Raw genomic sequence first — 57,671 nt, 5'->3', positions numbered from 1 at the left:
GTTCGTTTCGACAACCTGAATTTCCCGACGAACAGTTCTCCCCATTTTTTGGAGGATCAAAGATCTCGTCCTAATGTTTGTGTTGGTCAAACGAGTTACTACAGCGTGGCCGTGCAAGACCAGGAGCATGATTCTATAACCTACAACCTGGCTTGCGTTAGAACATCTCCTACCGCCTGTGCTAACTACGTTGGCAATTTCAGTTATACGCAACCTGTGGCAAATTTTAATTTGGATACCGTTACCGGTGAAATCACTTTAACACCTGCGAGTGCAGGAAAACGGATGATTGGCTATTGGGTGAAAGAATACGAACGTTGTACGGGTAGATGGAAGGCTCAAACGCTGCGGGATTTCCAATTTAATGTTCATCTCTGTGCAAACAAACCTGCTCAATTTGCTTCCGTATCAGCACTTACCGGAAATGGTGCCGTCCGATTGGGCGATCGAAAGATTAAGGTTCAAAAAGGAACTTGGGTCAGTTTTAAAGACACCTTTACCGATCCAAATACGGTTGACACGGTATACCTCACCTCGACACTAAAAGATGTATTCCCACAAAGTTCGATGACCATTACCTCCTTAAGTAAAAACCAATCGGTAGCTACCTACAACTTTTTTGTGCCTTCCTTAGCGATCTCCAGACAGATTTTCTTTCAAACCAGGTACACAGACGACAGGTGCGATATTCCCGGCCAAGGCATCACTACCTACACCTTGCTTATTGACGGTGCCGGAGGTTTGCTTGCCGATATTCATGGAATCAATGACACCTTCAATCTGTGCACGGGAGACACTTCTTTGATTGAATTATCAGGGAGCGATCACTACACTTGGAAAAGCATTTCAGGAGATACCTTTAAGTTTTCGGGCCCGGGTCAAAATATTTGGCTGGACACGGTGCCGGGCGACACGAATTTTCAGGCGCACATCCAGGTGCAAAACCCCACTCAAGTGGAAGTCTCCGCCCTGGCCACCCTCTTTTGCAACAACACTGCCACCCTTAAAAAAGATACTTTCTGGCTCATTCCCGGAACTCGATTTAACCTGAGCACCAGTTCAGACACCGCACTCTGTTACGATGGAGTGAGTTTTGGAATTTCGGCTCAACCCAATTTGAGCGGATACACCTATCAATATAAATGGGAACCCTCCAATCTGGTTTCCAATGACACGATTGCTTCTCCAACGGTAGGCGATTCAGTGAGTGCCAACTACACCGTAACCGTAGAAAACAATGAAGGGTGTATTCAAACCCAATCTGTTTTCGTTAAATCCTTCCAGCGTTCAGATTCACTCGTTCTTACAACCAACACACAGCATATTTGCGCTGGCGACAGTGTCCAAATCAACGTTAACCTCTTCGATCCGACACAATCTCCCTTTGGGCACCCTCGGGAAGACAGCTTGCTCCACATACTTCAGCCAGCAACTCCTTCAGGTACACCCTTCAACACGTCTTCAGCTCAATCTGCAGCGTCCTGGCCATGTCCATTTGGAGTGCTTACCTCCAAAGCAAGGCAACGATATCTCTACCGAAAAAGCGACTTGATCGCCATGGGCTTAGACAGTTTGGATTTCATTTATTCCTTGGGCTTTGCGATACGCGACCTTCACGGAGTAAACTCCATTCCCGATTACAATTTGAAAATCGGACTTACGAGTGATACGGCTGTTAGTGGTTGGAACCAAGGACTTACAGCAGTCCATTATTCTCAAAACCTATCTCTGCATGTAGGCTGGAATTACCTGAATTTTAATCAAGGATTCCAATGGGATGGCAAGTCCAATCTTATTGTAGAAGTGTGTTACGATCGAAATGGAGTAACCGGAAATAACCCAGCTGTCTATTATGGTGTCACCAGTTACCTCTGCAACATCGTAACCAATCAAGCCTCTTCTCCCGCTATTTGTACCAACCAAATGCTGTCTCTAAGTTCTGCGTATCAGTTGCCAATGATTGCGTTAAAGACCATGAGAAATGATCCATCCTACCTTTATGATTATACCTGGACACCGAGCCATGTTCTTTCTGATTCATTAGCTCCAAATCCGAAAGCGGGCATTACCCAAAACACCACCATCGGCTTGGCCATTCAGTACAAAGAGGGAGTTTGCCCAGATACTGCACAGATCACGTTGATCTCCTCTCCCGATCCTCAATTTGCAATTGGACCAGATACGGCCACCTGTGAGGCTGAAGTACTAACCTTTACTTCCAGTCATCAATCACCATTTCCAGCAAGCTACTCCTGGAGCCCGGCAGCTCAATTTGTAGATCCGAGCCTGGCTCAAGTATCCTTCAACGTTCCTTCGGGACAAACCCAGGTAATAGCCAAGTTAACGGACTCCTTGGGATGCGAATATTTCGATACCCTGGTGGTAACCGGGTCACCTGTACCAATTGCAGGCATTAGCACCTTTGGACCATTCTGTGAGCGTGACTCGATTAACGCCTTACAAGCTCAATTTCAAGGCGGGTATTTCTACGGAAAATCGGTGGATTCCATCACCGGTAATTTCAACGCCCATCATCCAGACTTTTTGGCCACCTACAACCACCCGGATCTAACCACCATTAATTTCAAGGCAGTAAGCGGAATTGGCTGTGAAAAGGACACCTCTTTCCAGGTACGCGTAGATCCTGTATTTGACACCACTTATACCGGAAGTCGTATGTTCTGTGATAATGATTCTACCGTAATGTTACAGGCCAAACACCCTGGTGGCACCTGGAGCGGTCCAGGAGTAAGCGGAACCCATTTTAGCCCTTATGTTGCCGGAACCGGTACTCATCAAATTAGGGTTGACAGTAATGGCTACTGTGGCAATTCAGCAGTCTATTCTTTCTATGTAAATCCAATGCCAAGTAAAGCCGTTCCAGACAGCGTAATGGGCTGTACCGGAAACCCTGCCATCATTGACGCTGGAAACCCCGGAAGTGTCTACCAATGGAGTAATGGAAAAAGTTCTCAGGTAATAACCGAAACACAGAGCGGAACACTGCAGTTGATCACAACGGATGCGCAAGGCTGTAAGCGAACCGATACCATCAACGTGATGGTGGAATTAATCTGCCTCGGAGTTGCTCAAGTTGATCTTGAAAATCGAATTCGAGCCTATCCAAATCCTACCAGCGATCGCATGGTGATTGAAATTCCTTTTACGGTTCAAAACCCGGGCGTTTTTTGGATCATTGACAACCAAGGAAAACGAGTGATGAGTCATTCCATAGCTGACCAAAATAAGGGCCAATATATCGAGCTTGATGTTCAGCATTTGGCAATCGGAAGCTATCGATTAGTTGGAATGCTTGATGGAAATCCGATAGAAATTGCTTTTCAGGTATCGCGATAATCGGAAAATTTCAAATCTTTATTTTTGAATTAAATCCAACGCAATGAAGTCTGACCTAATAAACCGTTTTACCCTATTGAGTTTTTTGGTACTTCTTGCTGTGTCAGCAAGTGCTTCCCACGTAGCGGGTGGTGCCATAAAATATAAGTACATCGGGCCCGGCTCACTCATAGGGACGAGCAACTACTACATAGAAGTATCCGTGTTGAGAGATTGTTCTGGAGCGCAGTACAACGTACCTTCAGCAATGGTCACTGCAAAATGCAGTAGCCGCAACATTAATACAACTTATACCTTAGCCAACCTCGCATTTGTTGCCCCAACTCCTGCCCCATTTGGAGGACCCTACGCAGGAATTAGCAATCAGTCGGGAACCACGACTTTGGTTTCTGAAGAAGTATCGGATGTTTGTGATAAAGTACTTGATCCAAATCGCACCCCAAATACCCGATGCCGTGGAGGAACCGTCCTAGGTTTTGTTCGCTATAAATTTTCTGGAATCATCTCTCTCGTGCATTGCAATTCTTGGACGCTTGGCTTCCAACCCCAATGCTGCAGAAATACAGCTAACTCCAACATTAATTCCGGAGGCATGTGGGTGGAAACACGATTTGACAACCTCAATTTCCCAACGAATAGTTCGCCCAATTTTACCGATGAAGCCAGACCGCGACCCAATGTCTGTGTTGGCCAAACCAGTCACTACAGCGTTGCCGCTTATGATCTCGATAAAGATTCAGTGACCTACAATTTGGCTTGTGCCTTACAATGGGCCAACACTTGTGCCAATTATGTAGGAAACTTCACTTACCGCCAACCGGCTGCAGGGTTTTCCTTGGATACCCTCACTGGAAAGATCACCGTTAAACCCACCACTGCGGGTAAGCGAGTAGTTGCTTATTGGGTGAAGGAATACGAGCATTGTACCGGCAGATGGAAGGCTCAGACCCTGAGAGATTTCCAATTCATTGCCAACATTTGTAACAATAATCAACCCGTTGCTTCGTCCATTTCAAACCTCACCGGAATGGGTGCTACGCAGCTATCCAGCAATGCCATCCGTGTAGAAGAAGGCACCTGGAATAGTTTCAAGGATACCTTTACCGACCCCAACTCTACGGACACGGTCTACCTCAAAAGCTCGTTGAAGGACGTATTTCCTCAAAGCAGCATGACGATCAAATCCATTAGCAAAAACCAGTCTGTGGCTACCTACACCTTTTTCGTGAGTTCCACTAAAATCTTTCGAAAGGCCTTCTTTCACACCGATTTTACAGACGACCGCTGCAACTACCCCGGAAGAGGTTCAACGATCTATACTATTTACATCAATAATGGAGTTGGGGTGCAAACTGAATTTGGTGGCTCCCTCGACACCTTTAGGCATTGCCAGGGTGACACCATATCCATAAAAACCTACGGAAGCAATCACTATTCCTGGAGGAGAATTAGCGGTGATACACTGGTTTTCTCGGGATTAGGACAGAATGTTTGGTTGGATACCTCGTCCACCGATACGAATTTTCAAGCCCACTTTCGGGTGATGAATCCCACTCAAATTGAATTATCGGGTAAGGTATACCTCAACTGCAACAGTGTACCCACTACCAAACGAGATACATTTTGGATAAAACCAGGCACTAAATTCACTCTGAACACCAGTGCAGATACCACGTTGTGCTTCTACGGTACAAGCTTTCCTTTGACCGCCCAACCCAACCTTGGCGGTTACACTTACCAATACAAATGGACTCCGAGTCACTTGGTTTCAAATGACACTTTGCCTAACCCTAGCATTGGAGATTCCTTAACTGCTACTTACACCGCGATTGTGTCTAACAATGAAGGATGCATTCAAGAGAAATCGATTCAAGTGGAAACTTTCCACCAACCGGATTCTTTGGAAATTTCAGCCGGGTTGCAGCAAATCTGCTCGGGAGATAGTGTCCCCCTAAAGGTTAACCTTTTTGACCCCAATCAATCACCGTTTGGGCATCCGAGAGAAAACAGTTTATTGGATTTTCTTGAACCTGTAATTACAGCAAATACTCCTACCAATTTGTCCCATGGTGTAGGTATCAGGTCCTGGCCATGTCCGTTTGGCACTACGATTTCAAAATCTCGTCAGCAATACCTCTACCGGAAAAGCGATCTATTGGCTTTGGGGTTAGATAGCCTGGATCAGATTTACTCCGTTGGCTTTTCCATCAAAGATCCTCATGGACTCCAATCAATCACTGATTACAGTTTGAAGATTGGCCATGTAAACGATACTTCGATGTTGGCTTGGAGACAAGGATTATCCACCTACCATTACTCCCAAAGCCTGGCGCTGACCACAGGTTGGAATTACCTAAATTTCAATCAGGCTTTCCAATGGGATGGAAATTCAAATATCGTAGTGGAAGTCTGTTACGACATGCTCGGTTTGGTTGGAAAAAATGCCACTGTTCATTACGACACCACCCAATTTTTAAGCAGTCTCGTCAATAACCACAACTTTACCCCGGTCATTTGCAACAGTCAGATGGTCTCCCAAGCATCGAATTACCATCGCCCCTTGGTGGCCTTCAAAACCTTAAATCAAAATCCCTCGGACCTCTACCAATTCTCCTGGTCACCTACTTCGGTGTTGTCTGATTCATTATCACCAAGCCCTAAGGCAGGTGTCCAGCAGACCACGACCATCCAACTTGCGGTTCAGTACAAGGAAGGTGTGTGTAAGGACACGGCGAATATTACCTTGATTTCTTTTCCAGATCCGAAATGGTCCATTGGTCCTGACACGAGTAGTTGCGAATCTGAAGTATTAACGCTTACATCAAGTCATCAATCCACCCTTCCCACATCCTATTCCTGGATACCAGCAGCACGATTTGCAGATCCTACTCTAGCCCAAGTATCCTTCACAGTTCCTAAAGGCACCACGCAAGTAGTAGCCACACTAACCGACTCTTTGGGTTGTAAATATTACGATACGCTTACCGTTACCGGATCTCCAGTCCCCGTGGCTGCAATCAGCACCTTCGGGCCTTTCTGTGAGCGGGACTCCATCAATGCGCTAATCGCTCAATACCCCACCGGATTCTTCTATGGAAAAGCGGTTGACTCCCTGACCGGAAATTTCAACGCCCATCACCCGGACTTCCTGGCTACCTACAATCATCCGGATCAAACCACGGTTTACTACAAGGCCATCAGCTCAGCGGGATGCGTAAAAGACACCTCCTTCCAGGTACGCGTTGACCCGGTGTTTGACACAACCTATACCGGAAACCGTGTGTTCTGTGAATACGATTCTACAGTCATGTTGCAAGCGAAACATCCTGGAGGCACCTGGAGTGGACCCGGGGTAAACGGAACCCATTTCAAGCCTTACTTGGCCGGAGTTGGAACACATTCAATCCGATTGGATAGCAATGGATACTGCGGTAATTCAGCCGTTTATTCTTTTTATGTAAATCCCATTCCGAGTAAGGCCGTTCCAGATAGTGTACTTGGTTGCACCGGAAATCCTGCCGTTATTGATGCTGGAAATCCGGGGAGTACCTACCAATGGAGCAATGGTAAAAGCTCAAAGGTCATCACTGAAACTCAGAGTGGCACGTTGCAATTGATCACTACGGACGCTAAAGGCTGTAAACGAACAGATACGATTGACGTGATGGTGGAATTGATCTGCTTAGGAATGACCCAAATTGATCTTGAAAAACAAATCCGGGCCTATCCGAATCCAACCAGCGATCGTATGGTGATTGAGATTCCATTTGCGGTTAACAATCCGAGTGTTTTTTGGGTTATGGACGAGCAAGGAAAACAGGTCATGTCGTATTCCATTTATCAGGACGAAAGTGGGCAGATTATCGAATTGGATGTTCAGCATTTAGCCATTGGAAACTACCGTTTGGTGGGTATGCTTGACGGTAATCCCCTGGAAATTTCATTCCAGGTATCGCGGTAAAAATAACAGCCAAAATACACTGACCATCAAACACTTACATTGAAAGAATTTCTAATTACTTAGGGATTCTACTTGAGATTTTTTGCCAGAAATTCCAATTTCATAATCAACCCTGCCGTTTTTTTTGCGTCTTAACCAAAACGCCAGTCCTATGAAAGCTCTTAATCTTATCCTTACTGTTTTCCTATTTTTTGCAGGTTGTTTTACCCTAAACGCCTCTCACATTTCTTCCGGTGCTCTTCAGTACGATTATGTTGGTCCCGGCTCCGTACCTGGTACCCATAAGTACCGTGTTAGAGCTGAGATTTTCAGAGATTGTGCCGGAGCCAATTTCACGAACAACAATGTAGTTTTAACGGCAACCGCCGGTAGTAGCGTAACGACCTATACTCTAAATCGGGTTGTGTATGTTGCCAAACCCGGAATGCGTCCTGCAAATTTCGGAAACCGCGACATAACCGATTTGTGCTCGGCCAAAAGCTCTCGATGCGCCTCTACTTCTAATGTTTCAGGAGTCGAGTCGCATATGTTTGAAGGAGAAATAACCGTGGGTTCCGCTCAACTGCTCACCCTTACCTTTACCACCCCCTGCTGCCGTGCGGGAAGTATAAACACAACTTCAAATACCGGAACGTACACCGCCACTTTACACAAAAACAAGTTCCCTAAAAACAGTAGTCCCCGATTGTATGACTGGGCACTTCCAAAAAAAGTAATCTACACCGGCCAAAACTTTTCCTATGCTATTGGGGCTTATGATCCCGATGGAGACAAATTGACTTACGAAATGGCCTGTATAGGAACACCAAAATCACCTTATACCTGTCAGCAACCTATACTTGGACTCAAGCTGGATACAGCAACAGGAATCATGAGTTTCAACACTACCGTTTCTGGTAATTTCTTGGCTGGAGTCTGGATCAAAGAATACGACGAATGTGGTGAGCTAAAAGGCCAGGTACTTCGAGAAATTGAATTTTCTTCCTATATCGGTACCAATAGTGTTCCTGAGCTGATCACCAGTCAAATGAACCTCAGCAACGGCACCTCGAAGAGCAACTTTAAGGTAGAAACCTGCAACGGTAATCTGATTACGTTTTCCGACTCGATTGTAGACGCTAATGCTTCCGACTCAGTTCGGGTATATTGTGATGTAGCCGATCGTTTACCGGGTGCTCATTATTCCGTTAGCCACCCCTCTTCCAACATTGCCCTAGTAACTTATACCATCCCCGCGGTATCGATTATCGGGAAAACTGGGAATCGGTTTTTCCATGTTCGATTTACAGATGATCGATGCGATTACCCCGGAACAAATTATGCCGTTCATGAAGTAGCCATTCTTCCAGGGGCTAAAATAACCGGTAACCCAAAAGCCTGTAAGGGAAGTGGTGTTCAGCTAAAAGCCGTGGGTGGAGTGCACTACACCTGGACCAGTCTTTCAGGTGACCCTCTTCTTGTTGGAAGCAATTTCTTTCCAGATACCTTGAATCAGGATACAGCCGGAAGTATCAAATTTAAACCTACTCAAAACACTTTACTCCAGGTTAAAATTGACCGCCTTAGTACATGCGACTCCCTATCACCGATCTGCAGCGTATACGATACAATTCTGGTTCAACCCGAAGATAGTTTTAGCCTTAGCACTTCGCCAAACCAGGTATTGTGTAATACGCAATCCGGCAGCCTGAGTGCGATTCCTTCACAACCTGCTTTAGGATATTCCTACCGATGGACTCCTGCCGATTTACTCAATTCTGATACCGTTGCCAACCCCACCTTTAGTGGAATAACCACCCCTACCACCTTTCATGTAGAAGTGTATTCCGATTCAGGTTGTCATCGAGTAGATTCCATTCAGATTCAACCTAACCCCTTGTTTCCAATAGGCATGAAAGCCATGGCATCTGATACGCTTATCTGTCAGTCCGCAACGATCGATTTGCAGGTGTACAAGGGATCACCGCAATACTCGTGTCAAACCAACGCCCACTGTTACGGAAACAATCAAACCATTACCATTGGATCAGGAAACCTAAATAATTCTGGAAGTTCACTAAACTATCCAGTGATTTATGCCTCGAATAAGATTTCCAGTAAAACCATTTTGATGTACTCCGCGGCAGATTTAAAGAATCGAGGAATGCAATCCGGGCCCATCAATTCGATCTCCTGGAGAATCAAAAAAATGGCTTCGGCAAATCCCGCCTTTAACAACTTTACCATTCGCATGGGTTGTACTTCGGCTTCGGCAATAACGGGTCAATCCTTTCCAACCGGCTTAGTTGAAGTGTATTCCCCAAAGTCCTATACACCTCAATTAGGATGGAATGACCACACCCTTGACAATCCTTATGCCTGGGATGGTCAATCCAATTTATACGTAGAGATTTGCTGGGAAAATACCACCGGTATTGCAGATGATCATGAAATGGCTTTTGACGCAGTCAACTATGCCTCTTCTGGCTATTATTACCAGCTTTTTAATTGGAATCCTAAGGCTTGTCTTATGCCCAATTATTCCGCAGGATTTCCGATAGGCTACCTACCCCAAACCCGATTTGGTACCTGCCAGGGAGTGCGATCTACCCGATACACCTACGATTGGCATCCCAAAATAGGTGGTGGCTTTGTTGGCGGAAGTACCGGCGACAGCGTTCAGGTACAGGCGAACCTGGCTACCGCACAACAATACTACGTTGTGATCTCCGACAGCTTAAATCCAGCCTGTAAAGACACTTCTTATCTCAACCTTCACGTGGTATCGCAATACAATGCTACCCCTGATTCAATAAACCCCGTTTGTTTTGATCGGGCTCCCTCTCAACTAACCGCTCCTACCCCTGGTGGAGTTTGGAAGGGCGCAGGAATTACCGATTCTATTCATGGCGTTTGGAACCCCAAAATTGCTGGAATAGGGTCGCATTGGATTCTCTACTCTGTAACGGGAGATGCCTGTGCAAATCAGGACAGTGTTTTGGCCGTTGTCAAGGATTATCCGGACGGAAGAATATTAACCGACTCCTTATGCGTTGGCTCGGCGGACACCATTGAAAACAAACTGACACCGTTTGTTCCCGGAGGATATATGAGTGGACTCGGAGTAGATTCCGTCTTCACAACGAACGGAAAAGTCTACTACATAGACGGGTCGGCCTACCACCCCATCACCTATCCAGAAGACACCGTTTGGATCAGACACCGAATTAATGATGCCTGTGTTACCGACACCACTGTTGGCGTGCGAATTCTTCCAGAGTGGAACAGCACCTATTTGGGTGTGTTGAACCAGGGAACTCCCTACGTAGTACACAGCTTCTGTACAGCTGCCGATCACGCTGATTCGCTTGCAGTAGGAGGAAGTAATGGACTATGGAGCTGTATTGAAGTGCCCAGCGCCATGGTTGATCCTCAAAACGGGGTATTTGATCCTCGTCTATTGATCGATGGAAGCTACACCCTCAAAGTAGAAAACAATGGATTTTGCGGGAGCAGCAACACCATTCCTATCTCCGTAGTTAGTCCTCCTGAAATTGCCATCGCAGGAAAAATCTGGTGTAAAGATTCTTGTAATAACCCCGCATTTCAGCTATTCACAGACACCCTTAAACTTTACGTACCTAAGGGAATTAATGCAGGTGGAACCGGTGATATTCAATTGGGAGTTCCTGGAAATGACACCCTGGTGAGCTATGCCTCCAAACAAGCAACCGGATGGCCCAATGCGGTCAATGATGTTCAATTCAACTTTTGGGATGGTGGAAGCTGGATGCCTTTGCCTCATATTGGACGTTACCGTCCATGCAACTTACCTGTGGGAGTAAAGAATAAAATCTCCTACCAATTCCCCATTGCCTACCGCAGTGCGATTCCAGATTCGCTCTGCTATTCTACAGATTCTGCTTTCGTTGCGCGAATAGATTGTGATACCACCACGTCAATAATGGAAGAATTTGGCACTCCGTGGTCGATGCGATTGGCTCCAAATCCGGCTTATGATCACCTTACGATAAGTGTACATCCGGAGATTAAAGAATGGAAAATATCCGGGTACAACATGCTTGGCGTCCAGCTCTTTTATTTGGACTCTAAAGAATACAGCAACCACCAAATATTAATTGAAACTCATGAATTACCTACAGGGAATTATATGATTAGAATGGAGTCGGGGGGATCTACCCGATATGAAAAGCTCGTGATTGGCTCAAAATAGAGCCGGTCACTGACCCAGCGGCGCCCTCAAGTTCTTGAATTGGGTGCCTTTACATCTTATCTGCTACTGAATAATCCCACTTGCACCGTTATGGGCGAGGCAGGGATTTAATGCTCTGATCTTCAGTAACTTAAGAAAAATATTTTTTAAAAAATCAGGCAACGCACTTCCTCGAGAGGCGTCTAAAAAGCAACAAGCAAATACTAATCCAATATCTATGAAATCATTCATCAAACTCACTCTGCTACTTTGCCTGATGATCTTCTTCGGAATGGAGGCTGAAGCCTCTCACTTTGCCGGAGGAAGCATTAAATACACCTATGTTGGGCCTGGTACAGCGCCCAATACCTACCAGTATAGAATCACGGTTGGGATTATTCGCTATTGTGGTGGTGCTGGGTTCAATAACCAATTTCAAGCCGTAACGGCTACTTGTTCTTCTTCAGGAGCTACCCAGAACTTCAATCTACCCAAAGTAAATTATGTTCCGGGGCCAGGAGAGCGCCCTGCCCCCAATGGAGCCAAGGATGTTTCGGATGTATGCCGCAAAAGACAAACGAATTGTTCCTCAGCCAATGGGGCTAAGGGATATGAGCTTTACACCTTTGAGATGGTGGTAACCCTGTCTCAGTGTAATAGCTGGGTATTTACCACAACCACACCTTGCTGCCGAAATGGCTCGGTCAATTATCCCAATTCCAATGGTAACCCCATCCATTTGGTAACCACCTTCAACACTTTGGATTTTCCCAAGAACAGTGCACCTGTTTTTGCCGACGAAGCCAAGCCTATGCCCTCCGTTTGTGTCGGTCAGGATGTTTTCTACGGAATTGGAACCTACGATCAGGAATGGGACAGTTTAGTATACTCATTCACCCAGCCTTATTATGGGCCGAATACACCAGCCAACCCAACACCACCTTACACCATTCAAAAGCCAATTCCTGGTATCACCATGGATCCATCTTCCGGGCTCATTTCTTTTAAACCGACAACCACGGGAGAATTTATTGTAGCCTTTTGGGTCTATGAATATGAACGATGTACAGGTAGGCTCAAGGGCCAAACCCGAAGGGAAATTCAGTTTTCGGTAAACACCTGTACAAACAAGGTTCCCAAAGACGTTAGCGGGGTTTCAAACATCAAAGGCAAGGCGACCAAAATTGGCCGGTATGCCCTGGAGGTGTGTCAAGGAGAAACCATTGAATGGGAAGATACATTAGTTGATCAAGATTTTGATTCCATTTACGTTACGCATAACCTGGCTCTGGCCATGCCAGGACTTCAGATGACTGAAATTCCATTGGCCCGAAACAAAAAAATAGTTCGGTTTAAGTGGACTGCCACTATTGGTGACAACCCGGTAAAGAACTTTTTTATTGCTTTTGATGACGACAACTGCGATTTTCCAGGAAACGGATTCTCTGTATTCGAAATTCACGTGAGAAACGCTACCAGCGCTGGTCCCGACCAAACCATATGTGCAGGAGACACCTTCAAATTCAAGGCCTTTGGCGGCCAGGTCTATGACTGGAAATCCATCAGCGGCGATCCGCTTCTAACGGGAGTAAACTTTTTCCCGGACACCACCATCAACGATACCGGAGCAACGGGCAGCATTATAGTGACCCAAAAAACGGTCCTTACCGTAGAATCTGATTTGGTATTAAGCTGTTTTGTTGCACTCGCCTGCCAGAAAATTGACACCCTGGTCATTGATGTGGTGGATAGCTTCAGTTTGAATATGCCTAACGATTTATTTCTCTGTAATCCAGGGGCTGGCCAGTTGGATGTAAACCCATCGAATCCCAATTTCAAATACTCCTACACTTGGAGTGGAGATGGTACTTTGAACGACGACACGCTCAAGAATCCCAACTTTACCGGAATTACAAAAGACACCAAATTCGAAGTTCAAGTAGTATCGGATGCGGGATGTGAACGAACCGACAGCATGTGGGTTAAAGTCACCCAACCCTTTCCTACGAACATGCAAGCCAAGGTATCCGACAGCCTGCTCTGCTTGAATGGAACAGTCGATTTATGGGTGGATCAGGGAAGTATCGATTATGGTCCTTGTGGAACCGTTCAGTTTCCTTGCCAGGGAACGACCAAGAACTTCAATATTGGTGGAAATGGTTCTCTGAAAAACGGTGCTAACTCCATTAACCTACCCGTAGTATATGGTAGTGACAACCCATCGGCCAAGGCACAGTTCATTTATCTGGCTTCAGACTTAAAAGCCCGTGGAATGGAAGCCGGACCTATTTCGTCCATCGCTTGGGAGATTACCAAAATCTACGGATCTCCAGGTAGTCCGCAGTACACACCGTTCAACAACTTTACAATCAAAATGGGTTGTACCAGCTTGAATGAACATGTCGGCAACAACTTCCTCACCAATCAATTGTTTGAGGTCTTTTCACCCAAGGCCGTAATTCCTACACTCGGATGGAACACTCACGTATTTGACAACCAGTACAACTGGGATGGAAATTCGAACATTATCGTTGAAGTGTGCTGGCAAAACCAAAATGGGTATGCAGGTCATCACGAAATGGCCTTTGACCCGGTGACCTATGATGCATCCGGATATTACGCTCAACAATGGAATTGGAGGCCAGGAGCTTGTGGCAATGGTGCTATGTCAGGTGGATATCCCCAGCAAACCATTCCGAGAACTCAATTCGGGTCATGCTCTGGTATGCGCTCCAGCTTGTTTACTTATGACTGGAATCCTAAGCCAAATGGTGGATTTGTAGGTGCAACCAACCTGGATTCAGCAGTGGCTAACGTCAATTTGACCACTACCCCTATCTACCGGGTTATTGTAAAGGATTCGCTTTATCAAATTTGTACCGACACCCTCGATGTAGCCGTAAAAGTGGTGAATGAATACGACGTAAAACCAGATACCCTTGACCCTCAATGTATCGACAATGGATATATTCAATTCACCTCTCCTACACCACCTACTATTAGTAATCCAGGTGGTAACTGGTCTGGTGCGGGCATCATCAACAATCGCCTGGGACTTTGGGACCCTAAAGTATCTGGTACAGGATCCTTCTGGGTAGTTTATGAAGTAACCGGAGATGCTTGTGCCAATAAGGACAGTAACCTGGTAACGATTGTTGGAAAACCAGATGCCGGATTGTTAACTCCGGATAGCTTGTGTGCCCTGTGGAATGATACTACGTTTCAGCAGTTGATTGCCAAGACTCCAGGTGGATACTTTAAAGGATATGGAGTTGACTCCATTCCAGATGCCAATGGAAAGATGGCTTACTTCATCGATGGAACTAAGTTTAACACCTCGGGTGGTAAAGTAGATACAGCCGTATTTACCTACACTGTATTCAAAGGCTGTTGGAACACCGATACCTTTGAGATACCTGTACACCCAGGCTGGGATACGACCTACAACGGTATTTTACACAACGGTATACCTTACCTGGACTACTCCTTCTGTTTGAGTAACCCAGTCATTGATACGGTAGATGTAGAAGGAAAAGGTGGAATCTGGAGTTGTTTGGAAGTGCCAAACGCCATTATCGACGCCCAACGTGGTGTGATTGATCCTGCTTTGTTTGGAACTACGGGTAGCTATACCTTGAAGATTGAGAAAACTGGATTCTGTGGAAACAGCGCCACTATTCCAATCACGGTTGTAGAAGCACCGGAGATTGATATTCTGGACATGTACTACTGTAACGACTTCTGTGATATCCAGGCAAACAAGATTAGAACGGACACCTTCAAATTCTTAGTTGCCAAAGGGATCAATATCGGAGGAACAGGAGATACCAAGTTGGGTATTCCCGGAAACGACATTCTGTTGAGCTATGGTGATAAAGCCAGTTCAGGATGGCCGAATGCGATAGAAGATTTAGCCTTTAACTTCTGGGATGGAGGTTCATGGATGCCACTTCCTCACATTGCTCGATTCCGTCCATGTCAGATTCCTGCCGGACAGGAGCGTACGATCAAGTATCAGTTTGCTGTTCGCTACCGGACCAATCACCCTGAGTATGGCTGTTTGTCCTTTGACTCAGCCAAGGTGATCCACCGTGCACAAATTGAGCTACCAGAAGTGGAAGAGCGTTTTGTGTTCTGTCAAGGGGATAGCATTCAGGGATTGTTTGTAAAAGATGCTCCAGCCGGATTGATCGTTGAGTGGTATGTAGATACACTGTCTACTCTTCCAGATGATACCGGATCTACTTTCGAATATCCAGGATTGGATAACAGCAATGGATTGCACTATGTGTTTGCCCGCTATGTAGATACCATCACAGGGTGTGTAAGCCGCGTGGATGGTAGAGGATTCCAGAATATTCCTTACAAGGTTTATGGTAATCCAAATGCGGATATCAGAACCAATCCAGCAGGGGTAGACAAGAAGTTTATCGGTGAAGAAGTTACTTATGTAAACATCACCGAGCAAGGCAACTACGGAGATACTACCATCACCTCATCCGGAGGCGGATACTTTGAGTGGTACACTGCATCAGGTCCATACTTTGGAACAGCAGATACCCTATCACGTTGGGATGAGTATGACCCACACGGACGTTATACTTCTCACCCTGGTCCTGAATCAGAGTTGAAAGTGAAGTACGATTTGTTTGGAGCCTACGATGTATGGTTGGTCGCTGTAAACGATGCCGGCTGTAGAGACAGTATAAAAATCGATATGGACATTGATCAGCGCGTTAAGCCTAAGTTCCCGAACGTATTTACCCCAGCGAAAAAGGGTGAAGACTTTGGTGATGGCATGAACGACTGGTGGTCGATCATCACTCCAGCGGCAGAAGACTGCCCATGTGGACCCAACAGCAATGGAGTAGCTACCTGCTACTGTGCCGATGGAGAAGAGGTGATGAAGGAATGGTTTAAGCGTGACTTCTACAACATCGAAGGTTTTATCTACGACCGTTGGGGAAGAAGAGTGAAGAAGTTGACCTTAGAAGATCCGATCTGGAAAGGAGACAACCAAGCAGGTGCTCCACAAACTGACGGAACCTACTTCTATGTCATCGAACTCAAAATCAGAGACCTGGATCAAACCATCATCAAAGAGAAAGGAACTATTACTCTGCTTAGAGAATCCGAGTAACCACGACTATTTCGTAGCAGAAAGGAAGGGGCTTGATCCTACGGGGTCGGCCTCTTTTTATTTTCATTTTCTTGTGAATCACTTTTCTGTTCTTTGAATTACACAAAGCCAGTGACCCTTATTTTTGCAGCAAACTGCAACGGTGAATTTGCTGGCAACCTCCATAGAATACCTCAAAGGAGTAGGCCCCAAACGGGGTGAGCTGCTCAAAAAAGAATTGGGTATTCACACCTTTGGAGATCTCTTGCAGTACTACCCGTTTCGGTACGTAGATCGATCGAGGTACTACACGGCCCGAGAAATTGGTCCAGACCATTCCTTCATTCAAATGAAGGGTCGCATCGGTCGGGTGGAAAATGTGGGTAAGCCTCGCCAGAAACGTTTGGTCGCTGAATTTTTTGACAAAACAGGATCCATTGATTTAATCTGGTTTCAAGGCGGACGATTTATCCAATCGTCCTTAAAGCCAGGCGTTGATTTTATCGTATTTGGCAAGCCCAATTTTTTCAAAGGAAGAATCAACATCGCGCACCCGGAAATCACCCTTGTAAGCGAAGCTCCCAAGATGATCAATGCCCAACTCCAGCCGGTGTATTCCACCACAGAAAAACTGACGGGTCGAGGTTTAAATAGCCGTGGTATTGAAAAACTACAGCGGGCTTTGCTCGAGCAAGTGTATAGCGTTATCCCAGAAACGTTATCCCAAGAAATCAGGGAACGATACACCTTTATTCCTCGGAAACAAGCCATTCGGCACTTGCACTTTCCAGATTCGCAGGAATGGCTCCAAAAGGCCCAGGCTCGGCTAAAATTTGATGAATTCTTTTTTATCCAGCTCCAACTGCTGCGCACTCAACTGGCCCATAAAAAGAAATTTCTCGGCTTCCCATTCAAAGTAATTGGAGACAATTTCAATGAGTTTTACCAAAACAAACTGCCTTTTGAATTGACGGGTGCCCAAAAGAAAGTGCTCCGGGAAATCAGGCAGGATTTAGGCAAGGGGCAACACATGAACCGTCTGCTTCAAGGAGATGTGGGAAGTGGAAAAACGATGGTCGCCCTTATGACCGTTTTAATGGCTCTGGACAATGGTTACCAATCCGTTATAATGGCTCCAACAGAAATCTTGGCCAACCAGCATTTCGAAGGCATTACCGAGTTGCTCCAGGGCATGGACATTTCCGTTGCCATACTCACAGGATCTACCAAAACAGCCCAGCGCAAATTCATTCTGCAAGAAGCCCTCGACGGAAAAATCGCCCTACTCATTGGCACCCACGCACTCATAGAAGATCGGGTACAATTCAAAAACCTGGGACTGGCCATCATTGACGAACAGCACCGCTTTGGCGTGGCCCAGCGAGCAAAGCTTTGGAAAAAGAATACCCGCCCTCCTCACTTATTGGTGATGACGGCTACTCCCATTCCAAGAACACTGGCCATGACGCTCTATGGAGACCTGGATGTTTCCGTAATTGATGAATTACCCCCTGGCCGAAAACCAGTAAAAACCATCCATCGCACCGATCGGGCCAGGCTTAATGTATTTCAGTTTCTACGCAGCGAAATTGACCGAGGTCGTCAGGTATACATCGTTTATCCTTTAATCAAGGAGTCTGAAAAACTGGACTACAAAGACTTGATGGATGGATTTGAAAGTGTAAGCCGTGCCTTTCCACGACCGCAATATCAGGTAGCCGTGGTACATGGAAAAATGAAACCAGCGGACAAGGATTATGAGATGGAGCGCTTTTCAGAAGGGAAGGCCCATATTTTGATCGCCACAACGGTTATTGAGGTTGGAATTAACGTTCCCAATGCCAGTGTGATGGTCATTGAAAGTGCTGAGCGATTTGGCCTATCTCAACTCCATCAGCTACGAGGTCGCGTTGGTCGGGGAAATGATCAGTCTTATTGTATTCTGATGACAGGAGACAAACTTTCAGCCGATAGTGATAAACGGATGGAGGTGATGACATCTACCACCGATGGATTTGTGGTAGCGGAGGAAGATTTGAGATTAAGAGGTCCAGGGGATATTATGGGCACTCAACAAAGTGGAGTATTGGATTTAAAGATTGCTGATTTGGCCAAAGATCAAAGTTGGCTGATTCAAGCTCGACATTCGGCTAACCAACTCCTTCAAAAAGATCCTGACTTATCCGATCCAGCGAATAGGCAAATTGCAGAAGCCTTCAAGCAATTTATTCGCGAACACCCCAATTGGAGCCGGATCAGCTAAGATCCGCTATTTGCGGTCCAGGATTTCACCAAATCCTGGTTGTCCTTTACCCATCCTCGGGTAATTCTTCCTAAATCTTCTGGCGTACTGGCATCCTTGGTAAGGATCAACAATTCCGTGATCTGCTCATCGGTCAAGGAGATGTTGCGAATGATTTCAGCCGCTCGGGGCTGGTCTTTCTCAAAACCAGGACGTGCCACTGCATGAATTTGATCCGTTTCATCAAAAACATGGGTAGTATCGGTCAAAAACTTGAGGTCGTAAAATTTCATTTTCCAGTGTGGCGTCCAGGCTGCGGTAACGAAGTTTTGCTTTTGATCAATCATCAATTGCAGTTGTTTCATCAACTCATCCTCTTCCATTTCCACAATTCTGGGGTCCAATCCATAGCCATTCAAAGCTGTTTGAGAAGCAATCATAACCCCGGCATCTTTTTTCACGCCGTACATAACGTTGCCAAAAACAGAACTATCAGCAAGCAAGTGTGAAATGGAATCAATGGGGTAATAATTAGGTACCGCTAAACCAAAACGACAACCTTGAAAAACGGGTCCCAAATCTTCCATTTGGTTGTTTTCAAACAGGTAAACGTCGTGACCAGATTGCCAGGCGTCCATAAAAACATCAATCTTCGACTGATTAACGCCGCGGTAAATATTCTGGATTCCCTCATCTTTAATCTCAACGTTGAAGCCCTTTTCTTCTAATACGGCTTTGGTCATATAGGCCAGGGCGCGACTCACTGCCCACTGTTCATTCCCAAGAACAATGGCCGAAGGTTTAGGGCTGCTACAGCCCCAAATTAGGGAGATCAAAACGCTTAGGCTGATGGCGAGGTATATGGCTTTTTTCATGATGCGACTAACAAGTTCTTTTTCAGGTAAGCGAAATTAATGTTTTTCCTTCTACTCAAGCCTTTATCAACTCTTGAATACATGGTTATTTCTTTACTTTTGCGGCTTCTAATTATCGAAACATGAAGATCTCTTACAACTGGCTTCAGCAGTATCTTTCCTTTACCGAAAGCCCTGAAAAAACAGGTGATTTGCTGACCAATTGCGGACTGGAAGTAGAAGGCATTGAGCAAGTGGATGAAATCCGTGGAGGGCTGCAAGGCCTCGTTGTTGGTGAAGTCGTTGACAAACAACAGCACCCCAATGCCGACAAATTGAGCCTTACTCAAGTGCTGGTAGAAGTGGGTAGCGAACCTCTTCCCATCGTTTGTGGAGCACCCAATGTAGACAAAGGACAAAAGGTTATTGTGGCCTTGGTGGGCACTGAACTCTTTACGCCAGACGGAGATTCTTTTAAAATAAAAAAGTCCAAGATTCGGGGAGAAGTTTCCCAGGGTATGATTTGTGCCGAAGATGAAATTGGACTGGGTGAATCGCACGACGGTATCATGGTATTGAAGGACGACGCTCCTGTAGGAATGCCAGCCGCCGAGTACTTTGAACTTAAAACGGATTACGTTTTCGAAATTGGGTTAACGCCAAACCGGGCAGACGCCATGTCTCATTACGGTGTGGCTCGTGATTTGGCTACCGTTTTTAACCGGTTTTCAGTAGAACACGGTCCCCTTTCTCTTCCTACGGTTCCGGCCCTGGAAAGAAGTGGAGAAAACCCCATTTCAATCGAAATTAAAAACAGCCAGGCTTGTCCCCGATATGCTGGTATCTACCTGGAAGGGGTAAAAGTTGGACCGTCTCCGGATTGGTTACAAAAACGTCTTCTGGCCATTGGATTGAATCCTATCAACAACGTGGTTGATATCACCAATTTCGTATTGCACGAATTGGGTCAACCTCTGCACGCTTTTGATGCGGACAAAATCACGAGCAAAAAAGTGGTGGTACAGCCACTCGAAGAGGGCACTCCATTTGTTACCCTGGATGAAGTGGAGCGCAAACTGGATGCTCGAGACCTCATGATTTGCAACGACGATGAGGGAATGTGCATTGCTGGAGTATTTGGTGGCCTTACCAGCGGAGTGACTGAAGAAACCAAGAATGTATTTCTCGAATCCGCTTATTTCAATCCGGTTTGGGTAAGAAAAACAGCGAAGAGACACGGACTAAATACAGATGCATCCTTCCGTTTTGAGCGTGGAATTGATCCAGAAATTACGGTTTTTGCCGCTGAGCGTGCCGCCGCATTGATCCAAGAGATTGCCGGTGCTGAATCAGTATCGCTTACCACCGATCTTTACCCTGAACCTCAATCTGGCTTTGAAGTCCAGCTTTGGTATGCCAATGTTGATCGCCTGATTGGAAAAGAGATCGATCGGGATATGATCCAACACATTCTTAAGGATCTGGAGATTGAGATTACTCAGTCTTCATCTGTCGGTTTGGATTTGAAAGTTCCTGCTTTTAAGGTGGATGTTACCCGTGAAATTGATGTGATTGAAGAAATCCTTCGGGTATACGGATACAACGAAATTGAAGATCCGCAACAGATGCGCACTTCCATGGGCCATCACCAAAGACCGGATGCCAATGCTACCCGTCAATTGGCCCTCAACTTCCTTGCCTCCAACGGATTCTCTGAAATGATGTCTAACTCCTTGACCAAAGCTGACTACTACGAGTGGGAAGGAGATTGGAACAAGGATCACTCCGTAAAGATTCTTAATCCCCTGAGTTCTGACCTCAACGTAATGCGCCAATCCATGGTGATGAATGGGTTGGAAGCCATTCAGTGGAACCAAAACCGCAATGAGCAGGATTTGAGATTGGTGGAATTTGGTAAAACCTACCATCAATATCCGGATCAACGCGAAGAAGTGAGCCACCTGGCTTTGTTCCAATGTGGAAAAACGCGCGGCGAGCAATGGAATAGCGACGGAAGTAAAACGGATTTCTACCAGCTTAAAGGACTGGTTATGGCCCTGCTGCAACGCCTTGGAATTTCTGAGAACGCCCTTCAAGGCAAAGAGCTTGACTCTCCCCTCTTCAACTTTGGTTTGGAGTTTCGAATTGGAGGCAAATCCTTGGTTAAAATCGGAGAAGTTTCCAGCGAATTCCAAAAACGATTTGACATTAGACAACCCGTCTATCACGCTGATATTAACTGGGACGTACTCTTTGCCTATGCCGCCAAAAAAGCGGTTAAGTTCAAAGACATTCCCAAATTTCCATCTGTAAGACGCGATTTAGCTCTATTGGTAGATCGTAAAATCGACTTTGCTCAGATTGAAGAGATTGCCTGGAAAACCGAGCGTAAAATTCTCGAACGGGTATTTCTGTTTGACGTTTACCAGGGTAAAGGATTGGAGCCGAATGAAAAATCCTACGCCATTGGGTTTGAATTCCGGGATGCCGACAAAACGCTTACCGATAAGGTCGTAGACAAAGCGATCAAGAAAATTTACGGTCGATTGGTACACGAACTTCAGGTGAAGTTGCGTTCAGGGGAGCTCTAACCGAATCTAATGACACCCAGTAAAGTTGCAAATTGGTTTTACTACTCAGCCAGTGTGGCTTTATTGACCTATGTGATTATTCGGCTTTTCGCCATTCCTATTACCCACGACGAGGCCTTTAGTTTTCTGCGGTACGTTCACCGTTCCTATCTGGAAATATTCAGTTACAATACGGGCAACATATTGCCCAACAACCATATTCTGAATACCCTGGGCATGAAGTTCTTTTCATCCCTTTTTGGGGTGGATGATTGGGTGGTTCGAATACCCAATGTGATCGGATTTGCCATTTACCTCGTGTATGCAGTTAAGCTGGCTCAATCGTTACGTAATCGCTACCATGGAATTTTTCTATTTGTAGCCCTTACCGGCATTCACTACCTGGTGGAGTTTTTCGCTTTGGCCAGAGGCTACGGGCTATCGTTGGCCTTTTTGCTTCCGGCCTTATATTACCTGCGAGCTTACCTGATCCACCTTCAGAAGAAGCACCTAATAATTGCCTTGGGTGCCTCATTCCTTTCCATTGAGGCCAGCTTTACTTTGCTCTATTTGTATTTGCCCCTGGGCGGCTGCTTATTCCTTTGGGGGTGGATAAAAAAGGACAAATGGATTGTCCGGTCTCTTCTCGGCTTTTTGGTCACTCTGGTTCTAACCTTATATGAGCCACTCAGGTTTTTAATTTCTTCAGGTACCCTTTTCGGTCCCAAAGAAAGCTTTGTCTATCAAACGGTATTCAGCTTGGCTTTGATGATCTTTCCGGATGGTGTCGATCTCTTTTGGATACACCTCATTATGTATACCGTGGTCCTTTTGTTTTTTGTTGGCGGTGCCTGGTCTATCTGGAATTTGAAAAAAGCTAAAACGGGAAAAGAATTCTGGTTTCCATTCGTGAGTCTCGGGCTGATTCTTACCGTGCTGCTGCAAGTAGTAGGAGCAGCCCTGTTTGACCGAAATCTATTGAGTTTTCGAACGGCTTTGTACTTCTACCCCCTTTTCTTTTACTTCATTGCCTTGTTTTTGGATGAAGTGCTGCCGGTTCTACCCGAGCGGTTTAAGCGTCTTGTAGAATGGCCACCGGTCATCATCGCGTTCGGCTTGATTTTCAATTTTGCATTACAGGTAAATACCCATTCGGCTCGGGAATGGAAGTACGAAGAGAACAGTCGGGAAGTCTACCAATCCTTTAAGGAACTTCAGACTCAATACAACGATCCTGTTCCTTTACATGTTGGAATCACCTGGCTATTTGAACCCTCCCTAAACTTCTACCGTGTAGCCGATCCTGAAGCCATTACTTCTCCCTTCAATCGCGATGGCTTATCGGCTAAGCAAAACTATTTTTACGTCATTCCAGGAGACACCGTTGGACTTCCTCGAGAAGTGCAATTGATCAAGGAATATTCAAATACGGGCAACCGACTTTATCGCCGGTCGGGACAATAACCAAATTCTTGGGAAATCTGACCAAATCCTAAGCTAAGCCCACTTCTTTCTAAGTCCATATTGAGATCCAACAACAGGCTATCTATCTTGTAGGAAAAGGAAGGTGATTTAACCCCTTCTGCAGGCCGATTTGCGCTTGGCTCTTCCAGGGTTACGGAGCTAGGTCATCGGCCTGATTTTCTCCTAATTCAGGAAGCCAACATCAATCGTTATCCATCCTGACAGAAGTCATATTTCCTGAAGCCAATACCTCGTAAATTTGGGTATACAAAGTTCAATTCAAAGTCATGAAAGCCATATATAATCAGCGATTGACAACGAAGCCTGAGCGATCGGGCAGCTGCTAAAACCAGCCTAACCACCCTTTTTTTAATAGTCCATTTATTGCTAAAAAATCCATTTAAAAAAACACATCATGAAAACTGCAGTTAAGAAAAACATATATATCGGAGACCTTCATTTCGAACATGAAATGTGGAATCGAGAACTCAAGTTTTGTAAAGATGAATTAATCTTTCTGCAAAACCGATTGGAAGAAGTAACCGCCAAGAATACCGACCACGACTTCCTTCGTGAGGTGGAGCATTTTCAGAATCAGTTTATTGTTCAAAATCAAAACATTGATGAGTTCTTACACGGCATCAAAATGAAGGAACACGAATTGGCAGAATTTGCCAAAGAACATCCCGTTGCGGTAGATCACGTTCACTTTGAAGACCATGGAGCCATGCGTGACAACATGGAAGGCTTCCACAAGGTGTACAACGAATTAAAACAAGACTTCCGCCGCTTTCTGGCCAAGTGGATGTAAAGACGTTCTATTGAGGAGCTATTGCTCCATGGGTGCTCATCATAACCCAATCCCGGATTCACCGGGAAGAAACAGGCGTGCAGATTGTGCGCCTGTTTTTTTTGCGCCGTGCAACAACAGGTATAACTACCTGATTTAAAACACGTAAAATTACGTTTGACCTTATTCAGAACCCATTATAGTTTTATCCTGACTATTGAGCGACACCAGATTTCGGCAATGATTTTCAACCCCAACTTTTGTTTAGCATCGGGGATCGTTTGGTAGCCAAGGGAATGCCGAAACCCTCTATCCAGTAGGCACTTATACTAAACTATAATTCAATGATTAATCCAAGATTTCTTTTGGTCATGGCCATGCTATGCCTTTTGGGCTTCTCCGAGGCACAGGCCATCACCACCATTCAATGCAACAAGGAGAAAACCACCAAGGTTATTCTGAACCGAGTTCGCGTTTTGATTTATGGCCCGGAAACCGATAGCATGAAAAACGTGGCTATCGAAAAAGCAAAAGCCATTGCCCTTGAACGTGCCAAGGAGCGCTTTAAATGTGGAGAGTGTGACGACGATCTTCCAGATTGTGAGATGTACGTAAAAACCTTTCCAGATCCTACCTACGATGATGATGCCGGAGCCTGGGTATATCCAGGAGGTAAAATCGAAATTACCATTCGATGCCGCCGTTGTCCGGTAAAACCGGTAGACGGAAGCGATTCTGACTCGAGTGAAGGCGGAACACGTGGCGATGATCACAGTCACCTGGAGCAATCCTCCTCAACCTCCTTAAAAGTTTCTGATATGCCCGTTGCCATGGCAGGAAATGAAACTCCGATGATTCAGCGAATCTATCCAAATCCGGTTCAGGACAAGGTAACGCTCGAAATCAACGTTGCCCAAGATCACAGTACCATCCAAATCGAGCTTTATGATTTGACGGGTAAAAAAGTATATCAGGAAAGCCTACAGGATGTACCTGAGAGCCTCTCCATCAGCAGTCACAATCTACAGGAAGTACCTAATGGCACTTACATCTTAAACGTTAGAGTCAATAATCAACTGGCAGGTACCAGCAAGATTTCGGTAAGCAAACACTAATTCTAAGTCCTTAAAAACAAAAAACTATGAAAACGATTCTTTTTAAAGTTGCCTTTATAGGCCTGTTGTTGTTCAGCTGGACGGCTTATGGACAAACCTCTGACAAAGGGCCAGAAAAAATTGAGTGCGAAGAATCTGCTGAAGATCAAGCCCGCGTAAGATTGGCCAACTCTGATGTAGTGGTTCCCGGCCCGCAAACGGATAGCATGAAAACGGTGGCTATTAAGACCATCACTGCCCGTGCACTGGCAAAAGTTGTGGCATCCGGAAAGTACAAATGCAAAGGATGCTCCGAGGGAATTCCTGGCTGCATTTTACAAGTAAAAGACGTTCCTGAGCCCACGTACGACGATGAGGATTCGGGATGGGTTTTCCCCAAGTACATTTCAGTAACCGTTTATTGCACAGCTTGCGAGCTCAAGTCTGATGCAAAGAAGAGGGAATAGACTACTATTTCTTTAAACTCTATGAAAAGCCGTTTTTGCGAAAAAGCGGCTTTTCGTTTTTTGGGATTTCTGATTATGCTTAAAACAGATCCTGAACCACCGAAGGGTCGATGCTATTTGGCAAGGTAACCTTCAATCGTTTTTCTTGCTCCATCGCTCTTTTAATAGCGAAAACAGCGCCCTCATTACGGGCCCAACTTCTACGAGCAATTCCGTTGTTCACATCCCAGTGCAGCATCATTTTCAATCGGCGATCGGCTTCATCACTTCCATCGAGCACCATTCCAAATCCTCCGTTGATTACTTCACCCCATCCAACGCCACCGCCGTTGTGCAGAGAAATCCAGGTTGCCCCGCGGAAGGAATCTCCCACAAAGTTTTGTACCGCCATATCGGCTGTGAATTGAGACCCATCATATATGTTGCTCGTTTCGCGGTAAGGCGAATCGGTACCGGAAACATCGTGGTGATCCCGTCCCAAAACTACGGGTCCGGATAGCTCACCATTGGCAATGGCTTTGTTAAAAGCTTCGGCAATCTTCATCCGGCCTTCAGCATCGGCGTAAAGAATACGGGCCTGAGAACCAACGACCAGTTTATTTTCCTGAGCACCCTGAATCCACTGGATGTTATCCGCCATTTGTTGCTGAATTTCTTCCGGTGAATTTTGACGAATTTCTTCCAGAACAGCACAAGCAATATCATCGGTTTTCTGTAAGTCAGCTGGATCACCAGAGGCACACACCCAGCGGAAAGGTCCAAAACCAAAGTCAAAACACATCGGCCCCATAATATCCTGTACGTAGGATGGGTAGCGGAAACGAATGCCATCTTCGGCCATGATATCTGCTCCGGCTCGAGAGGCTTCCAAAAGGAAGGCATTCCCATAATCAAAGAAGTAGGTCCCCTTGGCGGTATGATTATTCACAGCTGCAGCATGTCTTCTCAAAGTGGACTGAATCGCTTCCTTAAACTCTGCCGGATTCTCAGCCATCATCTCATTGGCCGCTTCAAACGACATTCCCACGGGATAGTAACCACCAGCCCAAGGATTGTGAAGCGACGTTTGATCAGAACCTAAGTCGATATATACATTCTCTTCATCAAAGCGCTCCCAAACATCTACCACATTACCCTGGTAGGCGATGGAAACCACTTCCTTATTTTCTTTTGCCTGGCGAACCCGAGTCACCAGTTCATCAATATCTTCAATCACCTCATCAACCCATCCTTGTTCGTGGCGGGTTTTTGTAGCTTTTGGATTTACCTCGGCACACACCGTTACACAGCCGGCTATGTTTCCTGCCTTTGGTTGAGCTCCACTCATTCCGCCTAATCCAGCGGTCACAAATAGCTTACCAGCCAACCCTTCACCATCTTTGGCGATTTTTCGACCAGCATTCAAAACCGTAATGGTTGTTCCATGTACAATTCCTTGTGGTCCGATGTACATATAAGAACCGGCCGTCATTTGTCCGTACTGGGTAACTCCAAGGGCATTGAATTTCTCCCAATCATCGGGCTTGGAGTAGTTGGGAATCATCATTCCGTTGGTCACCACCACACGTGGCGCATCCGTATGAGATGGAAACAAGCCCATAGGATGTCCTGAATACATCACCAAGGTTTGCTCCTCAGTCATCTCAGACAGGTATTTCATGGTCAACAGGTACTGCGCCCAGTTTTGGAAAACCGCTCCATTTCCGCCATAAGTGATCAATTCATGGGGGTGCTGAGCCACGGCATAGTCCAGGTTGTTCTGGATCATGAGCATAATGGCAGCTGCCTGAGGCGTTTTAGCCGGGTACTCTTCAATTGGCCGGGCATACATGCGGTACTCCGGACGGAACCGGTACATGTAAATACGTCCGTATTCTTTTAACTCCTCAGCGAATTCAGGGGCAAGTTCTGCATGGTGCTTTTTGTCAAAATAGCGCAGAGCGTTGGCCAATGCCAACTCCTTTTCTTCTTTCGATAAAATGTCTTTCCGATTGGGAGCATGATTCACAGTAGGATCGTAGCTCGCCGGTACGGGTAAAACGTCAGGAATTCCTTGTCTTATTTCGTCTTTGAAGTTCATCTAATTTCTTTTTCTTAAGCTTTTCCTTGTAGCCGTAGGGGCAATGCCTACAACCACTTTCGCAACAGTAGCCACGTTTGAGGTGATACTTTTCGGTAAATACCAGGTACCCATTCTCATGGTGGTAGTAATCTTCCGGATCTAAATTCTTATACTGATTAAACATGGCTTTGCGCGGTGCAAAGATCGAAAATTTTACTTCCTCGATCAAGCAGAAAAACTGGGTTTTATGGACCACCTTTGCCAAATTATATACTTTTAGAATTGGTAACGACAATACCCAAATTGACTACATATGAAAGTTTTTAAATTAATTCTCGGAATCCTTTTCGTGGTGTTAATCCTAATCGCATTTTGGTGGGCCACGCTTGCGGATAACTACTACGTGGAGCGCCGAATATCAATTAAGGCTACTCCAGCTCAAATTATGGCGAGCACCAAATCTTTCAAAAACTGGAAAAACTGGTCTCCTTGGCAAAAGGCTGATCCGGAAGCAAAATTCACCTATGAAGGCGAAGATGGCACGGTGGGATCCAGCATGCGATGGGACAGCAAGGCGGATACGGTTGGAATCGGAACGATGACCATGAACCAAATTTATGGCGACGATTCTATTCGCTACACCATCATTTTCGAACACCCCTGGCAAATGGTTTCTGACGGAGGTTTCAACTGCGTTGCAACCGATAGCGGATCGCTACTTACCTGGTACGACAAAGCAGATCTTCCTTTCGAAATGCGCCCGGTGGGTAAAATGATCGACGATATGATTGGCCCTAAGTTCGAGCAGGGACTAAAGGCGATCAAAGAAATTGCTGAAGCTCGAGCGGCTAAGGCCAGTGTCATGAAAGAAGAAGCCCCAAGTATGGAGTATCCTGAAGACTTCGAAATGCTACCGGTGGAAGAAACCACAACTTCTTCTTTCTTCTATGTTTCTTCGGTTGACAGTTGTTCGGTAGAAGAATTGTCTCAAACATTGGGCATGCTCTACGGCGAAGTGAAGCAAATCTTGGATGAGAAAAAAGTAGCTCCTACTGGATATCCATTCGCCATTTACCACAACTGGGATGGAAAGAATACGACCGTTGAAGCGGGTATTCCAGTAGACAAAGGCAAGCGCAAAGTAGACGCTATGGAGTCTTACGCAGGAAATGTACTGAAAGTGGTTTTTACCGGCCCTTATGAGGAAACGGAAACCGCTCACCTTTCCATTGCCAAATACGCTGATGACAATGACATCGAAATTACCGGTGCACCGTGGGAAGTTTACGTAACCGATCCAACGCAGGAAGAAGATCCGAGCAAATGGATTATCGAAATTTACTACCCGGTTAAATAATTGAACAACACTTAATTTTGGCCCCCGTCTTTAAAAATTCGGGGCTTTTTTTTGCATGAATCTTACAATTCCTTCTCCGGTTCAATCACTTAACCTGCCTGAGGCTCATGGGCGAAACATTCAGGTATGGATCAAGCGGGATGATCTCATCCATCCAGAAATATCGGGGAACAAATGGCGTAAACTGAAGTACCACCTCCAAGAGGCCCAACAACAAAATCGACCCATTCTCACTTTTGGCGGAGCCTATTCCAACCACTTGGCGGCAACAGCTGCCGCAGGACATTTATCCGGAATCAAAACCATCGCCCTGGTTCGAGGGGAACGCATCTCTCCGCTAAATCCTACCCTGCAATTTGCCGAAGATCACGGTATGGAGCTGCATTTCATTTCCCGAGAACAGTACCGCCAAAAAAATTCAACCGAATTTCTTGACCAGGTAAGGGATCAGTTCGGTTCCGTCCATTTGGTTCCTGAGGGTGGATATTCTGTACAAGGAATGCAAGGCTGCGCCGAATTGGTTAACGAAATAGAAGAGCCCTTTGATTATATCCTTACGGCATCCGGTACAGGCACTACATTAGCCGGTATTGCTTCTGCCCTATCCAAAAATCAACAAGCCATTGGAGTTCCCGTTCTCAAATCGGGTGAATTCATTACCAACGAAGTAGCGGCTTTGTGGAAAATTTTTGAGACTAAACCCACCATTCCAGAGCTGTGGACGGATTTCCATTTTGGAGGGTATGCTCGAATTACAGACGATTTGGTTGCCTTCGCCAATAGCTTCTACCGGGAGCACCACATTCCATTAGACCTGGTTTATACCGCAAAGCTTTTCTTTGGCTTGATTCAGCGCCTCGAAACCGATTATTTTCCAGAGGGTTCGAGCATCGTAGTAGTTCATACCGGAGGTTTGCAGGGCAATGCAGGCATGAAACAAAGGCATGGAGTTCTGTTGGAGTATTGAATTCTAATTGGTATTAACTCGCCCCCATTCAGATTTCAAAATTCAACATTCAAAATTCAGAATTCACACGTTCAACACCGCTCTGTTCGAAACCGGCATCCTTTTTGCCCAAGTCACATCCTAGGGCCTATAATTTTGTTTTTGTGGGGAAGTCCATTTTAAAATACCTCTGGGTGACTGGACTGGTTTTGACCTGTCAGTTAGCACTTGCCCGCATTTCTCCTAAAGAATACATTGAGTTTTTTGATCAAGACGCCGTAGCGGAAATGCTGAAAAGTGGCGTCCCTGCGAGTATTACCCTGGCTCAGGGCATGCTGGAGAGTGACTACGGAAACTCAAAATTGGCCCGGGAAGCTAAAAACCATTTTGGGATCAAATGCCACTCCTCCTGGACTGGAAAACGGTTTTACATGGACGATGATGCGAAGGACGAATGCTTTAGGGTCTACTCTTCCGTCTACCAATCTTATCAAGATCACTCGGACTTCTTGAAACGCAACCGTCGCTACTCCTTCCTATTTGACCTCAAACGCACCGATTACAAAGGCTGGGCGAAGGGATTAAAGAAAGCAGGATACGCCACCAATCCCAAATACCCCGACTTGCTCATCCGGATTATTGAGGAAAATGAGTTGTGGAAGTTTGACAAAATGGACAAAAACGACCTGAAGAAACTGGGTGAAAGCTCAAGTGGTCGTTCCATCTATACCGATGCACCCAAGAAAGGAGACAAAACATCCGGCTCGGGATCCGGTTCATCGAGCACTGCTCAGGCCTCGGCTCCGAAAAAATGGGATACCCAAATTCGGACTTCCAAAAACAAAATTCGATTCGTTTATGCTCAAAATGGGGATACCCCGAAAAAGATTGCCGATCGCTACGACTTAGGGCACTGGCAGATTAAGCGCTACAACGAGCTCAAAAAAGGCTCATCGCTAAAAGCTGGAACGGTCATCTATTTGCAACCCAAACGATCTAAGTTTAAAGGCGATCAGAAAACGCACACGGTCAAAAAAGGCCAATCACTTTGGGATATCTCCCAGATGTATGGAATTAAGCTAAAAAAGCTGGCCAAACGCAACCAGATAGAATCGGGGACTTCTTTGAAAGTGGGTCAGAAAATAAAACTACGCTAATCCGGGAATCCAATCTGGATCTTCTTTTATCGCATTCCTTACTTTTTCAGCCAGGAAGGTGGACAATTTCTCATAGCTCTCCACAGTCCAGCCCGCAACATGGGGAGATAAAATCACTCGATCTGACTCAATCAAGTACTTCATGGCATCAGGCATTTCAAGCTGGAATATATCCCCGAAGGAAGAGCTTTCGTATTCCAACACATCCAGACAAGCTCCCAAAATTTTGCCCGATTGCAGCCCACGAACCAAGGCGTCTGTCTGAACAACCTTACCCCGGGCCGTATTGATTAGGAAAAAGGGATTTTCCATGCTACTCACAAAATCGTCGTCGAGGTAATAAATGGTTTCATCAGTTTGGGGTACATGAAAACTGATCACCTCTGCCTTTACAAAGAGTTCGTTGAGCGTAGCTTCAGTCGCAAATGAATCGGAATACTCTTTTTTGTACTTATCGTAAGCCAAGGTTTTCACTCCAAATCCGCTCAGTCTTCGAGCGAAGGCCTGCCCCATATTACCGTAGCCAATTAATCCAACATGACGACCCATGAGCTCAATTCCCCGGTTGCCTTCCCGATCCCAAATACCCTGTCGTACCTGCTGATCGGCCTGACGCAGATTTTGCATCAAGCTTAGCAACATTCCCACGGCTTGCTCACCCACGGCATCGCGGTTTCCTTCTGGCGAATTAAACAAATGAATACCCTTTTCCCGGGCATATTCGACATCAATATTTTCCATTCCGGCTCCCGAACGAGCAATAAACCGAAGTTGCTTCGCCCGATCGATCATTTCCCGATTCATCGGAAACTTAGAACGAATGACAACGCCCACATAATCTGCAATTTCAGCTTGTATCTGTTCCTGGCTATGGTCAACATGCCAATGGCATTCAAAGCCCATGGATTCCAATTCATTTTTTAATATCGGGTGAACACTGTCGATGAATAGTATGCGAGATTGTGCCAAAGTGCGCCATTTTTTAGTGAACGGTAAAATTAGTTTTTCTCGCTCGTTTGCTGCAATAGAATTGAAAATCTGCTCGTTAAGCCCCCCTAACTAAAACACTACATCATGAAATCAGCACTTTTTTGTTTAACCCTATTCGCCGTACTCCTATCCTCTTGTAAACGAGAAGGATGTACAAACCCCAAAGCAGACAACTATGCACCCGATGCCAACGAGGATGACGGATCTTGCTACATCAATGGTTGCACCGATGAAAAAGCCGCCAACTACTCGGCCGATGCCACCCTGGATGATGGAACTTGCCAGTACACTTATCATGAATACGGAAAACTGCTTTTATGCTTTAAGCACAAAATGAATAATGAATCTGGATTTCACCCCAAGACGTTACCTGGAAATGTAGTCTCACGAATTAATACCCATGATCTACTTTTTTCAAACTTACACTTACATGGAGATGTTTCCCCTTCCCACCATTCCGATTTAAAAGGCACTTACTTTCTTTCAAGGGTTCCCTATGCAACCTCAAATGACGCCTACATTCAGGAATTCAATATCAAGGCTGGTCAATACACGGGGCTTAAATTCAATTTTGGTGTAGACCCTGAAATTAATGCTGAACCTGGCGAAGCTCGAAAAAGTAATGCGCTACTGAATTTCCTGCCCTATTTAACGGATTATAAGAGTTTTGCTTATCTCCATTTTTCTGGTGAATTGGACACCGATGGTGACTATATATATGATAGCACATTTAGCTATATAATGGGACACGATTCCTACAATCAGGAAATCAACCTAGACGATGTTCATTTTGAAATTGAATCAGGAAAAACGGCTTTCCTTACTATCGAAATTGATTGGGACAAGATCCTGGAAGGAGTGGACATTAAAGACAATTTGATTCTTGAAGGGAAAAACAGCACCTTCGATCAAATGAGTAAAAACCTTTCAGGAGCCATTCGGGTAGAGTCCTAATCGGCTCGGCGATTTTTACGGTTGATTCGGGCTTTTACCAGTCCATTGGCCAATACGGTTCCCAAAATAAGTAGTGCTCCGGCATAAAAACCTGGAGTCATTCTTTCGCTATCTCCGAAGAAAATAAGGGCAAGAATGATGGCATAAATGGGCTCCATATTAATGGACATGCTCACCGTAAATGGAGAAAGTTCCCGTAACACCTGAACGCTCACTACAAAGGCCACAGCGGTGCAAATAACTCCGAGAACAAGCAGGTAAATCCAATCGAGTGATGTGGGCTGAAAATCGGCCCAGGACCAGTTTTCAAAGAGTACGGTATAAATAGAAATCCCCAAGACCCCTCCTAGCATTTCATACAAGGTGATTTGTCCGGGAGGGGCTTTTTCTACCAGCCTTCCATTGATCACCCCAAATAGAGCGGCTAACAAAGCAGCCAAAAGGCTCAACATGATTCCCAGGTGATAATCGGCTTCAAATTGAAAAATGAGAAACAAGCCTGAAATGACTATGACTCCAAAAATCACTTCATACAACCGGACTCTGCGCTTAAAGAACAGGGGCTCTATAAGAGCCACAAACAAAGAGGTTGATGCCAATGTAGTAAGGACAACCGATACTGTGGATACCTTGAGTGCCTCAAAAAAAGCGGCCCAATGAGCTGCCACCAGCAAACCCACGCCCAAAATTTGAGGAATGTACCGTAAAGAGATTGTACCTCCTTTTCTAAAAAGCTTGAAGTAAATGATCAAACTCAAAAAAGCAATGGCCATACGAAACCAGACCAAAGAATAAAAAGGAATGGAGATCACCTTGCCCAAAATCCCGGTAAAGCCCCAAATGAGAACAATAACGTGAATGGCAATGTGATTTTGATACCGGGTAAAGAATCCTTCCTGACTCATTCCGAATGCTCTTCTGATTTTCCTGAGGCCACCCCTCCACTAAGGATTACCTTCATCATTTCCGAGCCTTTCATAGGTAATGGCCGAACGTTTTTCTTAGGCACCACAAAGATGTTACCCGTAAATCCGTAAGAATGCGGCAAATAAACCATCACCTTTTCCTCCGAAATCCCCCACTCGGTGAGGTCGCTTTGGGTGATAAATCCAGGCTTTTCGATATCCTCACTTAACTTGACCAGCACAGGCTCTGTGAAGGTTCGTTTCTTTCCACCTACTATCGCTTGGGTAAAATCGGTGAGCGCTGTATATACGGTTTTAATGAGTGGCGCCTTATCAAGGATTTTGTTGAACCAATAATTAATGGGTGTTGCTATAACAGTATTCCCCAAAAATCCAATGAGGGTGATGGCTGTGAGTAGAATTAGAATTCCGAGGCCGGGAAACTTCAATTCAACGGGTAAAATTTCAGGAAGGAGCTGATCAATAAAACGCAGCATCACCACAATTACATATACCGTAACTGCAATGGGAACCGTGAACAAGATTCCCTGAACCAGGTAATAAGCAAGTTTTCTAAACATGTCAATCCATGAGAAGCTCCCGATCTTTCTTCGGCAAACTCTTGACTACTAAATCGTAGGAATGATCGATCATTTCCTGATGCAATTCTTCCGAAACATCCGATTCGATCTCAATCGTATTCCAGTGCTTCTTATTCATATGATAACCTGGATTGATACCGTGATATTCTTCCCTCAATTCCAGAGCTCGTTCCGGATTGCACTTTACATTGTAGCTCACAAAATCTTCAATATTGCAGGCAGTAAACATCTTGCCACTCACCTTAAACACCAAGGTTTGAGGGCCAAAAGGAAGCTCTTCTGTCACGCCTTTCTTGGCGAGGCAATAATCCCGAAACTCTTCGATATTCATAAGACCGATTTTCAGGGCTAAGGTAAGAGATTCTGGCAGATGAAATTGCTCAATCCAAGGCTTGAGTTTATCGAAACCAAGGATCATTTTTTTGGCCCTTTAAATCGAATGTCCAAGGCTCGTATCTTTGATAGAAGTCAGATTAAAGAAGCCCTAATTATTGGGATCCACTTCATTAGGTCCATAAATGCTTTGGAAAGGCCGATTGAAAATCCCAACTTGATTTGACCGAATTAATTGAACCTAATGCATCCATCCAGGCTAATATCATTTGTCTTAAGCACCCGAATTAACATAGGGGTTCTTTTGCTGATTCTTGGGAGTTTAACCATCCAATCCCAAGCGCAAAACTTCGTTAATCCCGATCTGAACGGAACCATCTCAGGCACCTCTTCCCTGCCCACCAATTGGCAATTTGTACCCAATACCTACCTTCACAGCCAGGCCACATCCACCAATGGTGCAACTCCAGATCTTACGGATATTAATGGCCCTAACGCAAACGCCGGCATCAGTGGAATACCCTACTCAGGGAGTACCTTTTTATGCGGACTCCATCTCAATTTGGGCAATAGTTACTGGCACGAGGGAATCATGCAAACAGTTTCAGGTTTTACGCCCAATGCTACCTACTCGGTACATTTTCATCAATCGGTGGTAAAGCAAACCAATGCCATTGACACCTCGGGTTCTTGGGCTGTATACATCGATAATACGCTCGTCGGCACAACCACTCCAACGGTGAGTAGAACCCATTATAACCACAACAATTTTGCCTGGGAAGCTCGGAGCATTTCATTCACGGCTACCGCTGCCTCTCATTCCATCAAATTCCTTCCCATGGATGATGATCCCGTCCAGGATCTATCCACCACGGATTCAGCGGGTGGATTGCGAATGGGAATTGACAGTATCTACATTTCCACCTGCACCAACGGACCCACTGTAAACATTGGTAATGATACCACTCTTTGCCCGGGTGACACACTCACCCTGGATGCCTTTGCAGCCAATTCTACTTATCAATGGAAGGGTGGAGCAACCCAGAGCACAAATCGCGTTTTTAAGCCCGGAATTTATTGGGTAGATGTCACTCGAAACAACTGTGCCACCCGGGATTCTATCGAAATCCAATTTCATTCTTTTGCCCAGTCTCTGTTGGGCAACGATACGTCCATTTGCCAAGGCGATACGCTCACTTTAAATGCCTCTTTGCCGAATGCCTCCTATGTATGGAAAGATGGCAGCACCAATGGCTCTATCAAAGTTCATAAAACAGGTACCTATTGGGTAGACATTACGATTAATCAATGCTCCCTGCGCGATTCAATTGTGATTCAACCGCTGCAATTGGCTTCGAATTTTTTAGGCCGCGACACGACTCTTTGCGACGGTGACACGCTCACCATTCAACCCACCGATCCCAATGCCTCCTACACCTGGCAAGATGGCTCGACCGGTAATACCCATCGGGTATTTCAATCCGGTAGTTATTGGGCAAATATGAATGTGGGAAAATGCAAGTCTTCAGATACCGTTTTGGTTCAATTTATTACCCTCGATCCAGTTCAATTGGGAGAAGACACTACGCTATGTGAAGGCGATACGTTAATTCTGGATGCGTCGGCCCAAAATTCAACCTATTCCTGGTCGGATCAATCTACCCTTTCAACTTTACGCGTTACTCAATCCGGTAAGTTTTGGGTCAAAGTTTTTTCATTAGGCTGCGAAGTAAACGATTCGATCCAGGTGGACTACGACCAAAAACCTAACATCCATTTAGGGAATGACACGACCATTTGCCCAGGTGATTCGCTCCTTCTTTTTGCCGGACCGAATCAAAACGATTATACCTGGTCCGATCAGTCGACGAAGACTACCATGATGGTAGCGGACTCAGGCGTCTATTGGGTGGATGTACGCCAAAAAAAGTGCATCGCAACAGACACTATTCGCATCCTCCATGTTGCCCTGCCCAAGTTAAATTTGGGCAACGACTCGGTGTTGTGTAACGGCGACACCTTGTTTCTCGATGCCTCGGCAGATCAAGCGACTTACCAATGGCAAGACCAGTCCACCAAAAGCAGGTTTGCCGTCACCCAGGCAGGTACGTATTGGACCCGCGTCAGGGTGAATCAGTGCGCTTTATCCGATACCATTAGCATCGAGATGACAGCCTGTAGAACCAGGCTTGAATTTCCCAATGTATTTACACCAAACGGAGATGGCCACAACGACCTCTTTAGCACCATTGGCAACGAAGGTATTGCCGAAATGCACACCCTGATTTACAACCGATGGGGAAGGCTCGTTTATGAGACCAACAACCCAAGAATTGAATGGGATGGATCAGATATGACTGATGGCACCTACTTTTGGATCGTAAGCTACACCACAATATTCGGAGATAGTGATAGGCTTAGTGGCTACCTCACCTTGGTGCGATAGTCCCTATTCTTTTGAATCCATTAAGACTTAAACAACTTCAATCTTAATCCACCGTAAATTACCCGGCCATTAAGCGGTCCCCAAACCAAGGATGCGTCAAATTCGGAATTAAAAGGATCATCGGCAGATATCAAGGCGCTGGGTTGCTGAAAATTACCCAGGTTTTCTACTCCTGCATACAATTCAATCTTTCTAAACCGTCGTGTCAACTGAGCATTGATCAAGGCGTAAGCATCTGAATGATTTGGTCGAACATTTTCAGGCGCATTTCCGATAGTAGATGGCATCCGTCCTTCTCCAACAAACTGGGTCGTTAAATCCGCCTGCCATTTTTTGTTCAAAGTCTGGTAGCCAATGGAAAAAAGACCTCTCCAATTGGGAACCAAAGGAACCTGCTTCAGATCTCCCTGATAAGTTGCCTTTACATCCAGATATTTAGCTGCAACGCGCAATTCCAATACCTTCCAGGGCTGATAGCTCAACTCCGCTTGAACGGCATGGGAAAAAGATTGGCCATCCAAGTTGTAAAACGCCAACATTCCCGGAGTTTCCCGATCGACCAAAACCTGGTTTTCAAAATGAGTGTAGAAATACTCCAAATGAGCGGTTACATCCCGATTCTGGATCTGAAATTTCTGGGTAGCAGAAAGGCCAGTATTCCAGGCTACTTCGGGTTGTAGGTCTTGCTGTATTTGAATTTGACGCTGACTCACGAAGGTGGATACATTGTCGGTAAAAATATTGGCTACCCGAAATCCACGTCCAAGGGTACCCCTTACAACTCCACGCTTGTTGAAGTTGTATTTCACATTCAATTTAGGGGAAACCTGATTTCCATAGAGATTATGGAAATCGCCTCGCAAACCAGCGACTGCGCCAAACTTCTTTCCCTTGTAGGTGTACTCTCCAAAAATACCAGGCACCTGTTCCGTTCTTTGATAAGAAGTTCCCCGAAAGGTCTCATCGTAGTCGTCGTACACGAAGCTTGCACCAACCTTGTATCGATGATCAGAATTCTTGAAAGCATCCGCGTAGATGTAATTAAGGTAGATATAGGTTTCAGTACCATCGTATTCCGTTAACCCTGCCTGATACTTTTGATCGTGGTAGTTGGCCCGAATGAAAAAAGCCATGGTACGCTTGGGATGATCCTTAAAAAGGAAACCATTTTTGAAATAGGCTTCCACATGCTGAGCCTCTGCCGAGGTACCGTAATGATTGGTGGTTCCGTAATCAAAATCAGGGTTATAGCCTAACTGTCCACCTGACTTGTTTTCAGCCATGGCCCTAACGCCAAACTGGGTTCTATAACGGTCACCTTTGTATTTCCAACGGTTCATTACGTTAACCTGCTCTTTTATGGGAAGGTCCATAAATCCATCGTTGTTGTTGTCTATCTTAATTTGATTGGTATTGCTATGTACCAAAAGCAAGGTGCTCCATTTTTTACTCAACTTGTCTCCGACATGAACGTTGGCCTCCATACGGCCCATGTTGTTCCCATAGAGGTTTACGAAAACACGTTCATCCAATTCATCAGGCTTGATCAACTCAATATTGATCTGGCCCGTCATAGGCTCATAGCCATTAAGCACAGAACCTGTCCCCTTGCTTATCTGGATGCTCTCTACCCAAGTTCCGGGCACATTGCTCAACCCATCCATCGCCGCTAATCCGCGGACAAAAGGAAAGTTCTCGAACTGCATAGAGGTGTATACACCATCGAGACCAAGCATCTGGATCTTTTTGGAGCCCGTTACGCCATCTGCCGCAACCACATCGACGGAAGCATTGGTTTCAAATGCTTCTGAAAGATTGCAACAAGCGGCTCGCTCCAGTTCGCCAGAGTTGAGTTCTTCCACTTGAATAGTGCTCATTAGATTGAGGGAGGTAGATTGTTTCCGCTCTTGAACGGTAACTCCTTCCAGCACTACTGAGGACTTTAAAGACAATTTGATTTTTTGGTTGGGTGCTGTAACGTTAATCGTATCGGACTGGAATCCGACATAAGAAAACACCAGCTTGGCCGGTAATTGGTCTGGGGCTTTTAGGGAAAACTTACCCTGTGCATTGGTAGAACCTCCTTCTGTGGTTCCCGCCCAAACAATGTTTACCCCTGGCAGGGCCTCCTCTTCACCGGTGGCGGAGGGAGAGGTAACGACTCCTTTCACCTGAGCCAATAAGGGCACCGTTAGAAGAAGTTGAAGGAATAAAATAAAACTTGATTTGTACATATTAGAATTGCTTACTGTTTGAAAATCGGGTTAAATCCGGTCAATCAGTAAACAATCAACATAGGAATACCTGGTGGCGTATATGCCTATTTTTCAGTACAAATGGTGGGGAGGAATCTGCATAATCCAGAATCCTATGTAGGGTTGTAAAGTCAAATTCGTTGGACTCCCAGGTAAAGAGTGTACAAAAAGCTAATTGGGCCTGAGTCTCGTCTTTTTGGGAAGAAAACTCATCTACAGAAAGATTCATGGAATCCTTCTCGCAGCATTTTCCTTTTAAGGTGGTCTCCTGTGGTTCACCATGATTGTCTGAACAGCACTTGAATTCAAACAAGCTGGTTTGCGTTTTACCGCTATGCAGACACACCATACGATGGAGTGAATAGCCCGATCCTGCTACCAATAATAAGGCAGCTAAAAAGGTGGATACTATGGACTTCCAAAGTTTCATGGCTTACAAAATTACTGATTTCCTCGAACCTTTCCATTCCGGCATCTTAATAGACCTTAAATTTGTAGCCGCAAAATTGCTTTCCATGGAAGAAGTAAAGAAAAGAAAACCAGTAAGTATCTACGCCGAAAGTACTCCCAATCCGGGAGCCATGAAATTTGTTTCTACCCGAACCTTCCTTCATGACGGGGTTTCTGTTGAATACAATAGCCCGGAAGAGGCTGGAGATTCACCTTTGGCTCAACGTTTATTTACCTTCCCATTTGTTACGGGTGTTTTTATCACTGCCAATTTCATTACGGTGATCAAAAACGACTTGGTAGAATGGCAGGAAGTTTTTGGTGAGGTAAGAGAATACATTCAGAATTACCTGGCCACGGATCATCCGGTATTTAGCAAAACGCCGGTTGAAGCTGAAGCACAGCCAGAGGCAAACGCCAAGGAAGAAGAACAAAAAGTAGACAAGAATGCGCCGGTTATTCCTCAAAATGAAATGGAGGAAAAAATCATGGAAATTCTGGAAGACTATGTACGTCCGGCAGTAGCCAGTGACGGAGGTGCTATTGAGTTTAACTCCTACAGCGAAGGCAAATTAACACTCACTCTAAAAGGGGCTTGTAGCGGTTGCCCATCTTCTACGGTGACTTTGAAAAATGGGATTCAAAACCTGTTTAATCAAATGCTACCCGAAGTAAAAGATGTGGTAGCTTTAGAAGATTAAAAGGGGCCGTTAACGCAGGATATGCATGCGTTCTGAGTCCATTTTGATAAAGCTAAACAGCAACAAGGTGAAAGCCAACAGGCTAGACCCTCCGTATGAAAAGAAGGGCAACGGAATTCCAATTACCGGAGCCAATCCAATGGTCATTCCCACGTTAATGGAGAGGTGAAAAAAGAATATGGATGCAACACAGTATCCATAAATTCGCGAAAACTTACTTCGCTGTCGTTCGGCTGCAGTGACCAGTCTGAACAACAAGATCAGGAAAAGCACCACCACTACAAAGCTTCCCGCAAATCCCCATTCTTCACCAACGGTGCAGAAAATGAAATCGGTACTTTGCTCGGGAACGAAGTCGTATTTGGTTTGAGTTCCCTGAAGAAATCCCTTTCCAAAGGCACCACCTGATCCAATGGCAATTTTGGACTGGTGAACGTTGTACCCGGCTCCTGTTGGGTCATGCTCAATACCCAGAAGTTCGTTTATCCGAGCTTGGTGGTGCTCCTTGAGCACATTGTTGAACAAGTGATTTACACCAAAAATGTAACCGGAACAAACCACAAAAGCCCCCAACAAAACCCAGCGAACGCCTTTAATCCTTTTGAACAAATAATAGAGTACGCCGCAAATCAAGGCAATTACCAAAATCATCATAGCCTGACCACTCATCTGCAAATCGAAGGGTAAGGAAATGGTTGTCTGGTTGAGCAATAGAGCCAGGATAAACAGCACTACCGCACCAAAACCGAGGAGTAAAATGTTACCACTTAACCCTTCGCGATACAGCACAAAAATGAAGGCACCAAAAACCAGCACAGAACCCGTATCCGGCTGAAGTAAAATCAATACGGCCGGCAAGGCCATGATGAGAATGGATTGGAAACGGGTAATAACTCCTTGAAACTTTTTTCCCAAAGAGGATAGGTATTGGGTCAACGCCAGGGCCGTACCAAACTTGGCTAACTCTGAGGGCTGAAATGAGAAGGAACCAATGATGTACCAGGACTTGGCCCCGTTGATTTCCTTACCAATTAGGAGCACACCAACGAGCAGCAACAGGCACCATATATAAATGGGATAGGCCAACCGGGAAAAGAATCGCGGATCGAGCATGAGGATAATCCAACCCAAAACCAGAGACACCCCAATGAAAAGAAACTGCTTTCCATAAGATTGCTGCAGGGAGAAAATAGAAGGAAACTCCTCGTTGTAGGTAGCCGCATAGATATTGACCCAGCCCATAATGACCAGAAGCACATACAACCAGACCAACAGCCAGTCAATATTTTCAGTCAGACTTTTTCTTGCCCTCATAAATATCCAGGAATTCTGCGTCGAGAATTCGTTTTTCTTTTTCCAGTCGGGTAACCTCCCCGTACAGGTACTTTTCAATCATTAAGCTGGCGATCGGTGCCGACCAGGTTCCTCCAAAATCAGAGTATTCTACATAAACTGCAATAGCAATTTTCGGATTCTCCCGTGGAGCAAATGCGATAAATACGGAGTGATCCGGCCAGGGATCATTCTGAACGGTTCCGGTTTTTCCGCAAACCACCACGCTATCCATTCGTGCCCGCCGAGCGGTACCTCCGGATTCGTTAACCACCTGGTACATGGCTTCAATAACCGGTTCAAAATGCTCTTCTGAAACATCGGTGTTGTGACGTACTCGATACGCTTCACGAATGGAATCATTTTCTCCAATGGACCGAATGAAGTGGGGTGTGTAGTAATAGCCCTTGTTGGCAATAATCGAAGCCAGGTTCGCCATTTGAATTGGAATTACCTGTAGCTCCCCTTCCCCGATACTGTTGGAGTAAATAGTGCGGAAATTCCAACTTCCCCGATACCATTTATCGTAGAGTGTGACACCTGGAACCGAACCTCGGTGAACCCCTGGTAAGTCGGTTTGAAGGCGGACGCCAAAGCCAAATTTTCTGACTTTCTTCTGCCACCGAGCCAAACCAATATGGGCATCATCAATCAAATTGGATTTTTCACCGGGCTGGATCATTCGCTTGTATACCTGGTAGAAATAAGGGTTGCACGAATGCTTGATGGCATTCATCAAATCATCGTTGGTATGAGCTCCGTGACAGCCGATAATGGATCGGTTACAAACGAACCGAGTTTCCGGGCGAATAACTCCGCTCTCCAGGGCGATAAGGCTTTGCACCAGCTTAAAAATAGATCCTGGTCGGTATTCAGCACTGATGGCTCGGTTAAACAAGGGATTCAAACTGTCATTGGCCTGAAGTCGATTGTAGTTCTCAGACCTTGGCCTTCCCACCAAAAGGTTGGGATCATAGCCTGGAGCCGAGACCATGGCCAGAATTTCACCCGAAGAGGGTTCGATAGCCACAATACTTCCCCGCTTGCCTTGCATCAGTTTTTCACCATAAACCTGAAGTTCGCGATCGAGGGTAGAGATTAAGTTAAAGCCACTAACCGGAAGGGTATCATACTTCCCGTTCATATAGCTTCCCTTTACCCGGTTGTGCACGTCAACCATCAATACTTTTTTACCCCGCTTTCCGCGAAGTTCAGCTTCGTATTCCCGCTCCAGTCCACGTTTACCGATGTAATCCCCTTTCAGGTAGTATGGGTCTTTTTCGAGATCGTTGTAGTTTACCTCGCTGATGTATCCGAGGGTATGTCCAGCGGCGGCAGCGGGATATTTTCTCAATGTACGTTTCTGGCCAAAAAAGCCTTTGTACTTGTACAGGCGCTCCGAGATCTTCGCCCAGTGACCGGCCGGTATTTGCTTGAGTAAAATGGAGGCCTTATACGTACTGTAGTCTTTGGCCTTTTCCATTTTGGCCACGAAAGTGGAGTCAGTAATACCAACCAATTCGCAAAATCCCAAGGTATCAAGGTCCTTCACCCGGCGGGGAATAACCATGAGATCGTAAGCCGCTTCGTTGTACACCAAAAGCTCACCATGCCTATCGTAGATTAATCCTCTTACCGGATATTGGGTAACGTAACGAACGGCCTGGTTTCGGGCAGAAAGAGCGTAAGAATCGTCTACAATTTGAATGTAGAAGAGCCGCCCAATAAAGATGAGGACAACGGTAAAGAATATACCCAGTATGACAAACTTCCGATCTTCAAATGGATTCATTGCCTATCGTCTGTAGGTTAGTACCTGGGCCAATAAAATCAATACAATGGTAAAGGTCGCACTGGCCATAGCCCGGCCAATGGTGAAGAGGATTTCTCCAAAACGAAATACTTCGATTAGGTACAAAGCCAGGTGATGCATCACGGTTAGCAGCACCGCGTAGGTCAGAAATCGGTTGATCCCCATTTGATTAAAATCCGGCGTAGCGCCAAATTCGTAGCCGTCTCGAGGAGACAACAATTGCAACACAAAGGGCCTTAGATAGGCAATGAAAATACAAGCCGCCATGTGCATTCCCCATGTAGCTGAGAACATATCTACCGATAGTCCAAGAACGAGGGAAAGAATCAAAACCAACGAAGGTGATGAATCCACCGGCAACAAGAGGATAAACAGGATGTACAAGTAGGGGCTAACAAAGCCAAAAAGGCTCACGTTGTTGAGGATAAGTCCTTGCAACAAGACCAAAAAGACAAACCGGGCTGCGTGTGACCAAACAGAACTAATCATTTCCTTCCTCCTCGGTTTGTTGTTCCAATTCCTGCTGTTCGATTTTCAATCGATTACGAATCACGTAGACATGGGACAGTTTGCGAAAATCGAGTGTCAAATCGACATCGATGTCGTAAAAGTCAGTCCCTTCCTGAGGGTCAAATGACCGCACCGTTCCAATGATAATGTTGGCGGGAAACAAGGAGTTACCTCCGTGAGTTACTACCGAATCTCCCACGCTCAAATTCACGTGCTGCGGAATATCTTTCAATTGAGCAACCTGAGCATTCCGCCCGTTCCAGGAAAGCAATCCCTGATAACCCAAATCCTTCAGGCGGACACTCACTTGAGAGTTTTTGTGTAACAAGGAAAGGACAGTGCAATAGTTGGCCGAGCAGTTTTTGACGATTCCAACCACACCATCCGAAGTAACTACTCCCATATCGGGTTCAATTCCAAAACGAGAGCCCACGTTTAGGGTCAGGTAGTTGTTGCGTTTGCTCACGGTGCTGTTCACCACTTTGGCAGCGATGTATTCATACTGCATCAAGTAGGTGGAATCATCAATAATCCGAATCTCCGGATTCATTGAATAATAAGCCGTTTTCAGCTGCGACCGTAGCTCCGCATTTTCCTGAGCCAGTTGTTCATTTACCTCTTTGAGTTCGAGGTATTCGGTGGTTTCATTAACCAGGTTAAAGGCACCTCCGGTTAGCTCATTGGCATACCCCAGAAAATTCGCTTTCTGAAAGGAATTGTACTGGACTAAAATGGAAAAGGCAAGTGCTTCTGCTAAGACAAACAGTATGGTGAAGTGATGTCTCCAGAGAAATTGTATCAGATTGCGCACTTAGAACCCTTCAGATGCTTTTAGTTTTTAATCAAGAAATTGAAGTTATCGGCGTTTTTCAGCGCAATACCAGTACCCCGGGCCACGGCACGAAGTGGATCTTCGGCAACGTGTACAGGCAATTTGGTTTTCATGCTGATACGCTTGTCCAATCCACGAAGCATGGATCCACCACCGGCCAAGTAAATTCCGGTTTTGTAGATATCCGCAGATAGTTCCGGCGGAGTCATCTCCAGGGCCGAAAGAATCGCTTCTTCGATTTTTGAAATGGACTTGTCAAGAGCGTGGGCAATTTCCACATAAGAAACATAAATCTCTTTGGGGATACCCGTCATCATATCACGACCATGTACGGCGTAATCTTCTGGTGGATTATCCAACTCAGGCAGAGCGGCTCCTACTTCGATTTTAATACGCTCAGCAGTACGCTCTCCAATAAGGATGTTGTGCTGGCGGCGCAGGTAATCTTCAATATCTGAGGTGAATTCGTCTCCCGCAACACGGATAGACTTATCACAAACAATTCCTCCTAAGGCGATTACCGCAATCTCAGAGGTACCTCCTCCGATATCGATAATCATGTTACCCATTGGTTCTTCCACGTCGATTCCGATACCGATAGCTGCTGCCATAGGTTCGTAAATCAAGTAAACGTCTTTGGCGAGTGCGTGCTCAGCTGAATCCTTTACCGCACGTTTCTCCACTTCAGTAATTCCTGAAGGGATACAAATCACCATTTTTAAAGACGGACGAATTAACCTTCGGCCCGGGTTGATCATCTTAATCATCCCTTTGATCATGTGCTCGGCTGCGTGAAAGTCTGCGATCACACCATCTTTCAGAGGTCGAATGGTTCGAATGTTTTCATGGGTTTTACCGTGCATCTGCATGGCCTGCTTTCCAACGGCAATAAATTTCCCGGAAATACGATCCTGAGCCACAATACTGGGTTCATCTACAACCACTTTGTCATTGTGAATAATCAGGGTGTTGGCCGTACCAAGGTCAATCGCAATTTCCTGAGTAAAAAAATCAAACAAGCCCATAGGCTATAAGTCTTTTTGTTTCTTAATGTTTAAAATGTCGGGTTCCAGTGATCACCATTGCCATGCCATGCTCATCGCAATATTCCACTGAATCCTTATCCCGAATTGATCCACCGGGCTGAATAACGGCTTTAATTCCAGCTTCATCCGCAATTTCCACACAGTCGGGGAAAGGGAAGAAGGCATCGGAGGCCATTACCGCACCGTTCAAATCAAAGTTGAAAGCCTTGGCTTTAATAATCGCTTGTCTTAGGGCATCTACGCGACTCGTCTGTCCGGTTCCGCTGGCCAACAGCTGATTGCCTTTAGCCAAAACAATCGTGTTGCTCTTGGTGTGCTTAACCAGCTTATTCGCAAAAATCATGTCCTCTACCTGCTTAGCGTTTGGAGCAACCTTAGTCACGGTCTCCATATTCTCCGCTGATTCGGTTTTGTTGTCTCTATCCTGAGCCAAAATTCCATTCAAGGCAGAACGGTACAATTGCTCTGGGAAGGCACATTCTTTTTGAATCAGGATGATGCGGTTCTTTTTGCCTTTGAGAATTTCTAAGGCATCGGCATCATAACCGGGGGCAATGATTACTTCGAAGAACAGTTTGTGAATTTCCTCAGCTGTAGCAGCATCTACCGTCTTGTTGGTGATCAGGATTCCACCAAAGGCAGAAACAGGATCTCCTGCCAATGCATCGGTCCACGCTTCCTTCAAGGTATCGCGAGTAGCCAACCCACAAGCGTTGTTGTGTTTTAGAATCGCAAACGTGGGTCCCGCTTCCTGGAATTCATTCATCAGCATAACCGCTGCGTCTACGTCCAACAGGTTGTTGTACGATAACTCTTTGCCATGAAGTTTATCAAACAGTTCTTCCAGGTTACCGTAGAACGTTCCTTTCTGATGAGGGTTTTCTCCATAGCGCAAAGTGCTGGCCTGGTGCTCGCTCAATTTCAAAAAGTCGTCATCTACGTCACGTTTGAAGTATCCAGAGATAGCCGTATCATAGGCCGAACTCACTTTGAAAGCTTCAAGCGCCAATTTTTTTCGTTGATCCCGGGTAGTACCACCCTCTTGAGATTCAAGCATGCCCAACAAATCACCGTATTGGTGAACGGATGGAACAATAACTACATCATTGAAGTTTTTCGCCGCTGCACGGATGAGCGAAATACCTCCGATGTCAATTTTTTCAATGATATCAGACTCATTATCGGTTTCAGCAACAGTTTGCTCAAACGGATACAAGTCCACAATAACCAAGTCAATTTCTGGAATTTCGTATTCAGCCAACTGCGCCTGATCGTCCGCCAAAGGACGACGAGCCAGGATACCACCAAATACCTTAGGGTGCAAAGTTTTTACCCGACCTCCCAAAATGGAAGGATAGCTAGTAAGATCCTCTACACGCTCCACTTCAATACCATGACCCTCAATAAATTTTTGGGTCCCGCCCGTGGAGTAAATCTTCACTCCAAGTTCGTCTAATTTCTTAACGATGGGTTCTAATCCGTCCTTGTAAAAAACGGAGATAAGGGCGTTTTTAATTTTTTTCGTTTCCACTTTCGGTAATTATCGCTTAAGCCACTAAAAATCTGCTGCCACAACTTATCACTACGACACAACTTAACAAAATGATAATCAACCTCTTACAAGAAAGATAAAAGTAGTCGCCCCGGATAAGGATGTCCTATGCAATTTTAGTAAATCTATCGGCCTTTTTCAATGGCCAAATTGCAGAATATCAAGAATGTTGATAAAAGAGAAAAATTGTTCAAAACCAGATCAATAGGCCCGCTCATTTCGTCCTTCGAAATAATAGACGAAAGATTTGTTTGCGACCCGTATTCCACCCGGTGTTGGGAAGTCTCCGGTAAAGTACCAATCTCCTTTATTGCCTGGGCAAGCTCGGTGCAAGCCTTCGATGCTTTGGAAAATCACTTCTACTTTCGAATTACAACCCTCAGGTGTCACCAATTCAGCAATTTTAGCTGAGATCTGCTCAGGAGTAAAGGGATCGTAGATTTCCTTAACCACATTGATCTGCTCTTCCTTGGGAAGTTCGAGTTGAGCCTTAGCTCGCTTGTAAATGCGTTCAATCTCTTTTTCCTGCCCTGCATCTTTCCATAGCTCAATGGCCGCTCTAAAGGCGATAAAGTCACCCATCTTAGCCATATCGATACCGTAGCAGTCAGGGTAGCGAATTTGTGGCGCTGAAGACACCACAATTATCTTTTTCGGCTGCAGGCGATCCAACATGCGGATGATACTCTTCTTCAAAGTAGTACCTCGAACGATGGAATCGTCAATCACTACAAGGTTGTCCTCTTTGGCTCTTACCGTTCCGTAGGTAATGTCGTAAACGTGAGCCACGAGATCATCTCGGTCGTCATCTTGAGTAATGAAGGTGCGTAGCTTGGCATCTTTGATCGCGATCTTCTCCACCCTTGCCTTACGGGAAAGAATTTCCTGAAGTTTTTCTTCGTTCAAGTCCGATCCGAGAGCTACAATTTCTTTGTGCTTCTCTTCATTGAGGTATTTATCCAACCCCTCGACCAAACCGTAAAATGAAGTTTCAGCCGTGTTTGGAATAAACGAAAATACCGCACGATCCAAGTCATTATCTACTGCCCTAACTACTTCAGGCACCAGCTGACTCCCGAGCGCTTTACGCTCTTTATAAATATCTCGGTCTGAACCTCTTGAGAAATAAATTCGCTCAAAGGAACAGGACAATTTCTCTTCGTCATCCAGGATTTGAGACAACTCCGTTTTTCCGTCTTTCTTAACAATCAAAGCATGTCCCGGATCCACCTCTTGAATGGTATCGATAGGCACATTGAAGGCCGTTTGAATAGCTGGGCGCTCGGAAGCCACCACAACTACCTCATCATCCTGGTAGTAGTAGGCAGGACGAATGCCATTTGGATCACGCAACACGAAGGCGTCACCATGTCCGATCAATCCACACATTACATAACCACCATCGAAGTCCTCGGCGGCGTGACGAAGGATGTTGGCTACATTTAGTTGGCTTGAAATTTTGGCTGTAATTTCCCGGTTGGAGTACCCAAGTGTTTTGTATTTCAAAAACAGACTCTCGTTCTCCACATCCAAGAAGTGGCCAATTTTTTCCAATACGGTTACTGTATCCGCTTTTTCTTTTGGATTCTGACCCAAATTCACGAGAAGGTCAAACTGCTCATCCACATTGGTCATGTTGAAGTTACCAGCAACTACCAAGTTTCGAGTTTTCCAGTTGTTTTGTCTGAGAAATGGGTGACAAGCTTCTATGGAATTCTTACCATAAGTACCATACCTAAGATGTCCCAAAAAGAGCTCCCCGGTAAAGGGTGCGTTGCGCTTTAGCCACTCTGGGTCATTAGCCATCTCCGGGGACTTAGACAACGCTTCATCAATGCCGCCATAAACTCTGGAGAACACGTCCTGTATCGGTTTACTGTCGATAGAACGGTAACGACTAATGTATCGATGCCCAGGTTCAATGTCAAATTTGATACTCGCTACCCCAACACCATCCTGACCACGGTTATGCTGCTTTTCCATCAATAGGTAAAGCTTGTTTTGGGCGTAGAAAGGTGTTCCGTATTTTTTAACGTAGAAATCGAGGGGTTTGAGCAGACGAATGAGGGCTACCCCGCATTCGTGTTTAATGAAGTCACTCATAATGTCTGTCCCTTGCTCTGATGAGCATGCAAAGGTAGGTTTTTCACTTGTTTAATAGGATGCCTTCTGGTTTTATGTTGGCCAGAAGACCTCTTCAAAGCACCTCACTTGCCACTTGCTCAGCCACTTGAGACCATCTTCTCATAATTCTTTAACTTGCAATTGCTAAAACCTACTAATTATGAAAACCGTTACACTTCTATTCATCAGCCTGTTTATCACTACTCAAATCTTTGCCCAAAACTGGGAACGTTTAGACAGCCTTACCCCCTATCACCTTAACGACGTGTTCTTTACCTCGGACCAAAATGGAATGGCCGTAGGCGAAAATGGCCGGATACTTACCACTACAGATCAAGGCGCCACCTGGACCGTGCAAAACAAAATTCCTGGCTGCAACCTGCTCAGTGTTCATTTTATGGATTCAGATACGGGATGGATTTCGGGCAGCTGTGGCATCCACAAAACCACGGATGGAGGAGCCACTTGGAATTTGCAATTGGCGGCTAACGGAACCACTTACAACGACATTCACTTCTACGATGGACAACATGGGGGCGCCTCTGGCACCTTGATGCAAATCGCTACTACCCATGATGGCGGACAAAACTGGAACCACTCCACGCTTTCTGTTCCCGAATCCAACAACCCTTTGATGGCCGTTCATTTCGCTAATGCCGATACCGCATGGGTTGGCGGTGGAACCAAACTACATCGCACTTCAGATGGAGGCCAAACTTGGGCCTTAAACCAAACTTTCAATACTGTTGACTGGATTCTTTCAATGGATTTTGACCCAACAGGTCGAGTAGGTATTGCTGTAGGCGGCGCTGGACTCACTCTTTACACTTACGATCATTCGGCCAATTGGAATGTAGGTGGATTTATCACCCCAAATCATCAAGACGTTAACGGAACAGAATTGCTTGGCACTGACTCCATCTTTGCCGTTTGCGACGATGGGCTCATTTACTTTTCTCAAACGGGGGGATCGGCCTGGAACAGTATGGTCAGCCCAACTGAAAACAATTTGAATGGGGTTCATTTTCCAAGTGCCCGTGTAGGATTCGCAGTAGGCAACAATGGGACGATGTTGCGCTATGGAGGCATCAATAGTATTTCTCCTACCCCTAAGCTACAGGTTAACTTTAAGGTTTACCCCAATCCAAGCACCGGAAATATCACCGTATCCTGGTCTGGTAGTCAGTCGGCTCCTAATCGCGTAGAATTGGTGGACGCACTTGGAAAAGTCTGGCACTCCGAAAAGCTTTCCGAAGCAAGTCACGAAGGCACTCACCATTTAGACCTTTCTCACCTGGCTTCAGGGGTTTACTTCATTGACCTAACTTTTGAAGAAGGCCACGTACAGGAGCGACTGCTGATTTCACCCAGATAAACCTAGCCCACGCTTAGATTTCGTCGTAATTCTATATTTGACTCCATGAATGCACAACTTACATTCCGGGGAAAAACGGTTACGGTAAATCTGAACGAAGCCATTGACTTATCCATTCCCATGCATCCAAGATCAGACGCCGTGCTGGCTTGGTACCTTGACCCCTTGACCATTGAGCCTGTCAGGGGCGACGGTTTTGTGGGAGAAGTAAAACAAGGCGGATCCGTTAATTTCCGAACCATCTCCTTCAACCCACATGGACATGGCACTCACACCGAAAGCTTGGGCCACATCACCAATGAGATTTACTCAGTGAATCGTTGTGTAAAAAACTATTTTCATTGGGCAGAGCTCATCACCATAGAGCCCGAAAAAAGAGGGGAAGATCAGGTCATTTCGTTGGAGCAGGTTCGTAAAAAATTGGAGAATACGAAACCTGAGGCAGTGATTATCCGTACCCTACCTAATGAGGATGATAAGTTGCAAAGGCATTATTCGAGCACCAATCCTCCTTATTTGGAAGAAGCCATAGGCGTGTACCTACGCGAAATGGGAGTCAATCATTTATTGATAGACACACCCAGCGTAGATCGCGAAGAGGACGGTGGCCTCCTGCTCACGCACCACGCATTTTGGAACGTACCTGAAAACCCGAGAATGGAAGCTACCATTACCGAGCTCATCTACGTACCAAACTCCGTAGCCGACGGAGCTTACCTACTCAATTTGGGGTTTGCACCGTTTGAGAACGACGCATCGCCCTCAAGACCCCTATTGTTTGAAATTAAAGCTTGATTAGGCGCATTGCTGCAGCCTGTTTTTGCCCTTGGCTTTAATTTTTTCCAACTTCTGCGCCACGTGGGTAACGGGCATACGAAGCGTCCTGGAAATTCGTTGGGACCGTTCTCCTTGCAAATGCAGGGAATAGATCCTTGCTTCGATCGGGCTTAAACCTTTGAAAAGGTATTCCACCAGATCCATTAAAAAAATATCAGACATCGTCTAAGGTTTTCGCATCCCGGAGCTCTAATTCCGGTCATCATTCTAACAATCAAGTTTACGGTCTTTATTCCAGAATACCAACAATCTATGGGCGAAATTTGCGTAATCCCTATTTAAACCAATTAACAATTAGCTATCAATTATTATTTCAAATACCTCCATTGAGGCATGCGCAGTCCGAATAATTTTACCCCCAAATCCTCGGTATGCCACGGTTTCTGTTATTTGTATTTCTTCTGATTAGTTTCTCCTCATTTGGACAGTCTAAAAAACGACTCAAAGCAGAGCGTTACCTCCAGGAGGGAACTCTACTCGAAAGTGGATTTGATGCAGAGGGAGCTGCTAAGAAATACGAAGCTGCTTGTAAAGCAGACCCCACATTTACCAAGGCCTGGTATCAATTAGCTCAATTGTACACCCGCAACGGAATGCATCCGGATCGCCAAAAAATGGGCTACCTAAAAGTGGTGCAAGAAGACAGCACTTCGGTATCGGCGTTAAGGTCTTTTACAGCCTTGAGCACTCTTTACCTTAATGAAGGGCATTTTGATACGGCTCTTACTTTTTATAGCAGCTACATGAACCACCCCAGGTTTCCAGCCCGGGAAAAAGAAAAAGCCGAGGAAAAGAAGGAGCAATTGAAGTTGGCCGTTGAACTTTCTAGTCATCCACTAAACATCGAACCTGAAGCATTGAATGAACGAATCAATCGGCCAGGGGCGATGCAGTACTTTCCTATACTCACTGGTGATGGCGAAAAGCTGATGTTTACTCGTAGACATAAGGGCTCTCAAAATGAAGATGTTTTTCTGGCTGAATTTTATGGCGATTGGCAAGAACCGAGCGCCCTACCCTCTTCGATCAATAGTCACGAATCTGAGGGAACGGCCTGTATGTCGGCAGATGGCATGGTGATGGTGCTTAGCTACTGCGGCTCTGAACGAGAGAATTTCGGACAATGCGATCTCTATGTGAGTCACAAGGAAAAAAATGGCCAATGGAGTACTCTTAAAAACCTGGGAGCAGCGATCAACACAGAAGCCTATGAAGCACAGCCGAGTCTTTCAGCAGATGGAAGAACCTTGTATTTCGTATCGGATAGAGAAGGCGGAACAGGAGGCTTGGATATCTATTACAGTCATCAGGATGAATCTGGAACGTGGTCGAATGCACAAAATGCGGGAAGCTGGATAAATACAGAGAAAAATGAAGGTTCGCCATTTTTACATGCTAATGGCTATTCTCTTTTCTTCACCTCACAGGGCTGGCCAGGACTGGGTGGATATGATCTTTTCCTTTCCGAAAAAGAAGCTGGAAACTGGACCGAACCTCGCAACCTGGGCTTTCCCATTAACGACCAAAGAAACCAAACTGCACTATTCGTCACCGCCGATGGGCGCACGGGATACTACAGTCGCGAAACCTACGCCACCGAAAATCCGATTCCGACGGCATCCCTTATTTATCGTTTTCAGGTTCCACCGGAGTTAAAGCTGGGACACCGAAGTAATTACGTACGAGGCAAAGTATTTGACAGCCAAACCAAAAAGCCGATCCAGGCCGAGTTAAAATTGGTAGATCTTGAAACCAAAGAAACTGTGGGATTTGTTCATTCCGAACCAGGCACGGGTAAGTACCTCATGATTTTGACCGAAGGGAGCGATTATGCCTTTTACGCAGAAACTCCAGGTTACTTGTTTAAGAGTGTATCCTTCGAATACCAGGAAAGAAGCCAGTTTGATCCTATTGAGATGGACATCTACCTCGATCCCATTATTAAGGGCGTTACCGTGCAGCTTAATAACATCTACTTTCAAACCGGCAAAGCAGCTCTTCTCAGCAAGAGTCGGGTTGAATTGGATAAGCTGTACAAGTTGATGAAACGGAACCCCACTTTGAAAATCGAATTGGGCGGACATACGGACAATACGGGTAGTGAACAGGTCAATGAAACGCTTTCGAAAAAACGGGTTGAAGCCGTAAAAAAATACCTCGTTGATAAGGGAATTCCTGCCAATCGTATGGTGGGCGTTGGGTATGGGGAGGCCAAACCTATTGCTACCAATGATACCCCTGAAGGAAGGAAGCAAAACCGTCGGGTGGAGTTTACGGTGCTATAAATTAATCTGGACTCTGAGCTAAACTCGTAGCACCTTCATTAACTCGGGCTTCTTACGGGTAGAGACCTCAACACAAGAATGATCTCGCATTTCAAGCTCCCCTCCTCCTTTTCCTTTTTGATAACGAACGATGTAATTTAAGTTGACCAGGTGCCGATGGTGAACCCGGAGGAATCCATGATTTTTCAATTCCTTCTCATAATGGCTCAATGAACGCGAAGCTGTGATCCGGTTTCCATCCTTCAAATAGAGGTAGGTATAATTATCATCGGCCTTGCACCTCACGATGTCATCAATTTCTACCATTTGAAGCCCATGAATATCTGGCACACCAATTTTGGTTAACTCCTTTTGGTTCATTTGACTCATTAAACCTTTTAAATCGGCAGGAATGATTTCAGATGTTGGCGCAACAGAATGCTTTAAGGCCTTGTTAACTGCTCTTTTAAAATCTTCCAGAACTACAGGTTTCAATAGATAATCTACGGCCGATGCTCGAAGGGCACGAATAGCATATTGATCATGGGCAGTAACGAAAATGACTTGACAAGATTTAGCCTGAATTTGATCCAACAATTCAAACCCGCTTTGGTCCCCCATTTCTACATCCAGAAAAATCAGATCGGGGTCAAACTGATTCAGGACCTCCTTAGCCATTTCCACACCATTCGCTTTCTGCACCTGGCCAATTTCTGGAAAATGATTTTGGATGAGCAACTCCATCATGTCCCGAGCTGGAGCTTCATCGTCTACAATAAGGACTTTAAATTCGGATGTTTTCATAGCTAATAGGTGGAATTAATAGGGTGACCCGAGCTCCACTCCTACCGGAGCTTGAGGATTTCAGGTCGGAAAATTGCACTTCTAAATCAAGTTGGTATAGTTGGTGATAACTCTTGAGCCTGGAACCAGATATGCGGTGTCCTAATTTCTTGCGGCGACCGTCGCTCTGAGCGGGTATTATTCCTGGACCATCATCTTCAACCAAAATAGTTAAGGACTCCCCTTTTACCTTAAACTTGACCTGAATAGTTAAGGACTCCCCCTGAGCTGAGACACCATGTTTAATGGCATTTTCCAAGTAAGGCTGAACGACCATGGCCGGAATTAAGCGCTGTAAATGGAGATCTGGGTCAACATCAATTTGAACCTTGAGTTGTTCGCCGAACCTCATTCGCTCCAGCTCCATGTAATTTTGCAAATACTCCAACTCCTCTTCCAAAGTCACAAAGTTTTGCTGCGAAAACTGAAGTGTATGACGAATGAGCTGAGCAAATCGTTCTAAACTCAAACGCACCTCCTCTACTTTTCCTTGATACACGAAATACTGAATGGAATTGAGGCAGTTGTAGATAAAGTGGGGATTAATTTGAGCCTTGATGGCTTCGAGTTCTAACTCGGCCAATTTTCGTTTCTGTTGTAACTGATTCCACTTTTTTCTTCGGGTAAAAGAAATCGCCCAAATCGCAATCGTGGCAAGCACTCCTATGGAAAACAAAAGCACCAATCCTATAAACCAATAGGTCTGCCAAAAAGCGGGATGAATAGTTATTGGCATTGATGATATCGGACCAAGAGGCATCTTATGGCGATCCACCAATTGGGTTTGAAATTCATACGAATCGGGTGGTAATCTGGAAAAGGTTAAAGAAGTTGTTGTCGTATACTTCCAGGACTCGTCCGAATCCAAACGGTAGGCAATTTTCCGATCTTTCAAACCACCGAATGATAGGGAACTAAGCTCTAAATCCAACTGCCCAACGGGCGATTGACTCTCCCATTGTTGAGGAAAAACCTTTTGTTGCCCCGAAGAACTTATTCTACTAATCCAAACCTTTTTGTTCTGAGACCGCCGAGTCGATTGGATTTGAATGGGAGCAATCCCTACTCCTTCAGGAGTAATAAAATAGAGGGTGTCCTGCCATTCTACCAAATCTGAAATATACTCTGAAGGGAGATCATTCTGAAATTCAAAAGGTTGTAGAGTCCAGGATTGATTCTTGGTTAATAATAACCGAAATATTCCCCGATCGCTGGCTATCCAAATTGCAGAATCGTTTCGAACTACAAGCTTTCGAATGTATCCCGGGCGCAAAGAATCTGAGTTTTCCACCGTTTCAAATTCACGGGTATCTCCACCGTGAAGAAATAAACCTCCAAACGCAGTTCCAACCAAAAGTTCACCACCAGGCATCGAGATCATATCGGTTATCGAAGCATGGGCAATGGAGGATTCACTGACCCGCTCCTTTGGAGTTTGAAGATTTGCCATTCGAAACAAACCATTGGGTGTTCCCAGCCATAGGATTCCATCCTGCGTTTTTTCAAGACATGTTCCCCGACCGAAATTAAGTTCGGTTAACTTCAAATCTTCATCAGAGGAACTCAGCTGAATCAAAGCGTGATGTGTAGCAACCAAAATGGTATCTGCCGCCCAATAAGCAACATCTTTTATCGATCCGCCAACGTCCAGAATTTGCCCCTTAAGAGGACCTTCAATAAATATCAGGTTGCTTTGATTTACGGCAATCAGGTGTTCTCCAAAACGATGGATAGATTTTATTCCATTTGCAGCGTCTCCGGAAAAGGAGTGAACGTTTAACCTTCCGTGATAGCTCTCGGTAATTTTAGACTCCTTAAGATGCCCCCAAAGAAACCTACCTGAACTGTCTACAAAAATGGATTTAGCCTGTAACT

Annotated in this window: 38 protein-coding genes (2 of these 38 cut by a window edge); 19 read left to right on the top strand and 19 right to left on the bottom strand. The window is 45.4% G+C overall.

Annotated features, from left to right (window positions below):
• From KFE98_09015 to recG, 5 genes are all read left to right on the top strand, one after another.
• Window positions 1–3,357: the 3' portion of a hypothetical protein gene (locus KFE98_09015; GenBank protein ID UTW64260.1), read on the top strand. The gene continues 561 nt to the left of window position 1, outside the view; 3,357 of the gene's 3,918 nt are visible here — the last part of the coding sequence; its start codon lies beyond the left edge, outside the window; the stop codon is at window positions 3,355–3,357.
• Window positions 3,358–3,400: 43 nt separating this feature from the next.
• The gene (locus KFE98_09010; GenBank protein UTW64259.1) at window positions 3,401–7,318 is read left to right on the top strand and encodes a hypothetical protein; all 3,918 of its coding nucleotides are present in this window, start codon (window positions 3,401–3,403) and stop codon (window positions 7,316–7,318) included.
• A 151-nt stretch (window positions 7,319–7,469) separates the two neighbouring features.
• Complete coding sequence (locus tag KFE98_09005; protein UTW64258.1) at window positions 7,470–11,531, top strand: T9SS type A sorting domain-containing protein; 4,062 nt, start codon at window positions 7,470–7,472, stop codon at window positions 11,529–11,531.
• 217 nt (window positions 11,532–11,748) lie between these two features.
• On the top strand, window positions 11,749–16,650 hold the full coding sequence (locus tag KFE98_09000) for a gliding motility-associated C-terminal domain-containing protein (protein ID UTW64257.1): 4,902 nt from the start codon (window positions 11,749–11,751) through the stop codon (window positions 16,648–16,650).
• 142 nt (window positions 16,651–16,792) lie between these two features.
• A complete protein-coding gene (recG, locus tag KFE98_08995; protein ID UTW64256.1) occupies window positions 16,793–18,892 on the top strand; it encodes an ATP-dependent DNA helicase RecG in 2,100 nt (699 codons plus the stop codon).
• On the opposite strand, the gene KFE98_08990 is transcribed toward recG, so the two are convergent.
• Window positions 18,889–19,746 carry a hypothetical protein gene (locus tag KFE98_08990; protein ID UTW64255.1) on the bottom strand — a complete coding sequence of 286 codons (858 nt, stop codon included), beginning with the start codon at window positions 19,744–19,746 and terminating at the stop codon, window positions 18,889–18,891. The two genes, recG and KFE98_08990, sit on opposite strands and share 4 nt — an antisense overlap.
• Before the next feature lie 122 nt (window positions 19,747–19,868).
• Between KFE98_08990 and KFE98_08985 the strand changes: the two genes are divergently transcribed.
• From KFE98_08985 to KFE98_08965, 5 genes are all read left to right on the top strand, one after another.
• The gene (locus KFE98_08985; GenBank protein ID UTW64254.1) at window positions 19,869–22,316 is read left to right on the top strand and encodes a phenylalanine--tRNA ligase subunit beta; all 2,448 of its coding nucleotides are present in this window, start codon (window positions 19,869–19,871) and stop codon (window positions 22,314–22,316) included.
• Between the two features lie 9 nt (window positions 22,317–22,325).
• Window positions 22,326–23,759, top strand: coding sequence for a hypothetical protein (locus KFE98_08980; protein ID UTW64253.1), 1,434 nt, complete (start codon window positions 22,326–22,328; stop codon window positions 23,757–23,759).
• 415 nt (window positions 23,760–24,174) lie between these two features.
• Window positions 24,175–24,570, top strand: a complete 396-nt coding sequence (locus KFE98_08975) for a hypothetical protein (GenBank protein UTW64252.1) — start codon at window positions 24,175–24,177, stop codon at window positions 24,568–24,570.
• A gap of 323 nt (window positions 24,571–24,893) precedes the next feature.
• Window positions 24,894–25,664 carry a T9SS type A sorting domain-containing protein gene (locus KFE98_08970; protein ID UTW64251.1) on the top strand — a complete coding sequence of 257 codons (771 nt, stop codon included), beginning with the start codon at window positions 24,894–24,896 and terminating at the stop codon, window positions 25,662–25,664.
• A 26-nt stretch (window positions 25,665–25,690) separates the two neighbouring features.
• Complete coding sequence (locus KFE98_08965; GenBank protein UTW64250.1) at window positions 25,691–26,110, top strand: hypothetical protein; 420 nt, start codon at window positions 25,691–25,693, stop codon at window positions 26,108–26,110.
• Window positions 26,111–26,189: 79 nt separating this feature from the next.
• On the opposite strand, the gene KFE98_08960 is transcribed toward KFE98_08965, so the two are convergent.
• Window positions 26,190–28,190: a urocanate hydratase gene (locus tag KFE98_08960; GenBank protein UTW64249.1), complete on the bottom strand. Its 2,001-nt coding sequence runs from the start codon at window positions 28,188–28,190 to the stop codon at window positions 26,190–26,192.
• Window positions 28,153–28,356 (bottom strand): hypothetical protein, encoded by a 204-nt coding sequence (locus tag KFE98_08955; protein UTW64675.1) that lies wholly within the window; start codon window positions 28,354–28,356, stop codon window positions 28,153–28,155. The genes KFE98_08960 and KFE98_08955 overlap by 38 nt, the downstream gene beginning before the upstream one ends.
• A 129-nt stretch (window positions 28,357–28,485) precedes the next feature.
• Between KFE98_08955 and KFE98_08950 the strand changes: the two genes are divergently transcribed.
• From KFE98_08950 to KFE98_08940, 3 genes are all read left to right on the top strand, one after another.
• Complete coding sequence (locus KFE98_08950) at window positions 28,486–29,529, top strand: SRPBCC family protein (GenBank protein ID UTW64248.1); 1,044 nt, start codon at window positions 28,486–28,488, stop codon at window positions 29,527–29,529.
• Between the two features lie 55 nt (window positions 29,530–29,584).
• On the top strand, window positions 29,585–30,496 hold the full coding sequence (locus KFE98_08945; protein UTW64247.1) for a 1-aminocyclopropane-1-carboxylate deaminase/D-cysteine desulfhydrase: 912 nt from the start codon (window positions 29,585–29,587) through the stop codon (window positions 30,494–30,496).
• 143 nt (window positions 30,497–30,639) lie between these two features.
• The gene (locus KFE98_08940; protein ID UTW64246.1) at window positions 30,640–31,632 is read left to right on the top strand and encodes a glucosaminidase domain-containing protein; all 993 of its coding nucleotides are present in this window, start codon (window positions 30,640–30,642) and stop codon (window positions 31,630–31,632) included.
• Here the strand turns inward: KFE98_08940 and KFE98_08935 are convergent.
• The gene (locus KFE98_08935) at window positions 31,624–32,601 is read right to left on the bottom strand and encodes a 2-hydroxyacid dehydrogenase (protein UTW64245.1); all 978 of its coding nucleotides are present in this window, start codon (window positions 32,599–32,601) and stop codon (window positions 31,624–31,626) included. The genes KFE98_08940 and KFE98_08935 overlap by 9 nt on opposite strands.
• 105 nt (window positions 32,602–32,706) lie before the next feature.
• Between KFE98_08935 and KFE98_08930 the strand changes: the two genes are divergently transcribed.
• Entirely contained in the window at window positions 32,707–33,576 is an 870-nt protein-coding gene (locus KFE98_08930) for a hypothetical protein (protein ID UTW64244.1), read from the top strand.
• On the opposite strand, the gene KFE98_08925 is transcribed toward KFE98_08930, so the two are convergent.
• Genes KFE98_08925 through KFE98_08915 form a run of 3 tightly spaced genes read right to left on the bottom strand, consistent with a single transcriptional unit; the run spans window position 33,573 to window position 35,414 of the window.
• Entirely contained in the window at window positions 33,573–34,481 is a 909-nt protein-coding gene (locus KFE98_08925; GenBank protein UTW64243.1) for an EamA family transporter, read from the bottom strand. The two genes, KFE98_08930 and KFE98_08925, sit on opposite strands and share 4 nt — an antisense overlap.
• Entirely contained in the window at window positions 34,478–35,062 is a 585-nt protein-coding gene (locus tag KFE98_08920; GenBank protein UTW64242.1) for a DUF502 domain-containing protein, read from the bottom strand. The genes KFE98_08925 and KFE98_08920 overlap by 4 nt, the downstream gene beginning before the upstream one ends.
• A gap of 1 nt (window position 35,063) precedes the next feature.
• On the bottom strand, window positions 35,064–35,414 hold the full coding sequence (locus KFE98_08915; GenBank protein ID UTW64674.1) for an MmcQ/YjbR family DNA-binding protein: 351 nt from the start codon (window positions 35,412–35,414) through the stop codon (window positions 35,064–35,066).
• A gap of 246 nt (window positions 35,415–35,660) precedes the next feature.
• Here KFE98_08915 and KFE98_08910 point away from each other — a divergent pair, with 246 nt between their 5' ends.
• The gene (locus KFE98_08910; protein UTW64241.1) at window positions 35,661–37,862 is read left to right on the top strand and encodes a gliding motility-associated C-terminal domain-containing protein; all 2,202 of its coding nucleotides are present in this window, start codon (window positions 35,661–35,663) and stop codon (window positions 37,860–37,862) included.
• Between the two features lie 20 nt (window positions 37,863–37,882).
• Here KFE98_08910 and KFE98_08905 read toward each other — a convergent pair whose 3' ends face one another.
• Together KFE98_08905 and KFE98_08900 are read right to left on the bottom strand one after the other, a co-directional pair.
• Window positions 37,883–40,096 carry a TonB-dependent receptor gene (locus KFE98_08905; protein UTW64240.1) on the bottom strand — a complete coding sequence of 738 codons (2,214 nt, stop codon included), beginning with the start codon at window positions 40,094–40,096 and terminating at the stop codon, window positions 37,883–37,885.
• A 55-nt stretch (window positions 40,097–40,151) separates the two neighbouring features.
• Window positions 40,152–40,547, bottom strand: a complete 396-nt coding sequence (locus KFE98_08900; protein ID UTW64239.1) for a hypothetical protein — start codon at window positions 40,545–40,547, stop codon at window positions 40,152–40,154.
• A gap of 85 nt (window positions 40,548–40,632) precedes the next feature.
• Here KFE98_08900 and KFE98_08895 point away from each other — a divergent pair, with 85 nt between their 5' ends.
• Window positions 40,633–41,268 carry a NifU family protein gene (locus KFE98_08895; protein ID UTW64238.1) on the top strand — a complete coding sequence of 212 codons (636 nt, stop codon included), beginning with the start codon at window positions 40,633–40,635 and terminating at the stop codon, window positions 41,266–41,268.
• Window positions 41,269–41,277: 9 nt separating this feature from the next.
• Here KFE98_08895 and rodA read toward each other — a convergent pair whose 3' ends face one another.
• From rodA to KFE98_08860, 7 genes are all read right to left on the bottom strand, one after another.
• Complete coding sequence (gene rodA / locus KFE98_08890) at window positions 41,278–42,582, bottom strand: rod shape-determining protein RodA (protein ID UTW64237.1); 1,305 nt, start codon at window positions 42,580–42,582, stop codon at window positions 41,278–41,280.
• Window positions 42,557–44,392 carry a penicillin-binding protein 2 gene (mrdA, locus tag KFE98_08885; GenBank protein UTW64236.1) on the bottom strand — a complete coding sequence of 612 codons (1,836 nt, stop codon included), beginning with the start codon at window positions 44,390–44,392 and terminating at the stop codon, window positions 42,557–42,559. Before mrdA ends, rodA begins: the two co-directional genes overlap by 26 nt.
• Before the next feature lie 3 nt (window positions 44,393–44,395).
• Entirely contained in the window at window positions 44,396–44,902 is a 507-nt protein-coding gene (locus KFE98_08880) for a rod shape-determining protein MreD (GenBank protein ID UTW64235.1), read from the bottom strand.
• Complete coding sequence (gene mreC / locus KFE98_08875) at window positions 44,895–45,734, bottom strand: rod shape-determining protein MreC (GenBank protein UTW64234.1); 840 nt, start codon at window positions 45,732–45,734, stop codon at window positions 44,895–44,897. Before mreC ends, KFE98_08880 begins: the two co-directional genes overlap by 8 nt.
• Before the next feature lie 20 nt (window positions 45,735–45,754).
• Window positions 45,755–46,780, bottom strand: a complete 1,026-nt coding sequence (locus tag KFE98_08870) for a rod shape-determining protein (protein UTW64233.1) — start codon at window positions 46,778–46,780, stop codon at window positions 45,755–45,757.
• A gap of 22 nt (window positions 46,781–46,802) precedes the next feature.
• On the bottom strand, window positions 46,803–48,332 hold the full coding sequence (purH, locus tag KFE98_08865) for a bifunctional phosphoribosylaminoimidazolecarboxamide formyltransferase/IMP cyclohydrolase (protein UTW64232.1): 1,530 nt from the start codon (window positions 48,330–48,332) through the stop codon (window positions 46,803–46,805).
• A 222-nt stretch (window positions 48,333–48,554) separates the two neighbouring features.
• Window positions 48,555–50,456: an amidophosphoribosyltransferase gene (locus tag KFE98_08860; GenBank protein ID UTW64231.1), complete on the bottom strand. Its 1,902-nt coding sequence runs from the start codon at window positions 50,454–50,456 to the stop codon at window positions 48,555–48,557.
• 181 nt (window positions 50,457–50,637) lie between these two features.
• On the opposite strand from KFE98_08860, the gene KFE98_08855 reads away from it, so the two are divergent.
• The gene (locus KFE98_08855) at window positions 50,638–51,852 is read left to right on the top strand and encodes a T9SS type A sorting domain-containing protein (GenBank protein ID UTW64230.1); all 1,215 of its coding nucleotides are present in this window, start codon (window positions 50,638–50,640) and stop codon (window positions 51,850–51,852) included.
• Between the two features lie 45 nt (window positions 51,853–51,897).
• The gene (locus KFE98_08850; protein ID UTW64229.1) at window positions 51,898–52,647 is read left to right on the top strand and encodes a cyclase family protein; all 750 of its coding nucleotides are present in this window, start codon (window positions 51,898–51,900) and stop codon (window positions 52,645–52,647) included.
• On the opposite strand, the gene KFE98_08845 is transcribed toward KFE98_08850, so the two are convergent.
• Window positions 52,648–52,851 carry a hypothetical protein gene (locus tag KFE98_08845; protein ID UTW64228.1) on the bottom strand — a complete coding sequence of 68 codons (204 nt, stop codon included), beginning with the start codon at window positions 52,849–52,851 and terminating at the stop codon, window positions 52,648–52,650. It lies immediately after the preceding gene.
• Between the two features lie 209 nt (window positions 52,852–53,060).
• On the opposite strand from KFE98_08845, the gene KFE98_08840 reads away from it, so the two are divergent.
• Window positions 53,061–54,974, top strand: coding sequence for an OmpA family protein (locus KFE98_08840; GenBank protein ID UTW64227.1), 1,914 nt, complete (start codon window positions 53,061–53,063; stop codon window positions 54,972–54,974).
• 18 nt (window positions 54,975–54,992) lie between these two features.
• On the opposite strand, the gene KFE98_08835 is transcribed toward KFE98_08840, so the two are convergent.
• Together KFE98_08835 and KFE98_08830 are read right to left on the bottom strand one after the other, a co-directional pair.
• Window positions 54,993–55,757, bottom strand: coding sequence for a response regulator transcription factor (locus KFE98_08835; GenBank protein UTW64226.1), 765 nt, complete (start codon window positions 55,755–55,757; stop codon window positions 54,993–54,995).
• On the bottom strand, window positions 55,738–57,671 hold the 3' portion of the coding sequence (locus KFE98_08830; protein ID UTW64225.1) for a histidine kinase. Its footprint extends 997 nt past the window's final position; the window shows 1,934 of its 2,931 coding nt (coding positions 998–2,931); its start codon lies beyond the right edge, outside the window; it ends in the stop codon at window positions 55,738–55,740. Before KFE98_08830 ends, KFE98_08835 begins: the two co-directional genes overlap by 20 nt.

This window comes from bacterium SCSIO 12741 (assembly GCA_024398055.1).
GTDB lineage: Bacteria > Bacteroidota > Bacteroidia > Flavobacteriales_G > Salibacteraceae > SCSIO-12741.
This window is presented reverse-complemented; position numbering and strand designations above follow the sequence as displayed.

Bases quoted from the DNA above. Each gene is read 5' to 3' on its own strand.
- KFE98_09010 (UTW64259.1), top strand. From the start codon at position 3,401: ATGAAGTCTGACCTAATAAACCGTTTTACCCTATTGAGTTTTTTGGTA.
- KFE98_09005 (UTW64258.1), top strand. From the start codon at position 7,470: ATGAAAGCTCTTAATCTTATCCTTACTGTTTTCCTATTTTTTGCAGGT.
- KFE98_09000 (UTW64257.1), top strand. From the start codon at position 11,749: ATGAAATCATTCATCAAACTCACTCTGCTACTTTGCCTGATGATCTTC.
- KFE98_08990 (UTW64255.1), bottom strand. From the start codon at position 19,746: ATGAAAAAAGCCATATACCTCGCCATCAGCCTAAGCGTTTTGATCTCC.
- KFE98_08985 (UTW64254.1), top strand. From the start codon at position 19,869: ATGAAGATCTCTTACAACTGGCTTCAGCAGTATCTTTCCTTTACCGAA.
- KFE98_08980 (UTW64253.1), top strand. From the start codon at position 22,326: ATGACACCCAGTAAAGTTGCAAATTGGTTTTACTACTCAGCCAGTGTG.
- KFE98_08975 (UTW64252.1), top strand. From the start codon at position 24,175: ATGAAAACTGCAGTTAAGAAAAACATATATATCGGAGACCTTCATTTC.
- KFE98_08970 (UTW64251.1), top strand. From the start codon at position 24,894: ATGATTAATCCAAGATTTCTTTTGGTCATGGCCATGCTATGCCTTTTG.
- KFE98_08965 (UTW64250.1), top strand. From the start codon at position 25,691: ATGAAAACGATTCTTTTTAAAGTTGCCTTTATAGGCCTGTTGTTGTTC.
- KFE98_08960 (UTW64249.1), bottom strand. From the start codon at position 28,190: ATGAACTTCAAAGACGAAATAAGACAAGGAATTCCTGACGTTTTACCC.
- KFE98_08955 (UTW64675.1), bottom strand. From the start codon at position 28,356: ATGTTTAATCAGTATAAGAATTTAGATCCGGAAGATTACTACCACCAT.
- KFE98_08950 (UTW64248.1), top strand. From the start codon at position 28,486: ATGAAAGTTTTTAAATTAATTCTCGGAATCCTTTTCGTGGTGTTAATC.
- KFE98_08945 (UTW64247.1), top strand. From the start codon at position 29,585: ATGAATCTTACAATTCCTTCTCCGGTTCAATCACTTAACCTGCCTGAG.
- KFE98_08930 (UTW64244.1), top strand. From the start codon at position 32,707: ATGAAATCAGCACTTTTTTGTTTAACCCTATTCGCCGTACTCCTATCC.
- KFE98_08925 (UTW64243.1), bottom strand. From the start codon at position 34,481: ATGAGTCAGGAAGGATTCTTTACCCGGTATCAAAATCACATTGCCATT.
- KFE98_08920 (UTW64242.1), bottom strand. From the start codon at position 35,062: ATGTTTAGAAAACTTGCTTATTACCTGGTTCAGGGAATCTTGTTCACG.
- KFE98_08915 (UTW64674.1), bottom strand. From the start codon at position 35,414: ATGAATATCGAAGAGTTTCGGGATTATTGCCTCGCCAAGAAAGGCGTG.
- KFE98_08910 (UTW64241.1), top strand. From the start codon at position 35,661: ATGCATCCATCCAGGCTAATATCATTTGTCTTAAGCACCCGAATTAAC.
- KFE98_08905 (UTW64240.1), bottom strand. From the start codon at position 40,096: ATGTACAAATCAAGTTTTATTTTATTCCTTCAACTTCTTCTAACGGTG.
- KFE98_08900 (UTW64239.1), bottom strand. From the start codon at position 40,547: ATGAAACTTTGGAAGTCCATAGTATCCACCTTTTTAGCTGCCTTATTA.
- KFE98_08895 (UTW64238.1), top strand. From the start codon at position 40,633: ATGGAAGAAGTAAAGAAAAGAAAACCAGTAAGTATCTACGCCGAAAGT.
- rodA (UTW64237.1), bottom strand. From the start codon at position 42,582: ATGAGGGCAAGAAAAAGTCTGACTGAAAATATTGACTGGCTGTTGGTC.
- mrdA (UTW64236.1), bottom strand. From the start codon at position 44,392: ATGAATCCATTTGAAGATCGGAAGTTTGTCATACTGGGTATATTCTTT.
- KFE98_08880 (UTW64235.1), bottom strand. From the start codon at position 44,902: ATGATTAGTTCTGTTTGGTCACACGCAGCCCGGTTTGTCTTTTTGGTC.
- KFE98_08870 (UTW64233.1), bottom strand. From the start codon at position 46,780: ATGGGCTTGTTTGATTTTTTTACTCAGGAAATTGCGATTGACCTTGGT.
- KFE98_08860 (UTW64231.1), bottom strand. From the start codon at position 50,456: ATGAGTGACTTCATTAAACACGAATGCGGGGTAGCCCTCATTCGTCTG.
- KFE98_08855 (UTW64230.1), top strand. From the start codon at position 50,638: ATGAAAACCGTTACACTTCTATTCATCAGCCTGTTTATCACTACTCAA.
- KFE98_08850 (UTW64229.1), top strand. From the start codon at position 51,898: ATGAATGCACAACTTACATTCCGGGGAAAAACGGTTACGGTAAATCTG.
- KFE98_08845 (UTW64228.1), bottom strand. From the start codon at position 52,851: ATGTCTGATATTTTTTTAATGGATCTGGTGGAATACCTTTTCAAAGGT.
- KFE98_08840 (UTW64227.1), top strand. From the start codon at position 53,061: ATGCCACGGTTTCTGTTATTTGTATTTCTTCTGATTAGTTTCTCCTCA.
- KFE98_08835 (UTW64226.1), bottom strand. From the start codon at position 55,757: ATGAAAACATCCGAATTTAAAGTCCTTATTGTAGACGATGAAGCTCCA.